The sequence below is a fragment of the Natribacillus halophilus genome (assembly GCF_900100185.1).
In the GTDB taxonomy this organism is placed as follows: Bacteria; Bacillota; Bacilli; order Bacillales; family Marinococcaceae; genus Natribacillus; species Natribacillus halophilus.
The window spans coordinates 1-57,671 of record NZ_FNEN01000001.1 but is presented as its reverse complement, the minus strand read 5'-3'; the positions used below and the strand labels follow the sequence as shown (position 1 = coordinate 57,671).

General features: G+C 47.7%; 53 protein-coding genes, 1 other RNA gene, 1 pseudogene and 2 riboswitches (1 of these 57 running past the window's edge). Of the genes and pseudogenes, 29 read left to right on the top strand and 26 right to left on the bottom strand.

Annotation, left to right across the window (positions count from 1 at the left end):
- On the bottom strand, positions 1-46 hold the 5' end (the start) of the coding sequence (locus BLS58_RS00275; RefSeq protein WP_245722998.1) for an SDR family oxidoreductase. The gene continues 809 nt to the left of window position 1, outside the view; 46 of the gene's 855 nt are visible here — the first part of the coding sequence; it begins with the start codon at positions 44-46; its stop codon lies off the left edge, out of view.
- 16 nt (positions 47-62) lie between these two features.
- Positions 63-1,028 (bottom strand): MBL fold metallo-hydrolase, encoded by a 966-nt coding sequence (locus tag BLS58_RS00270; RefSeq protein ID WP_176764519.1) that lies wholly within the window; start codon positions 1,026-1,028, stop codon positions 63-65.
- 171 nt (positions 1,029-1,199) lie between these two features.
- Between BLS58_RS00270 and BLS58_RS17330 the strand changes: the two genes are divergently transcribed.
- The 19 genes from BLS58_RS17330 (at position 1,200) to BLS58_RS00180 (ending at position 22,036) form a co-directional block, all read left to right on the top strand.
- The gene (locus BLS58_RS17330; RefSeq protein ID WP_176764518.1) at positions 1,200-1,343 is read left to right on the top strand and encodes a hypothetical protein; all 144 of its coding nucleotides are present in this window, start codon (positions 1,200-1,202) and stop codon (positions 1,341-1,343) included.
- Positions 1,344-1,430: 87 nt separating this feature from the next.
- Positions 1,431-3,155, top strand: coding sequence for an aminodeoxychorismate synthase component I (gene pabB, locus BLS58_RS00265; RefSeq protein WP_090395558.1), 1,725 nt, complete (start codon positions 1,431-1,433; stop codon positions 3,153-3,155).
- Between the two features lie 59 nt (positions 3,156-3,214).
- Positions 3,215-5,488: a DEAD/DEAH box helicase gene (locus BLS58_RS00260; RefSeq protein WP_090395557.1), complete on the top strand. Its 2,274-nt coding sequence runs from the start codon at positions 3,215-3,217 to the stop codon at positions 5,486-5,488.
- A 3-nt stretch (positions 5,489-5,491) separates the two neighbouring features.
- Positions 5,492-6,718 carry a ribonuclease H-like domain-containing protein gene (locus BLS58_RS00255; protein ID WP_090395556.1) on the top strand — a complete coding sequence of 409 codons (1,227 nt, stop codon included), beginning with the start codon at positions 5,492-5,494 and terminating at the stop codon, positions 6,716-6,718.
- A 206-nt stretch (positions 6,719-6,924) separates the two neighbouring features.
- Positions 6,925-7,284: a cell division regulator GpsB gene (gpsB, locus tag BLS58_RS00250; RefSeq protein ID WP_090395555.1), complete on the top strand. Its 360-nt coding sequence runs from the start codon at positions 6,925-6,927 to the stop codon at positions 7,282-7,284.
- On the top strand, positions 7,281-7,685 hold the full coding sequence (locus tag BLS58_RS00245; protein ID WP_090395554.1) for a ribonuclease HI family protein: 405 nt from the start codon (positions 7,281-7,283) through the stop codon (positions 7,683-7,685). The genes gpsB and BLS58_RS00245 overlap by 4 nt, the downstream gene beginning before the upstream one ends.
- Before the next feature lie 53 nt (positions 7,686-7,738).
- An RNA gene (rnpB, locus tag BLS58_RS00240) (RNase P RNA component class B) lies at positions 7,739-8,205 on the top strand.
- A gap of 64 nt (positions 8,206-8,269) precedes the next feature.
- Positions 8,270-9,397 carry a THUMP domain-containing class I SAM-dependent RNA methyltransferase gene (locus BLS58_RS00235; protein ID WP_090395553.1) on the top strand — a complete coding sequence of 376 codons (1,128 nt, stop codon included), beginning with the start codon at positions 8,270-8,272 and terminating at the stop codon, positions 9,395-9,397.
- Between the two features lie 66 nt (positions 9,398-9,463).
- On the top strand, positions 9,464-9,679 hold the full coding sequence (locus BLS58_RS00230; RefSeq protein ID WP_090395552.1) for a hypothetical protein: 216 nt from the start codon (positions 9,464-9,466) through the stop codon (positions 9,677-9,679).
- Between the two features lie 93 nt (positions 9,680-9,772).
- Positions 9,773-10,834 (top strand): ABC transporter ATP-binding protein, encoded by a 1,062-nt coding sequence (locus BLS58_RS00225; RefSeq protein WP_090395905.1) that lies wholly within the window; start codon positions 9,773-9,775, stop codon positions 10,832-10,834.
- Complete coding sequence (locus tag BLS58_RS00220) at positions 10,834-12,357, top strand: ABC transporter permease/substrate-binding protein (RefSeq protein WP_090395551.1); 1,524 nt, start codon at positions 10,834-10,836, stop codon at positions 12,355-12,357. The genes BLS58_RS00225 and BLS58_RS00220 overlap by 1 nt, the downstream gene beginning before the upstream one ends.
- Positions 12,358-12,375: 18 nt before the next feature.
- The gene (locus tag BLS58_RS00215) at positions 12,376-12,792 is read left to right on the top strand and encodes a CoA-binding protein (protein ID WP_090395550.1); all 417 of its coding nucleotides are present in this window, start codon (positions 12,376-12,378) and stop codon (positions 12,790-12,792) included.
- Between the two features lie 302 nt (positions 12,793-13,094).
- The gene (gene parE, locus BLS58_RS00210) at positions 13,095-15,089 is read left to right on the top strand and encodes a DNA topoisomerase IV subunit B (RefSeq protein ID WP_218126112.1); all 1,995 of its coding nucleotides are present in this window, start codon (positions 13,095-13,097) and stop codon (positions 15,087-15,089) included.
- Positions 15,076-17,511: a DNA topoisomerase IV subunit A gene (gene parC, locus BLS58_RS00205; RefSeq protein WP_090395548.1), complete on the top strand. Its 2,436-nt coding sequence runs from the start codon at positions 15,076-15,078 to the stop codon at positions 17,509-17,511. The genes parE and parC overlap by 14 nt, the downstream gene beginning before the upstream one ends.
- 14 nt (positions 17,512-17,525) lie before the next feature.
- Positions 17,526-18,035 carry a metal-dependent hydrolase gene (locus BLS58_RS00200; RefSeq protein ID WP_090395547.1) on the top strand — a complete coding sequence of 170 codons (510 nt, stop codon included), beginning with the start codon at positions 17,526-17,528 and terminating at the stop codon, positions 18,033-18,035.
- A gap of 70 nt (positions 18,036-18,105) precedes the next feature.
- The gene (locus BLS58_RS00195; RefSeq protein ID WP_090395546.1) at positions 18,106-19,131 is read left to right on the top strand and encodes a D-alanyl-D-alanine carboxypeptidase family protein; all 1,026 of its coding nucleotides are present in this window, start codon (positions 18,106-18,108) and stop codon (positions 19,129-19,131) included.
- Positions 19,132-19,751: 620 nt separating this feature from the next.
- A complete protein-coding gene (locus BLS58_RS00190) occupies positions 19,752-20,696 on the top strand; it encodes a dimethylarginine dimethylaminohydrolase family protein (RefSeq protein ID WP_090395545.1) in 945 nt (314 codons plus the stop codon).
- Positions 20,693-21,442 (top strand): DUF429 domain-containing protein, encoded by a 750-nt coding sequence (locus tag BLS58_RS00185; protein ID WP_090395544.1) that lies wholly within the window; start codon positions 20,693-20,695, stop codon positions 21,440-21,442. Before BLS58_RS00190 ends, BLS58_RS00185 begins: the two co-directional genes overlap by 4 nt.
- Positions 21,443-21,457: 15 nt before the next feature.
- On the top strand, positions 21,458-22,036 hold the full coding sequence (locus tag BLS58_RS00180) for a protein-L-isoaspartate(D-aspartate) O-methyltransferase (RefSeq protein ID WP_425433653.1): 579 nt from the start codon (positions 21,458-21,460) through the stop codon (positions 22,034-22,036).
- Positions 22,037-22,932: 896 nt separating this feature from the next.
- On the opposite strand, the gene BLS58_RS00170 is transcribed toward BLS58_RS00180, so the two are convergent.
- From BLS58_RS00170 to tenA, 6 genes are all read right to left on the bottom strand, one after another.
- Positions 22,933-23,532 carry a DUF421 domain-containing protein gene (locus tag BLS58_RS00170; RefSeq protein WP_090395541.1) on the bottom strand — a complete coding sequence of 200 codons (600 nt, stop codon included), beginning with the start codon at positions 23,530-23,532 and terminating at the stop codon, positions 22,933-22,935.
- A 488-nt stretch (positions 23,533-24,020) separates the two neighbouring features.
- Positions 24,021-25,025: a biotin synthase BioB gene (bioB, locus tag BLS58_RS00160; RefSeq protein ID WP_090395540.1), complete on the bottom strand. Its 1,005-nt coding sequence runs from the start codon at positions 25,023-25,025 to the stop codon at positions 24,021-24,023.
- A gap of 271 nt (positions 25,026-25,296) precedes the next feature.
- Positions 25,297-26,073, bottom strand: a complete 777-nt coding sequence (locus BLS58_RS00155) for an energy-coupling factor transporter transmembrane component T family protein (RefSeq protein WP_090395539.1) — start codon at positions 26,071-26,073, stop codon at positions 25,297-25,299.
- The gene (locus BLS58_RS00150; protein WP_176764517.1) at positions 26,066-27,763 is read right to left on the bottom strand and encodes an ABC transporter ATP-binding protein; all 1,698 of its coding nucleotides are present in this window, start codon (positions 27,761-27,763) and stop codon (positions 26,066-26,068) included. Before BLS58_RS00150 ends, BLS58_RS00155 begins: the two co-directional genes overlap by 8 nt.
- Positions 27,744-28,355 (bottom strand): ECF transporter S component, encoded by a 612-nt coding sequence (locus BLS58_RS00145; RefSeq protein ID WP_090395537.1) that lies wholly within the window; start codon positions 28,353-28,355, stop codon positions 27,744-27,746. Before BLS58_RS00145 ends, BLS58_RS00150 begins: the two co-directional genes overlap by 20 nt.
- A gap of 87 nt (positions 28,356-28,442) precedes the next feature.
- Positions 28,443-28,545, bottom strand: a riboswitch (TPP riboswitch).
- Positions 28,546-28,600: 55 nt separating this feature from the next.
- Positions 28,601-29,275 carry a thiaminase II gene (gene tenA / locus BLS58_RS00140; protein WP_090395536.1) on the bottom strand — a complete coding sequence of 225 codons (675 nt, stop codon included), beginning with the start codon at positions 29,273-29,275 and terminating at the stop codon, positions 28,601-28,603.
- Positions 29,276-29,368: 93 nt separating this feature from the next.
- Positions 29,369-29,471, bottom strand: a riboswitch (TPP riboswitch).
- A 265-nt stretch (positions 29,472-29,736) separates the two neighbouring features.
- Here tenA and BLS58_RS00135 point away from each other — a divergent pair.
- A complete protein-coding gene (locus tag BLS58_RS00135) occupies positions 29,737-30,138 on the top strand; it encodes a MerR family transcriptional regulator (RefSeq protein ID WP_090395535.1) in 402 nt (133 codons plus the stop codon).
- 29 nt (positions 30,139-30,167) lie between these two features.
- Here BLS58_RS00135 and BLS58_RS00130 read toward each other — a convergent pair.
- The 6 genes and pseudogenes from BLS58_RS00130 to BLS58_RS00105 all read right to left on the bottom strand — a co-directional run bounded on the left by BLS58_RS00130 (position 30,168) and on the right by BLS58_RS00105 (position 35,733).
- Positions 30,168-30,736, bottom strand: a pseudogene (locus BLS58_RS00130) (LysR family transcriptional regulator).
- A 241-nt stretch (positions 30,737-30,977) separates the two neighbouring features.
- A complete protein-coding gene (locus BLS58_RS00125; RefSeq protein WP_090395534.1) occupies positions 30,978-31,769 on the bottom strand; it encodes an SDR family oxidoreductase in 792 nt (263 codons plus the stop codon).
- 1 nt (position 31,770) lies between these two features.
- Positions 31,771-32,637 (bottom strand): fumarylacetoacetate hydrolase family protein, encoded by an 867-nt coding sequence (locus tag BLS58_RS00120; protein ID WP_090395533.1) that lies wholly within the window; start codon positions 32,635-32,637, stop codon positions 31,771-31,773.
- Between the two features lie 14 nt (positions 32,638-32,651).
- On the bottom strand, positions 32,652-33,437 hold the full coding sequence (locus BLS58_RS00115; RefSeq protein WP_090395532.1) for a carbon-nitrogen family hydrolase: 786 nt from the start codon (positions 33,435-33,437) through the stop codon (positions 32,652-32,654).
- Between the two features lie 17 nt (positions 33,438-33,454).
- Entirely contained in the window at positions 33,455-34,627 is a 1,173-nt protein-coding gene (locus tag BLS58_RS00110) for a pyridoxal phosphate-dependent aminotransferase (protein ID WP_090395531.1), read from the bottom strand.
- 248 nt (positions 34,628-34,875) lie between these two features.
- Complete coding sequence (locus tag BLS58_RS00105) at positions 34,876-35,733, bottom strand: glycerophosphodiester phosphodiesterase family protein (protein ID WP_176764516.1); 858 nt, start codon at positions 35,731-35,733, stop codon at positions 34,876-34,878.
- Positions 35,734-35,870: 137 nt separating this feature from the next.
- Between BLS58_RS00105 and BLS58_RS00100 the strand changes: the two genes are divergently transcribed.
- Positions 35,871-36,806, top strand: a complete 936-nt coding sequence (locus BLS58_RS00100) for a ketopantoate reductase family protein (RefSeq protein WP_090395529.1) — start codon at positions 35,871-35,873, stop codon at positions 36,804-36,806.
- The gene (gene pepF, locus BLS58_RS00095; protein WP_090395528.1) at positions 36,803-38,608 is read left to right on the top strand and encodes an oligoendopeptidase F; all 1,806 of its coding nucleotides are present in this window, start codon (positions 36,803-36,805) and stop codon (positions 38,606-38,608) included. Before BLS58_RS00100 ends, pepF (BLS58_RS00095) begins: the two co-directional genes overlap by 4 nt.
- 38 nt (positions 38,609-38,646) lie before the next feature.
- Here pepF (BLS58_RS00095) and BLS58_RS00090 read toward each other — a convergent pair whose 3' ends face one another.
- From BLS58_RS00090 to BLS58_RS00080, 3 genes are all read right to left on the bottom strand, one after another.
- Positions 38,647-41,091, bottom strand: a complete 2,445-nt coding sequence (locus tag BLS58_RS00090; protein WP_090395527.1) for a transglycosylase domain-containing protein — start codon at positions 41,089-41,091, stop codon at positions 38,647-38,649.
- Between the two features lie 112 nt (positions 41,092-41,203).
- Complete coding sequence (locus BLS58_RS00085; RefSeq protein WP_090395526.1) at positions 41,204-41,560, bottom strand: DUF4363 family protein; 357 nt, start codon at positions 41,558-41,560, stop codon at positions 41,204-41,206.
- A gap of 21 nt (positions 41,561-41,581) precedes the next feature.
- The gene (locus BLS58_RS00080; protein WP_245722997.1) at positions 41,582-42,325 is read right to left on the bottom strand and encodes a YetF domain-containing protein; all 744 of its coding nucleotides are present in this window, start codon (positions 42,323-42,325) and stop codon (positions 41,582-41,584) included.
- A gap of 113 nt (positions 42,326-42,438) precedes the next feature.
- Between BLS58_RS00080 and pepF (BLS58_RS00075) the strand changes: the two genes are divergently transcribed.
- Positions 42,439-44,229, top strand: coding sequence for an oligoendopeptidase F (gene pepF / locus BLS58_RS00075; protein ID WP_090395525.1), 1,791 nt, complete (start codon positions 42,439-42,441; stop codon positions 44,227-44,229).
- A 44-nt stretch (positions 44,230-44,273) separates the two neighbouring features.
- On the opposite strand, the gene BLS58_RS00070 is transcribed toward pepF (BLS58_RS00075), so the two are convergent.
- Positions 44,274-44,609, bottom strand: a complete 336-nt coding sequence (locus BLS58_RS00070) for a metal-sulfur cluster assembly factor (protein WP_090395524.1) — start codon at positions 44,607-44,609, stop codon at positions 44,274-44,276.
- A 67-nt stretch (positions 44,610-44,676) separates the two neighbouring features.
- On the opposite strand from BLS58_RS00070, the gene BLS58_RS00065 reads away from it, so the two are divergent.
- On the top strand, positions 44,677-45,309 hold the full coding sequence (locus BLS58_RS00065; protein WP_090395523.1) for a DNA-3-methyladenine glycosylase: 633 nt from the start codon (positions 44,677-44,679) through the stop codon (positions 45,307-45,309).
- Here the strand turns inward: BLS58_RS00065 and BLS58_RS00060 are convergent.
- Positions 45,290-46,459 (bottom strand): aminotransferase A, encoded by a 1,170-nt coding sequence (locus BLS58_RS00060; RefSeq protein WP_090395522.1) that lies wholly within the window; start codon positions 46,457-46,459, stop codon positions 45,290-45,292. The two genes, BLS58_RS00065 and BLS58_RS00060, sit on opposite strands and share 20 nt — an antisense overlap.
- A 128-nt stretch (positions 46,460-46,587) precedes the next feature.
- Between BLS58_RS00060 and BLS58_RS00055 the strand changes: the two genes are divergently transcribed.
- The 4 genes from BLS58_RS00055 (at position 46,588) to BLS58_RS18115 (ending at position 49,845) form a co-directional block, all read left to right on the top strand.
- Positions 46,588-46,776: a hypothetical protein gene (locus BLS58_RS00055; RefSeq protein WP_090395521.1), complete on the top strand. Its 189-nt coding sequence runs from the start codon at positions 46,588-46,590 to the stop codon at positions 46,774-46,776.
- A gap of 122 nt (positions 46,777-46,898) precedes the next feature.
- Positions 46,899-48,590 carry a BCCT family transporter gene (locus BLS58_RS00050; RefSeq protein WP_090395520.1) on the top strand — a complete coding sequence of 564 codons (1,692 nt, stop codon included), beginning with the start codon at positions 46,899-46,901 and terminating at the stop codon, positions 48,588-48,590.
- 101 nt (positions 48,591-48,691) lie between these two features.
- Complete coding sequence (locus BLS58_RS00045) at positions 48,692-49,597, top strand: polysaccharide deacetylase family protein (protein ID WP_176764515.1); 906 nt, start codon at positions 48,692-48,694, stop codon at positions 49,595-49,597.
- A 125-nt stretch (positions 49,598-49,722) separates the two neighbouring features.
- Positions 49,723-49,845 (top strand): hypothetical protein, encoded by a 123-nt coding sequence (locus BLS58_RS18115; protein ID WP_281240980.1) that lies wholly within the window; start codon positions 49,723-49,725, stop codon positions 49,843-49,845.
- 84 nt (positions 49,846-49,929) lie between these two features.
- Here the strand turns inward: BLS58_RS18115 and BLS58_RS00040 are convergent, their stop codons facing one another.
- The 7 genes from BLS58_RS00040 to BLS58_RS00010 form a co-directional block, all read right to left on the bottom strand.
- Positions 49,930-51,552 carry a catalase gene (locus tag BLS58_RS00040; RefSeq protein ID WP_090395518.1) on the bottom strand — a complete coding sequence of 541 codons (1,623 nt, stop codon included), beginning with the start codon at positions 51,550-51,552 and terminating at the stop codon, positions 49,930-49,932.
- A gap of 97 nt (positions 51,553-51,649) precedes the next feature.
- Positions 51,650-52,426, bottom strand: coding sequence for an ABC transporter permease (locus tag BLS58_RS00035; RefSeq protein WP_090395517.1), 777 nt, complete (start codon positions 52,424-52,426; stop codon positions 51,650-51,652).
- 3 nt (positions 52,427-52,429) lie between these two features.
- Positions 52,430-53,149 (bottom strand): ABC transporter ATP-binding protein, encoded by a 720-nt coding sequence (locus tag BLS58_RS00030; RefSeq protein ID WP_245722996.1) that lies wholly within the window; start codon positions 53,147-53,149, stop codon positions 52,430-52,432.
- The gene (locus tag BLS58_RS00025; RefSeq protein ID WP_090395516.1) at positions 53,149-53,448 is read right to left on the bottom strand and encodes an AzlD domain-containing protein; all 300 of its coding nucleotides are present in this window, start codon (positions 53,446-53,448) and stop codon (positions 53,149-53,151) included. The genes BLS58_RS00030 and BLS58_RS00025 overlap by 1 nt, the downstream gene beginning before the upstream one ends.
- Positions 53,445-54,176 carry an AzlC family ABC transporter permease gene (locus BLS58_RS00020; protein WP_090395515.1) on the bottom strand — a complete coding sequence of 244 codons (732 nt, stop codon included), beginning with the start codon at positions 54,174-54,176 and terminating at the stop codon, positions 53,445-53,447. Before BLS58_RS00020 ends, BLS58_RS00025 begins: the two co-directional genes overlap by 4 nt.
- A gap of 18 nt (positions 54,177-54,194) precedes the next feature.
- Positions 54,195-54,755, bottom strand: a complete 561-nt coding sequence (locus BLS58_RS00015) for a helix-turn-helix domain-containing protein (RefSeq protein ID WP_090395514.1) — start codon at positions 54,753-54,755, stop codon at positions 54,195-54,197.
- Positions 54,756-55,154: 399 nt separating this feature from the next.
- Positions 55,155-56,513, bottom strand: a complete 1,359-nt coding sequence (locus BLS58_RS00010) for a D-serine ammonia-lyase (protein WP_090395513.1) — start codon at positions 56,511-56,513, stop codon at positions 55,155-55,157.
- 187 nt (positions 56,514-56,700) lie between these two features.
- Between BLS58_RS00010 and BLS58_RS00005 the strand changes: the two genes are divergently transcribed.
- Positions 56,701-57,564, top strand: a complete 864-nt coding sequence (locus BLS58_RS00005) for a YitT family protein (protein WP_090395512.1) — start codon at positions 56,701-56,703, stop codon at positions 57,562-57,564.
- Positions 57,565-57,671: the final 107 nt, after the last annotated feature.

The following is a 57,671-nucleotide window of genomic DNA, read 5'->3' as shown; positions in this document are numbered from 1 at the left end:
AATTGGCTCCGGTGATGATGATCGACTTATCTTGCACTGAAAACATATTATCATCCTTTGTCTCACTCGTTTTGCACGAAGTAATCACTGTAGGCCGGTTCAGCGAAATGATGATCCAGAAACGATTGATAATGGTCTTCGTAGTAATTGTTTTGCTTTGCGAGCCGCTTAAGATGCTTGGCAACCCCCATGATTTCAAATTCAAGCAAAAGCGGTGCCATCTCCAAATTTCTCTTCATATAAAAGACTTCCCGATGAATGAGGTCTTCAATCGCGGTGCCTTCCTTTAACAGTTGTATAATTTTGCGCTCGCGTTCTTCAATGATCGCCAAATACCGCTCAAGAGCCACTTCGTATTCCTTGCGCGTAAACGTCCCTTTATGGTGAAACGTCACATAGTAATCGGCGTCAACATTCAAGGTCATTTCCCCGGAAGTGATAAACGCGTCAATATCAGAATCGGCGTTGTTGTACCAAGGCCCGAATGAAGTGAGATCATAATCGCCGACGACGAGCACCCCTTCATCGGGAAAATACGGGCAGCAGTAACTCTCGCAATGCCCGGGGGCGTAAAGCATTTGCACGTCATGACCGGCCACATTTATCGTTTGATCATACGGATACAGGTTTTTGTCTCTTTTCATAATATCCGCGAAAGGTTGGCTGTTCTTGTTGTGCTCGATCCATTGATTCACGACAGATGCGCCATGGAGGGCGTATGTACCCATGGCTTTCCCAAGGACTTCCATATCATTTAACTTGTGCTCATCGATCTCGTTGACATATATATTGGCATTCTGAAAATAAGGAATCCCTTTTACATGATCAAGATGATAATGGGTAATAAAAATATCCTGAATATCATGGTTTTCATTGATGTACTCATAGCCTTCTTTGCCCGTGCCGATATCAACCAACGCGTCTCCTTTTCCATTTTTCCCTTTGACGAGAATGCTTGTGGAATAGGGGACTTTGCTGTTTCGCCTTCCTTCAATCAATTCGAGGTCGCCGATGTTTTCGATTTTCACTGCTGTCGTTCCTCCTTGCTGAATCATGAATCAGTATGTGGCAATACCATGATTCTACCGTTTATTAGCGTTTTCGTACAGGATTCAGGATTCATTCACGGGCAGATCGTCTAGCAATTGAATATTTTTTCCGCTTCATGCATATGGTAGAATATAGGGAGGGGGATGCCAATGACACGCCTGTCACGTGCCGAGATGATCCGCCTACTGATAGACTTATGCGGAATACCCAAACCATTTTTAGAAAACATGGACACGGACACCGTTCAAAAATTGTTTGAAGAGCGGCTGGGCGGTCTGCAAAAAGAAGCATAATACACAATGGAACGCGCCTGCGGGTGGCGTTCTTTTTTGATTTCGCTTATGCTGGGAAGCAAACAGAATTTTAAAGGATGATGGGCCATGATAGATATTCAAATCGACTTTAATCACGGAGCACCCCTGTACTTTCGCAACCCTGTTTCCATTATCCAAACGGAGCAACCAAAAGAGGTAGAAGCATGTATAAGACAGGTCCAATCTGCCGTCGACGAAGGCTTTTATGCCGCGGGCTATGTGTCATACGAAGCGGCCCATGGCCTGCGACCGGAGTTATCAGTCGTCGGCGAATATAAAATGCCCCTCGTTTGGTTTGGTATTTTTAGAGAACCAACCACGCCGCCTGCAAAGATGGGACAGGCTTATCATCTCTCAGATTGGACGTTTTCGACGAGCGCGCCGGATTACAAAAACAACGTCGAGGACATTCGCCGGGCCATTGCCAGAGGTGAAACTTACCAAGTGAATTATACGATGCGTATGGAAGCACCCTTTCAGGGACATGCCCGCACTTTGTATGAGCACTTAAAGCGAGCTCAACCAGGGACTTATAGCGCGTTTTTAGACACGGGGCAACAGCAAATCCTCTCCGTATCTCCAGAGCTCTTTTTTCAAAAAAAGGGAAATCACCTGCGAACGAAGCCGATGAAAGGCACGATCGCCCGCGGCGCAACGAAGCAAGCGGACGAGTATCTATATGAGGAACTACGGCATTCGGAAAAAGATCGGGCGGAAAACGTCATGATCGTCGACTTGCTCCGTAATGATTTAGGCGTGATTGCCGAAACGGGCAGTGTTCATACGACAGACCTTTTTGCCATCGAAGCTTATCCGACCGTTTGGCAAATGACATCGACGATTGACGCGGAGCTTAAGCAGGGGATTGATTTCGCTGAAATATTCCGCGCTTTGTTTCCGTGCGGCTCCATTACGGGCGCACCGAAACAAGAGACGATGAAAAGAATCGCAGAGCTGGAGAACAATTCCCGTGACGTTTACTGCGGAAGTATCGGTTATATCACACCAGCTGGGGACAGTGTGTTCAACGTTGCCATCCGTACCGCCGTCGTTGATTCTGCGAAAGAAAGGATCACTTACGGCACAGGCGGTGGTGTAACCTGGGACTCAACCCCGCAAGGAGAGTATGAAGAGGCTGTTCTGAAAAGTAAGATTGTGACCGACTTGAAGACTGATTTTTCCTTGCTGGAAAGTTTACGTTTGGAAGATGGGCGTTACCCGTTTTTAGCGCGGCACTGTCAGCGTATGCAATCGTCCGCTGCTCGTTTTCAGTGGTCATTTTCCGCGGAAAACATGCAAGATGTTTTGCTTTCATTTGCCCGCAAACACCCGAGCGGTACCTATAAGGTTCGTCTGCTTTATCATCCGGAACGCGGCTTTTCTATCGAAGGGGCTCAGATTCAAGAGATGAGTGAGCCTGTCGCTGTTGAATTATCCGCGATGCCAATCGCTGTTAACGACCCATTTTCATTTCACAAAACGACGGCCAGAGATGTGTTCGCTGCGCTTCATTCCCGGGCAGCAGAAGATGTATTTGATATTTTGCTCTATAATGACAAGGATGAGCTTTTAGAGTTTACGATCGGTAACCTTGTGCTCGACATCGATGGGGCGTACGTGACTCCGCCTGTATCACTCGGATTATTGCCGGGCGTCTATCGGGCGTATCTTTTAGAACAAGGTATCGTTAAGGAGCAAATACTTTCGATTGCGGATCTGGAAAAAGCCGATCGCGTCTGGCTGATCAACAGTGTGCGCGGGTGGGTGGAAGTTTCGCTGAAAAGTTTGTGAGTCCGCAATACTGCAAACAAGCGTTCTAATATGCTATACTTGAAAAAAGGGGGGAGACCATGAGAGATAAACAAGACCTCCAAAGCTTAATCGCGACACTGAAAGAAGATGAACATATCGCCCATTGGCATGAACAACCGGAAAAGGAAGCCAAATACGCGCCGTTCCCTTCCACGTTAAACGAAACGTTGGCCCATACGCTTGGAAAACGGGGGATCGGTGCGTTATATACCCATCAACGCTTGGCCTATGATGAAGTGGAGGCCGGGAAGAATATTGTGACGGTGACCCCGACCGCTTCCGGGAAAACACTTTGTTACAACTTGCCCGTTCTTAATGCAATTACGGAAGATCCTGAAGCACGTGCCATCTATTTATTTCCGACCAAAGCGCTTGCCCAGGACCAGAAGAGCGAAATGGCGGAATGGATTGAAGCGGCTGACTTGAATGTTAACAGCTACACGTACGACGGAGATACGGCGCCGGCTATTCGGCAAAAAATTCGCCATGCCGGTCATATCGTCATGACGAATCCCGATATGCTGCACACCTCGATATTGCCCCATCATACGAAGTGGGTGTCTTTATTTGAGAAGCTGCGCTTTATCGTCATCGATGAACTGCACACTTATCGGGGCGTATTCGGAAGCCACGTCGCGAACGTCATCCGGCGCCTTTTGCGACTGGCAAACTATTATGGAAGCGATCCCCAATTTATTACGACCTCGGCGACGATCCGGAACCCGAAAGAACTCGCCGAACAGTTAACCGGATGTTCTTTTTCCCTGATCGACAACAACGGTGCCCCGCAAGGGAAAAAACATCTCGTCCTTTATAATCCGCCGGTCGTCAATCAATCGTTGAATGTGCGCCGCAACGCCTCAAAGGAAGTGCGCACACTCGCCAAAAGGTTTCTCGAAGCGGATGCCCAAATCATCGTCTTCGCCCGCAGCCGTGTGCGCGTAGAAGTTATCTATAGCGATCTGCAAACGTTAATCAAGGATGATTACGGCCCGGCCTCCATTCGCGCGTATCGCGGCGGCTATCTCCCGAACGAACGGCGCGCCATCGAACGTGGCTTGCGGGAAGGTGACATCCGCGGCGTCGTCAGTACGAATGCCCTTGAATTGGGGATGGACATCGGTCAACTCCAGGTGTGTTTACTGACTGGGTATCCGGGCTCAGTTTCCAGCCTTTGGCAACAAGCCGGCCGCGCCGGACGCCGTCAGGAAGAATCCCTCGTCATGATGGTCGCGGGCTCAACGCCGATTGATCAGTACGTCATGCAGCATCCGGACTACATTTTGTCGTCGCCCGTGGAAGAAGCGAGAATCGAACCAAACAACTTGATCATTTTAATCGATCACCTAAAATGTGCCGCTTATGAATTGCCATTTAAGGTGGACGACACCTTTGGCGGACTAGACATCAGCGATATGATGAATTATCTCGCCGAGGAGCGAGTGGTCCACCGACGCAAAGAGACCTGGTACTGGATGAGCCAGGCCTTTCCGGCCCATGATGTGAGTCTGCGCTCCGCTTCCCAGGAAAATATCGTCATTGTTGATACGACGATCACAGGCAGCGCCAAGGTCATCGGCGAAATGGACCGTTTCAGTGCCATGACGTTGCTCCATGAAGAGGCGATTTACCTGCACCAGGGACAACAATATCAAGTGGAGACGCTCGACTGGGAGGAAAAAAAGGCATACGTGCGGCTTGTCGAGGTCGAATATTTTACCGACGCGAGCCTGAATGTGAAATTAACCGTTATTGAACAAGACGAAAGCCAACACCGCGAACATCATCACGTCGCGTTCGGCGATGTGGCGGTGACGATTATGCCTTCTATTTTTAAGAAAATAAAGCTCTCTACGTATGAAAATATCGGCTCCGGGCCGATTCATCTCCCGCAGGAAGAAATTCATACCGCGGGGACGTGGGTGGATTTTGACGAAACATGGTTACAAACATTTGGCGAGCAACGTTTCGAACGTATGCTTGTGTCTTTTTCACAAGTGGTTCATCACCTGGGCGCGGTCCTTACGATGAGCGACAAAAGTGATCTCCATGTCGCGGTGCAAATCAAGGCCGACCATTCCCAGATGCCGGCGATTTTTATTTATGATCATTACCCGGGCGGCATTGGGCTTGCTTCCCAGTTGTATAAGCGCATGGACGAGCTGATTGAACGGAGCGCCAAACTGATTCACGACTGCCCTTGCAGCGACGGCTGCCCAGTTTGTATCGGAACGGGTGAGCAATCAGGACTTAAAAACGACGTCCAGCGATGGTTATCATCATTAGCGGAAAAACAGACGGGGAACGTGTAGGCCATGGATATACAAAAAAAATTACAACGGCTTAAACCACATATGAATCGTTCCCAACCGGCCGAAACCGTGCCGGAGGAGCCGGAGGTACCTGCACAAAAGTGGGATGATTTTCAATGTGATGTTTTACCTTTTGAAGATGGCTACGCGGTTCGACGCCGGAAACGCTATTCTCTTTCCCATGTGCACGGACGCCATGCTTTTAAGGAGCTGAAAACCACCGTGGATGCCTGGAAAGAAGCCGGCATTGAGGGTCATCCGCTCGCTCCCGGTAATGACCTTGAAGCAGAAGACCTCGTCTTTCTCGATACGGAAACGACCGGGCTCAGCCACGGGGCGGGCAATATGATTTTCATGATCGGAACGGCACAGCTGAGCGAAGAGGAGATCATCGTCGATCAATTTTTCTTGCCGGGACCTGAGCACGAAATCGCGTTTTACCACCATTTTTTAATGAACAAAACGTCCCTGCACGCGCTTGTGACCTATAATGGCAAAGCATTTGACTGGCCCCAGTTAAAAACGCGGCACACGTTGCTGCGCGAAGAGCTGCCGGCGTTACCCGCTTTCGGGCATTTCGATCTCTTGCATGCTGCCCGGCGCTTATTTAAACATGAATTGGCCTCGTGCCGCTTAAACAACGTAGAAGAAGAGATTCTCGGTTTTGGGAGAGATGACGATATACCGGGTTATTTGGCTCCCATGTACTATCAGGATTTTCTATCCGAAGGAGAACCATCCTACATTGAAGGGATATTCCGCCATAACGAATACGATTTATTATCGCTGATCACCCTCTACATCGAGCTTTCCAGAAGGGTTTTGAATGGTGGGACGACAGCTGAAGAAGCTTATGAAATCGCCCGTTGGTGGCGTGATACGAAGCACTTCGAGCGGGCAGATGAAGTGTATGCCACCGTTGGAAATACGAGCCACGTATACGAAAGAGCTCTTTTCGAGCACGGGCAACTTCTCAAAAAAGCCAACCGACACCTCGATAGCCTTTCTCTTTTTAAAAAAGTGTGGGAAATGCAGGGAGAGTGGGCTCCAAAAGCTGCAGAAGCCCTCGCGATCTGGCATGAACATCACGAAAAGAATTACACGCGTGCGTATTATTACAGTAAATATGGGCAGGCGCAATCTGTCCGGGATGTAGAAAACGATGCATGGGAACACCGGCTCCAACGCCTCCGGCGTAAATTGGGAAATGAATCATCATTTCCCCAGTGAATATTTCCCGGGCAAGCGCATAATTTGCCAAAAGTCTGCTTTTTTTGGCAGGATAAGTGCAACTAAGGCTTTCGCCATGTTTGGCGATAAGCCAAGTTTTCTTTACACCTCTTGTCGATGTTGCCTCATTGAGACAAATTGACATTTCCCGCGTCTTCTGAAAAAATAAGGATAAGCTTTGAGAATACTAGCGCGGGGTGTGTACGATGCCAGCAAACGTTCAATTAGAAGCCAAAGAGATACTTGAAAGAGAATTTAAGACGAGCATGAAAGGCTACAACAAAGAAGAAGTTGATCAATTTTTAGATACGATCATTCAAGACTACGAGCTTTTCCAGGATCAGGTTGATAAATTGGAAAAGGAAGTAGGACAGTTACGAAAAATGCAAACGGCGACGGGGCCCCAACGTTCGCAACGCTCGCAAGCGCCTCCCGCAGATGCCGAGCCTTCGGAAACTGATGAAGCGCCTGCTACCGCAACGACGGGTGGATCAACCAATTATGATATTCTAAAACGGATCTCCAACCTGGAAAAAGAAGTGTTCGGAAAGAAATTATCGCAATGACTGCCGAGCAAGTCGTTCACATATATGTCGATGCCGCTTGTAACGGCGATCCCGGCGTATGTGGCTATGGCCTGTTTTTGAAACATCCGAACGGAGATGTCGAGAGAAAAAGTCTCCCCTCAGATCATACCCATATTCATGAGGCGGAATTCGCCGCCCTCCATGAAGGAATGAAGTGGGCGCAGGGGACAGGCTACGATCACGGGCGCTTTTTCACGGATTCCCAACTCGTCTCTGATGCCGTTGAACAGGGGAGGATGAAAAGTGCTCGTTATACGCCGTTATTGCATGAAGTCTTGTTATTAAGCGCCGACTTTAAATGGTTCGACGTAGCATGGGTCCCGAAACGGGCCAATCAAGAAGCCGACCACTTGGCAAAAAAAGCCTTACTTCGCATGTGACCTTGCATAAAAGTTGAAAGCACGTTATAATACAGCTTGCAGATAAGCTGTAAATGTTCGGGCAATCGCTCTGTTTATAGCGAACAGAGAGGAAAGTCCATGCTCGCACAACCTTAAAGGGTTGTAGTGACCGTGCCTGACGAAACCATAAGTCAGGGCAGTTCGGTTTTTTGTAGATAAGAAAGTATAACTTTCTTATCATGCATAAGTGCAACTAAGGCTTTCGCCAGGCTTGGCGATAAGCCAAGAGTTTTCTTTACTGAACTGACGGCGCAAGGAACACCTACGTTCTTACAAAGAATAGGGTTATCCTTCTGAAAGTGCCACAGTGACGAAGTCTTCGCGGAAACGCGGAGAGTGGAACGCGGTAAACCCCTCGAGCGAGTAACCCAAATGATGGTAGGGGCATTTTCCCTGTTGGAAACGACGGGGAGAGGCGATTGATTCGCAGATAGATGATTGCCGTCGCTTTGCAAGGTTAACAGCCGGAGCACAGCGATACAGAACATGGCTTACAGAACATTTTCAGCCTCTGGACAGACCCCGTATACGGGGTTTTTTACATAAAAGGCAGGGAAGCGCTTATGGGAACGTATACATATATTGCTACGGCAACGATGGGACTGGAAAGTCTCGTGGCTAAAGAGGTTCGCAACCTTGGATATGAAACAACCGTCGAAAATGGAAAGGTTATATTTGAAGGGGGCGAGGAAGCGCTTTGCCGGTCCAACTTGTGGCTGAGGACATCGGATAGGGTGAAACTTAAGATCGGTTCATTTACCGCGACCTCTTTTGAAGAACTGTTCGAAGAAACGAAGAACCTGCCCTGGGAAGCATTTATCCCCGTCTACGGCGAGTTTCCTGTCGTCGGCCGTTCAGTGAAATCGCAACTGTACAGCGTTCCCGACTGCCAACGTATTGTTAAAAAAGCCGTCGTCGAGCGTTTGAAGCAAACGTATAACCAATCATGGTTCAATGAGGACGGCCCTTTGTTTAAAATTGAGGTAGCCTTGTTAAAAGATGAAGTCACGCTCACATTGGACACGACGGGCGACGGTTTGCATAAGCGCGGCTACCGCCGCCTACACAGTGAAGCACCGCTGAAAGAAACACTCGCCTCGGCCATGATTATGTTGACCAATTGGCGCCCCCATTCCGATATGGCGTTCCTCGACCCGTTCTGCGGCTCCGGAACCATTCCCATCGAAGCGGCGATGATGGCCAAAAATATCGCTCCCGGTCTTAAGCGAAGCTTTCAGGCCGAACAATGGCCGTTTATCCACGAGGATACATGGGTGCAGGCGCGAGAAGAAGCCCGTGATCTGATCGATGATGCGCACATGCCTGCGATTTACGGTTCGGACCGGGATGCGCGCATGACAAAACTGGCTTCCGATAACGCGGCGATCGCCGGTGTCGAGGAGATTGAATGGAAAACAAAAGATATCAAGGACCTTGAGCGTATGTCAGAACGCGGCGTCCTCGTTTGCAACCCGCCTTACGGAACAAGGATGGAGGAACGCCAAAGCGTGCAAAAGTTGTACGAAACGCTCGGTCGTGTGAGTCAAAAACAGTTTCCGGGCTGGTCTGTCTATGTGCTCAGCGCAAACGAACAGTTCGAAACTTTTTACGGACAAAATGCCACGAAAAAAAGAAAACTGTTTAACGGCAATATTAAAACCGATTATTACCAGTTTTGGGCGAAAAAGTAGGAATAAATCGGCAAACACGGGCGTACAATAGATTTGTTAGCACCGTCTTCGGGGGAGGAATCATCGTTGTACGCTCAGCTTTGTTTCAAGGAACGTTCCCATACCTATGCACAAGTACGCCGGATTGAAGCGGCCATCAAGCATACGGAAGCCCAACTGGACCAAATCGCCCACACGAAAGATGATCATGACTGTGAACAGGCCAAAAGAGCCGTGCAACAAGCGCACCTTTATTCACAACAGGCCCTTTATTTTGAAATGGGATATAAACCCGAACAATGAACTGTCGAAAATTCGACAGTTTTTTGTTTGAAAGCGAGCAGAAATGGGAAGTTCATAGTGAAGTGGATTTTAAAAGCAGGTGACCGAACAGATATGATTACGTTCAAAAATGTATCCAAAACATTCGCGGAAGAAACAACGGCCGTAAAAAATCTTCATTTCCATGTCGAAAAAGGAGAATTTTTTGCCCTCATCGGTCCGAGTGGCTGCGGGAAAACAACGAGTTTAAAGATGATCAACCGCCTCGTCGAGCCGACGGAAGGAACGGTTCACATGGAGGGCAAAGATATTCGCGATTTCAACCGCCAGGAATTACGCTGGAATATCGGTTATGTTCTGCAACAGATTGGACTCTTTCCGACGATGACGGTGGCAGAAAATATCGCTGTCGTCCCGGAAATGAAAAAGTGGGGGAAAAGAGAAACCGGTAAACGCATTGACGAATTGCTGGAAATGGTGGGTCTGGATCCTAAGACCTTTCGTAACCGGAATCCGGATGAGCTGTCCGGCGGCGAACAACAACGGGTCGGCGTCGTTCGGGCATTGGCGGCAGATCCTGATATTTTGCTTATGGATGAGCCTTTTAGCGCGCTGGACCCCATCAGCCGTGAGCATTTGCAAAATGATATCGCGACATTACAGGAAAGGATCAAAAAGACGATTGTATTTGTCACCCACGATATTGAAGAGGCGTTTAAACTCGCCGATCGTATCTGCTTGCTGAAAGATGGTGAGGCGCTGCAAACCGGAACGCCCCGAGACCTCCAACATGCGCCCGTCAATGACTTTGTCAAATCGTTTGTCGGCAACCGTAAACCGGATTTATGGGAAACGCCGGTGTCGGAAGTGATGGAAACCGACAGCAAGCATATGACCCGGGAGACGACGCTCCATGCGCCTTCATACCCTGCGCCTTTATACGTTTTCGGCGATGAACGGCGCTTTCTCGGTCGACTGGAGCCATCGGGAACCGTGAGCCATGAGCTGCTGATTTCACCGGAACGCCCGTTACGCGAGGTCGTTTCCGCGGTGGAAGCTTCCGAATATGACGCCGTGCCCGTCGTGGAAAATGAACAACTCGTCGGTATTTTAAGCTATAAAAACATCGTCGCTTACTTGTATAACCAGCGCGCGGAAACGGGGGCACTGCCGTGATGGATCCTTTAAACGAGTTTTTGGAGCTATTTTCCCAGCAACAAGAGACGCTTTTAAGTTCGTTGTGGGAACATATCCAAATGTCCTTGATTGCGCTTTTGGGCGCGATACTTATAGCGCTCCCGCTCGGCATCCTCCTTACACGAACGCGCCGCTTCGCAGAACCGATCATCGGCGTTGCCGCTGTATTGCAAACGATCCCGAGTCTCGCTCTCCTCGGGTTTATGATTATTTTTCTCGGCATCGGTACCGTTCCGGCAGTCATTGCACTAACCGCCTATGCCCTTTTGCCTATCCTGCGCAACACTTATACGGGCATACGCGAGATAGACCCGGCCATTAAAGAAGCGGCGACAGGCATGGGGATGAGCCCGGCCCGGAGGCTGCGCAAAGTAGAGTTACCGATGGCGATGCCGGTCGTGATGGCCGGGGTCCGTACATCGATGGTTCTCATCATCGGAACCGCCACATTGGCAGCGCTGATCGGTGCCGGCGGCCTCGGGGATTTGATCATGACCGGTATTCAGCGGGCGGACCAATCCTATATTTTGCTCGGAGCGATTCCTGCCGCGATTTTGGCGTTGTTGTTTGATTTTATTTTACGATGGACGGAGAAAACGAAACGTTCGTTTATGACCTTCGGGGTCGTGATGGCCAGCGCTTTTTTAATCGTCATTTCACCAACGCTCGTTCCTGCTCAGCAAAGTGACCTCGTGATTGGCGGCAAGTTGGATGCAGAGCCGGATATACTTGCACATATGTACAAGCATTTAACCGAAGATGAGACCGACTTGAACGTGGATGTACAGGCAGGTCTCGGCGGAACAGATATCGTGTTTGACGCTCTGCTCGTCGGGGATATCGATATCTATCCGGAATTTACCGGAACCGCTTATGTCGATCTCCTCGGGCAAGATCCGTCGGGGATGAATGAAGACGAAGTGTATGAAGCGACCAAAAAGGGGATAGAAACAGCATACGATTTGGTTTATCTGGAACCGATGGCGTATAATAACACATACGCTTTGGCCGTGAGCAATGAGGTCGGCGAAGCATACGAACTGGAAACGATTTCAGACCTGGAACCGATCCAGAACGAACTGACCGCCGGGTTTACCTTTGAATTTCTCGACCGCCCCGATGATGGCTATGATGCCGTCACCGAGGCGTACGGATTCGAATTTGCGGATGTTAACGGCCTGGACCCCGGCCTTCGCTCCCAGGCGATTGAAGAAGGGGAAGTGGAAGTGATCGATGCTTATTCGACAGACGCTTATCTCGTCGAGTATGGTATGGTTGTTTTGGAAGATGATGAGGAATTGTTCCCGCCGTATCAGGGAGCACCGTTGCTGCGAGAGGAAGTCCTGGACGAACATCCTGAACTGGAGAGTATTTTAAACACCCTCGCGGGAGAAATTACTGATGAAGATATGCAGGAGATGAATTATCTGGTCGATTATGAAGATGTTGATCCCGAAGTAGTGTCCGAAGATTATTTGCAGGAGAACGGACATTTAAACTAATTTGAGGAGGCATTATGTATGACGACGATAGCCAATCCATCCCAGGAAGACATTGCTCAAATTTTAAAGGATGCCAAAAATATTGCTGTCGTTGGGCTATCCGATAATCCGGATCGTACGTCCAACGAAGTGTCCAGCGTGATGCAGTCAGCAGGATATAAAATTATTCCCGTGAATCCTAAAGCGGACGAAGTCCTCGGGGAAAAAGCGGTGCCGTCGCTCCAGGATGTCGACGAGCCCATCGATATTATTAACGTGTTTCGGCGCAGCGAGTTTATACCCGACATTGCCAGGGACGCCACGAATACGGACGCGAAGGTGTTCTGGACGCAACTGGGCATCGTTAACGAAGAAGGCTATGAAATAGCCAGGAACAGCGGGAAAACCGTGATTATGGATCGCTGCATTAAAGTGGAGCACAGTAAGATGCAGTAGGGCAAACGAGAGAAATGAAGGATGTAAGTATGAATGTGGGCTTCTCCAAGCCCACTTTATTTGTGTTATGCTTACGTTAATGGCATGTTGACAGGATAAAGAACCCTTGTCAGAATCAAAACATATACATGAGGCGTCTGATCAAAAAAGTTTTCACTCATAAGCACTTATAACTTGAAAACATACGTTCCATGCGTGTATGGTAATATAAGATAACGTGACCGTAAAGAAAACTTGGTTTATCGCCAAGCCTGGCGAAAGCCTTAGTAAGTTGTTCCATGGGAAAGGAGTCTCGTTCATTCGTGAGAGATATTAAAAACACACTCGAATATGATGATGATACCATTCAGGTCCTCGAAGGGCTGGAAGCCGTCCGCAAAAGGCCCGGAATGTATATAGGAAGCAGTGATACCCGCGGGTTGCATCACCTCGTGGACGAAGTCGTCGACAATGCCGTCGATGAGGCCATGGCCGGATTCGGACAAACGATCGATGTAACCCTGCACGAGGATGGAAGTGTTTCCGTACAGGATGAAGGGCGCGGTATTCCTGTAGGCATGCACCGAACCGGACGACCGACGCCCGAAGTGATCATGACGGTGCTCCATGCCGGCGGAAAATTCGGGCAAGGGGGCTATACAGCGAGCGGGGGGCTTCATGGCGTCGGTGCTTCCGTTGTGAACGCGTTGTCCGCCTGGCTTCATTTAACCATTCACCGCGATGGTCATCGGTATGAACAACGCTTTGAAAATGGCGGTGTGCCGGTGACAACCCTTGAAAAAAAAGGAACAACCAGGAAAACGGGGACATGCGTACGTTTTCTCCCCGACCCGGGAGTGTTGCAAGCGGTCTCCTTTCATTACGAGACATTAGCCGAGCGTTTGCGGGAAGCTGCTTTTCTGTTAGGCGGCACAGCGATTACGTTCACCGATAAACGCGGGGACACTTCTCAACAGGAAACGTTTCAGTATGAAACAGGGCTACAGGCTTTTGTCTCCTACTTAAATGAAGATAAGGAAAGCCTGCATGAGGTCATCTCATTCGATGGCGGGCAACAGGATATACGTATCGATTTTGCCTTTCAATTCAATGATGGCTATACCGAGAATATTTTATCCTTTGTGAATCACGTCCGCACGAGGGACGGGGGCACGCATGAATTCGGGATGAAAACAGCCCTTACGCGCGCGTTAAACGAACATGCCCGCAAATTGCAAATGTTAAAGACAAAAGACAAGAACCTGGACGGCAATGACATTCGTGAAGGCTTAACGGCGGTGCTATCCGTCCATATTCCCGAAGCGCTCCTGCAGTTTGAGGGACAGACGAAAAGCAAATTGGGAACACCCGATGCGCGCGCAGCCGTGGATGCGTTTCTTTCCGAGAAACTGGGTTACTTTTTGGAAGAAAATCCGAAACTGAGCACGATGTTGATCCAAAAAGCGATCAAGGCCCAGCAAGTCCGGGAAACCGCACGGAAAGCAAGAGAAGAAGCAAGAAGCGGAAAGAAATCCCGCAAAAAAGAAGCCTTGCTGAGCGGCAAGCTCACCCCCGCCCAGTCCAAAAACCCGCAGCGAAATGAACTGTATCTCGTGGAAGGGGATTCCGCAGGAGGTTCCGCGAAAGAAGGGCGTGACCGTAAGTTTCAGGCCGTCCTTCCGTTGCGCGGGAAAGTGATCAATACCGAGAAGGCCAAACTCGACGACATTATGAAAAACGAGGAAATCCGCACGATTATTTACGCGATCGGCGCAGGTGCGGGGACGGATTTTTCCATTGATGATTGTAACTACGACAAAATTGTGATTATGACGGACGCGGATACGGACGGGGCGCATATTCAAGTCTTATTGCTCACCTTTTTCTACCGCTACATGCGTCCACTCGTAGAAGCGGGCAAGGTGTTCATCGCCTTACCTCCCCTTTATAAAGTGGAAAAAGGCAGCGGGGCAAAACGAAAAATGGAATACGCCTGGGATGAAGAAGGCTTGAATACGGCGATCAAAAACGTCGGAAAAGGTTATACGGTTCAACGCTACAAAGGCCTCGGCGAAATGGACCCGATACAATTGTGGGAAACGACGATGGACCCGGAAGGGCGTACGCTTATCCGTGTGAACGTCGACGATCTTGCCCGGGCCGATAAACGCGTCTCGACCTTGATGGGCGACAAGGTGGAACCGCGCAGAAAATGGATCGAATCCCACGTGGCCTTCGGCCTCGATGAAGAAACGAACATCATGGATAACGAGCAAATGTTGCTAAGAGAGGAGGAAGACAGTCATGCCGGAAGCTGAAAATTACCTGGATTTGCCCCTTGAGGAAGTCATCGGCGACCGTTTCGGGCGTTACAGTAAATATATTATTCAGGAACGCGCGCTTCCCGATGCCAAGGATGGGCTAAAACCCGTGCAACGCCGGATTCTTTACGCCATGCTGCAAGACAATAACACCGCCGACAAACCGTTTCGAAAGGCAGCCAAAACGGTCGGTAATGTAATCGGCAATTACCATCCGCACGGGGATTCATCCGTCTATGAAGCGCTCGTACGTATGAGCCAACCGTGGAAAATCCGTCATGGACTCGTCGAGATGCAGGGCAATAACGGTTCCATTGACGGCGATCCGCCAGCGGCCATGCGCTATACCGAAGCGCGTATTTCCGCTTTAGCCCAGGAGATGCTTCGCGATATCGGAAAAGAAACGGTGGAATTCATTCCGAATTTTGACGATACGGATCAAGAGCCCGTCGTTTTGCCTGCCTATTTTCCGAATCTGCTCGTCAATGGATCCACGGGCATTTCTTCCGGTTACGCAACCGATATTCCTCCTCACAATTTGGGGGAAGTGATCGATGCCGCCATTCACTTGCTCGAAAACCCTGATACGACACTTGAGGCTCTCCTGACATATATCAAAGGTCCCGATTTCCCGGGAGGCGGGACGATTCAGGGCGTCCAGGACCTCAAACAAGCGTATGAAACAGGGAAAGGGAGAGTCGTTACGCGAGGCACCGCCAACATAGAAACGTTACGGGGCGGAAAAGAACAAATTGTCATCACCGAGATCCCGTATGAAGTGATAAAAGCGAACCTCGTCAAGCGCATGGATGAAATCCGTTTCGATAAAAAAATCGACGGCATCGCCGAGGTTCGGGATGACACCGATCGCACCGGTTTACAAATTGTGGTGGAATTAAAAAAGGAAGCCGATGCAAAGAGCATCCTTTCCTATCTTTACAAAAACACGGACCTGCAAGTGACCTATAATTTCAACATGGTCGCGATTGCCGACAAGGCTCCACGTCTTATGGGATTAAAGCCGCTGCTGGCCGCCTACCTTGAACACCAAAAAGAAGTCGTCATCAATCGCAGCCGCTACGAACTCGAGCAGGCAACAAAACGTCAGCACATCGTAGAAGGGCTAATGAAAGCGATCAGTGTGCTCGATGAACTCATCGCGCTGATCCGTCAGTCCAAGGATAAAGCCGATGCAAAACAAAACATAACAGAGGCCTTTGGCTTTAGCGAACCGCAAGCCGAAGCGATCGTCAACTTACAGCTGTATCGTTTAACGAATACGGATATTCAAACGCTCGAAAAGGAAGCCGAAGATCTGGAACAAACGATCCAGCGTCTGAATGAAATCCTGGAAAGCCCCGGGAAACTCGTACAGACGATGAAAAAGGAACTGAAGCAGATAAAAAAGAAATACGCGAATGAACGTCGAACAAACGTGGAAGAAGAGGTTGAAGACCTGAAAATCGACATGCAGGTGATGATTCCTGCTGAAGAAGTGTTCGTGACGGTGAGCCGGGATGGTTATGTGAAACGCACGAGCACGCGTTCCTACAGCGCTTCAAACGATGAACGGCCGGGGATGAAAGATACCGATGACTTGCAATTTTTCAGCGAAATGAATACGACCGACACGCTGCTCGTTTTCACCGCTCACGGTCACTACGCTTATATTCCCGTTCATCAGCTCCCGGATATACGCTGGAAAGACAACGGTCAACATATCGGCAACCTTGTCAGCCTTGATGCCGATGACCATATCGCTCGCGCCATCCCGGTCCGCTCTTTCAGCGATGAAAACTATTTGCTGTTCTTTACGAAGAATGGCATGGTGAAACGGTCTTTATTGACTGATTATCAGGCGCAGCGCTTTTCAAAAGCGTTGATCGCGTTGAAACTCAAGGACAATGATAATCTCGTGGATGTCGCCATTACTGATGGAACGCGAGATGTCTTTTTTGCCACAAAACAAGGGTATGGGCTTCGTTTCTCCGAAACGGACATTAACGTCGTCGGACTACGGGCGGCCGGTGTCAAAGGCATCGCTTTAAAAGAAGGAGATGAAGTCGCCTCGGCGCTCACCGTTTCCGAAAACGATCACGAAGCGCTTTTTTCCGTTTCCCACCGCGGGGCCGTGAAGAAAATGAGATGGGATCAGTTCCCGCAAAGCACACGCGCGAAACGGGGCCTTTCCATGTTCCGGGAATTGAAAACAAATCCACACCGATTAGTTGCGGTTACCGCTGCAGACGCGAAGATGCTCATGCTCAAAACAGCGGATGAGACCATCCACCCCATTCCCACAGAAGGGATCCGTAACTATGACCGCTATCAAACGGGGAGCTATGTCATCGATACGGATACCAATGGGGTTGTCCAGTTCGCGTGGGGTTACATCGACCATGACCCTCCAGCAGAATAGGAAGGAACGATTTAATGAAAGCCGGTACGCATCTTGTCGGCGCGTTAGCGGCCGCGACTGCTTATGATATGCTGACACCTGAAACCTTAACGTCCATAGAAATGGGGTGGGAGACAGCCATTTTTTTCGGCGCCGCGTTAGGGGGTGGTCTACTTCCGGATATCTGTCACCCGCAATCAAAAGCGGGAAGACGCATACCCGTTTTTTCGTGGCTGCTACGCCTGATTTTTGGCCACCGTACCTTTACCCATAGCCTCATTTTCCTCGTGTTGATCGCCGTACTCACAGGGATGATTCCGGGGAGCGCCGGTGAAATGATTCAACACGGGGCATTCATAGGTATGGTGAGCCATTACCTCCTCGATATGCTTACATCGCGGGGCATCCAGCTCTTTTATCCTTTGGAAACGACCATACGCTTTCCGTTTCATACCCGTACTGGTTCCTGGCTCGGGGAGGGAAGCGTCAATATGCTCTGCCTTGCCTGGGTTACTTATTATGGGATGAACATGATAGGTTTATAGTCTATTGTTTTAACACAAATTTTGGCATATAATAAGCATACAGCTTGAAAATGGGGTAAAGGAGAAGACCATGCGGGGATTTTGGACCATAGTAAAGATATGTATCGCCCTAGCCTTCCTGGCTGTTATTTCTACAGAACATCCTTTTGATGTATCCACATTTACAGGTCACTCGCAAAAGATGACAGGATTATCCGAAAAATCTACTATTACACCGATGGGAACGGAAGATATTGATACGGAAGCGGAAGCGGCCGTTCTCATGGATGCTGATACGGGTAACGTTTTATGGGAAAGAAATGCCCAGGAACCTCTGCCACCGGCAAGTATGTCAAAAATGATGACGATGTATCTGGTATTGGAATCACTTGAAAATGGCGAATTCGACCTGGAGGATCACGTCGAGATCAGTGAAAACGCTGCCGGAACAGGCGGAGCCAGTATATATCTGAGGGAGAATTCCAGCATGGAAGTAGCTGACCTTTTTCAGGCAATGTCTCTCGCCTCGGCCAATGACGCGGCCGTCGCCCTCGCGGAACATACCGCCGGCAGTGAAGACAACTTTATTGAGCGCATGAATGAAAAAGCCGATGAATTCGGGTTGTCTGCACATGCCAATTTTATGAACGCCAGCGGCCTCCCCCATGAAAACCTTGAGTTTGAATCAAGAATGACCGCTCGTGATACAGCGATTGTCGGCTACCATCTGCTCGCGGATTATCCGAACATTACCGAGTTAACGGAACAACCATCGTTTACGCTTTCATATGAAAATCAGGAGTGGGCCAACACGAATGCGCTTATCGCATCGGAGGATGCCGAGGACGTTGAGATGGGAGCAGAACAAGTGGAGCTTGACGTTGAATTCGAAAGCGAAGATCTTCTCGCCGGTGTTGACGGCTTAAAAACCGGGTATACCAGAATGGGAGGTTATTCGTTTATCGGCACCGCCGAGCAACAGGACCAGCGCTTGATTGCCGTCGTCATGCGGACAGATTCTGCAGAGGAACGATTTAAGGAAACGCAAAAGATATTAAAAGCCGGCTTTGATTTCGTCAACGAGGAATCACTGATGGCCGGGGATCCTCGCGAATGAAGGATCCCCGTTTTTTTTGGCAGTGTATTCTCGTTGTCGTATGTTTCGCCGAGAGAATATTTTCGAGATCGCGCTTACTTCTGGCTGGGAGAAGCAATTTCAGCTATGCAAATCCTGGGCGCCGCAACATTCAAGGTAAAGTCAAAGAAAAACTATTTTTAAGGCGCAGCCCAGAAAAAGCGATGTGATCCCTCAAAAACCGTGGAACTGCTCCGAGAGGGGGCAAAAGGGCCATGTAATCCCTCAAACGCCGGTGGGGACGACCCGAGAGGGATCAGAAGGCCAATGTGATCCCTCAAAAGCCAGTGGGGACGATCCGAGAGGGATCAGAAGGCCAATGTGATCCCTCAAAAGCCAGTGGGGACGACCCGAGAGGGATCAGAAGGCCAATGTGATCCCTCAAAAGCCAATGGGGACGATCCGAGAGGAATCAGAAGGCCAATGTAATCCCTCAAACGCCGGTGCTGACGATCCGAGAGGGATCAGAAGGCCAATGTGATCCCTCTCAAAAGACAGTGGGGACGACCCGAGAGGGATCAGAAGTGATCTAGCTTTTTTACCGAGCCAAATCATAGTAAAATAAAAGAAAAATATGGACTTTTACTTGGGAGAGGATGGAAATGAGCGTAAACGTACAGGGAGAAAGATGGTTTCCGGGCGAAGAATCTTTTGCGGAAGAGATGCCGAGGCTTTGGGGCGATTGGTATTGTGATTCGGAAGTAGCCCCGCTGAAAGCTGTGCTCATGCACAGACCGGGTGATGAAATCAATGGGATCGACAAGGACAATTATGCCGCTTACCGTTTTCGCGCGCCGATTCAGCCTGAACGGGCGAGGAAACAGCAGGAGGCCTTGGCAGATATCTACCGTGAACACGGCATTGATGTGCATTATGTAAAAAACCAGCGAAAAGACAGACCCAATGCCATGTATGTTAGAGATTTAATGTTTATGACACCGGAAGGAGCGATTATCGGAAGGCCGGGCAACCCATTCCGAAGAGGAGAAGAAAAGGCCGTCGCCCAAACGTTAACAGAATTGGGCGTCCCCATCATTTCAACGATTAATGGCGATGGCATTTTTGAAGGGGCTTGTGCCATGTGGATCGATGCGGACACCGTTTTGCTCGGAACCGGCAGCAGAGCGAATGCGTCCGGCGTGAACCAGGTGGAATTCGAATTGCGAAATCTCGGCGTTACCAATATTATCAAAACGCAGATCCCTTACGGCAGCATTCACCTGGATGGGTACATGAATATGGTTGATAGAGACAAAATGGTGATTTTCCCGTGGCATGTGACGTACGATTGTGCCCGACAATTAATGGAACACGGCATCCAATTGATCGAAGCCACGAATATCGAAGAAATAAAGCAGACAATGGCTTTAAATTTTGTCGTTCTCGAACCGGGGAAAATCGTCATGCCGGCCGGAAATCCGGAAACGAAAGTATTGCTCGAACAAGAAGGGATCGAGGTCTTGACCGTGGAAATGGATGAAATCATAAACGGGTGGGGAGCGAATCACTGTATGACCGCTTTTTTGCGAAGGGAACCTTTGCCTTGAAGGCTCCTAAAATCATCGGCATCGGCTGGGACGTAGGGGGATGGATGGGAAACAATCATGGGGTGGCGATCTGTGAATGGGACCCGACAACGCATGTCATTGAATGGAAAGGGACGCCAACAGAAATGACGATCCCCGACGATGGACATTTATCGCTGCACCGATTAACAAACGCGGTCACTGATTCTTTTTTCCTTGATACCGGCCATCCTGTCATCATTGGCGTAGACGCACCCCTCGGTTATCCAAAAGAGTTTGTCCGCTTCATCAATGGGGGAGCACACCCGCCTCGAAAACCGCAAAAAGACATTCATAACCCCCTGGCTTATCGATATACAGATCAAGTCATCCATGAAGCGTTGGGAAAGAAACCAATGTCGGCCGCCTTTGACCGTATCGGCAATAACACGACAGTCGCTATTCAGCATACGCGGATGTGGGAGGAAAACGATCATTTCAAAGTCTATCCGATGGCGGAACAGTCGGAAAAAGATAGCAGGATCATCATTGAGGTATATCCCGCCCTGGTAAAAAAATCTAAAACATCGCAAGCGAGCGAAGCGCTTAGAAAATATTTGCCTGCTGGCATACGACCGGGAACGGACGCTTACGATGCCAGCATTTGTGCGCTCTATGCCATAGCCTATGGCACAAATGGAGCCTTGCTTCCCAAACTGGTCCATCCTCCGGAACACGCCAATCACGTTGTTAAGAAAGAGGGCTGGATTTATTATTTTGGCAGTTAAGAAAGGGTGAACACATTGAGCCAAGAAAAAGCCATCATTAACTACTTTGAAAACATGGACCGAAGTTTTTACCTTGATGAGAATAAAGATTTAGCCTCTATGGACCGGCCCTTGCCCATCGGGTTTGGGCAAACGATTTCCCAGCCGACCCTCGTATTAAAGATGACCCTGGCACTCGATCTGCACCCTGAATCCAGAGTGCTGGAAATCGGTACGGGTTCCGGATTTCAAACGGCGTTACTCGCTGCCTTTTCCGAATCCGTCTATTCCGTTGAACGCATTGAACCTTTACAGGAAGGGGCAAAAAAGAAGCTGCAGGAAGCGGGCTTTACGAACGTTTACTTCAAACAGGGGAACGGCAGCCGTGGCTGGAGAGATCACGACCCCTTTGACCGCATTATGGTTACAGCCGCTGTCCCTGAAATCCCGGATGAACTCCTTGGCCAGCTGCAAAGCGGCGGAAAAATGGTGATCCCGATCGGCACGCCCTTTAGCCAGGATTTGACGCTCGTTGAAAAAGATGAAGAAGGCGAGATCTCCCAGAATTTTATTGAATCGGTCGTGTTCGTGGGCTTGGTAGAGGAAGAAGATTGACAGGCAACAAGGAGGCTTCACACCATGGATTTCGATGTCATCGTCGTAGGAGCCGGGCTCGCGGGTTTGGTCACTACGGCGGAAAATCTTCCATGCTGCAAGATATTGAAGGAGGACGCAAAACCGAAAATATAAAGCATAGACACGTCGGTAAACTAGCGTTTAATATAATATCAACTGTATCTCGGGAATCCTTTCCCCAATCACGGATAAGTCCGGTACGAAGATTTTTGTATCATCGATATCGCCTCTATACAGATGAATATCATAAGGTGAACTGAACACTTCGCATTTTTCACCGTCAAGAAGTTAAACAATTTAGCCTTCAACCGGGCAGAAACTTGTTGATGCCGTGTCGATGGCGAGGGCGAGGGCGAAATAAAAACAATACCATCAGCATATTCCAAAATGTGATCTGTGTCTTCACGCATTTTATAAAATGCTTCTACACTTAAATTTTTTTCCTCGGGAAGACGCATGTAAATTCCTCCATTTTACCCTTATAACTTAATTATAGCACAGGAAGGCACGTGAATGATTGTAGCTTCAGCAAATGGTTTAGCGAGCAGCTAAGCGTGAATCTCAAAACCTTCAGGGGCATTCAGCAGCCAGAGAGGTTTTTGTATGTATATAACAGATCAAAAAGGTGAGATGACACAGACTAAACAAGAGAAAACGGGCTGTGAACAAACCTGACCCGTACTGTGGATAAACCACTCCGCCCCAATTTCAAATTAAAGTTAACATAATATATATTATCGGAAGCAAAATTTCACTGTAGAAATCCTCCGAATACCTCGATTCTTTGGGCATTCTGTTGAATATTTATGCATCTTGCCTTCTCTCCTTCTATCTCGGAGGGTTCATTTTTTGTTTAATATAGTGAATCAAGGGGCTCATTGTAATTTGCCCGGGATGTTCGTAGTATTTCCGGGCTCTTTGTTCTCGGTTTCGGTAAAGATATCATTTTGCATCGTCTCCTGGGTATTTGCGTTAGTTGACTGGCCATTTTGAACGAGTTGAACCAGGTTTTGAATATCTTCCTTCGTTGCCGGTTGTTTTCCCGGTTTTAATGTATATCCCAATTGTCCGCTTGATTCGATGGTAGCCATTTCCACGTCTTCCATGGAGGCTATGCCCGCCTCCCGAAGACGTGCTTCCAATTTATCTACGGGAAGCAACAGCTTCTTCAAATTTTTTTCATGTAATGTCCCATTTTCAATAACCGGCACTGCTTTTCCGGATATCACATTTTCTGCCCGGTTAAATTTTATTTGGAGTATTTCAGTGGCAATCAGACACAGGATCAATACAAAAGCGATAGCTAATGTCCACCACGTACCATTTCCGGTTAGCGGCTGGATCATCAATGAACCGATTCCAATCATGATCGCCGTTTGCGGTATCGTCATTTGCGATATTGATCTTCTGCCGCTAATCCTTAAAATCGTTGTACCACCCACATAAATAATGACTGCTTGCAAAAATAGCTCCATCCTTAAACCTCCGATAAACTGGGATCCCTAGATAACATTTACCTCTGGTGAGCTAGCTATACTCAAAATAAAAAACATCCCCGCACCACATGTACGAGAATGTTTCATCTACCCTTCTCTGCTATAATTTTTGTAATAATTACTATTAATAGGCCTATATAACAGGATAATACTGCTCATATGGGGTAGAACCAGCGAACGTTCCGTTAGGTGCCACCTATGTCACAAAATATGGAAATGTGATCTTCCGGAAAATAACCAATCACTTGTTCGTACCCTTCTTGTACTACTGTTATCGCCAGTTTTGAATAAACCTCGAGCGATTGACGACGATTGCTATGACCAGAATTGGGTTGAAGTGCATCGTCAATACCTTTTTCTTCAGCCATGTAAAAAGAAAAGAAAAAATGCCGGCTATTTGCATTAAGTGGCAGCTAAAAGGAGCCTTTCATCCAAAAAAGTATGGGGAGTTACTTGATGACTACCTGCTAATTCTTTGCCAAGCTAGCTTTCATTTCTTCAACCGACTCCACCTCAAACCCAAGGTCCATCAGCATTTTATGATCTTCGGTTTCTTCTTGCCCCTCTGTCGTTAAGTAACTCCCCACAAAAATTGAATTGGCCGCATATAATCCTAATGGCTGTAAAGAACGAAGGTTCACTTCTCGACCGCCGGAGATTCGGATTTCTTTAGCGGGATTCACAAAACGGAATAACGCTAAAACTTTCAAGCAATATAAGGGATCCAATTCGTTGACGCCTTCTAATGGCGTTCCGTCAATCGCATGTAAAAAATTTACTGGAATAGAGTCCGCATCCAGGTGTTTTAAACTGTTTGCCATGTCTACAACATCCTGCCTTGTCTCCTTCATCCCCACAATCACTCCAGAGCATGGGGACATTCCCGACTCTTTTGCAATATCAACCGTATTCACGCGATCATCATACGTGTGAGAAGTGGTAATGTTTGAATGATTGCTCTTTGATGTATTGATATTATGATTGTAACGGTCAATCCCAGCTTTTTTCAGGCGCTTCGCCTGCTCAGGTTTTAAGAGTCCAAGACATGCGCACAGCTTTAATCCGTAAGTTTCTTTAATTTCTTCTACAGCTTCTATCACCTTGTCAACTTCACGGTTGGACGGCCCTCTTCCGCTCGCAACAATACAGTACGTCCCAATATTGAGATCGTGTGCCTGCTTTGCGCCTTCTAAAAGCGTCTCTTTGTCGACAAATCGATAGGCATCAACTGGCGCTGTTGAGATGACCGACTGGGCACAATATCCACAGTTCTCCGGACACAAACCAGACTTTGCATTCATAATCATATTCAATTTTACTTTTTTTCCATAATGATGCTTTCGAATCTGGAAAGCAGCATGCATAAGCAATAATATTTCATCATCGGGACATTCTAATATTGATCCTGCTTCTTCATTGGTTATTTCTCCACCGTCTAACACACGTTCAGCTAATTCCATCCAATTATTCATTTGCTACCTCCACTTGGTTTTTAAGCATTGAGATATCAATGTAATCGCGCGCCATTTTTGCAAAGATACCTTTTGCTCTTTTAAATTAACTCATGTGTCATACTCTGCCTCCATCGTAAGTAAATGAATCACCCGTTTATTGTTAACCATTAATATTTAAAGGTTGACAATATAGTAATATTTTTGTTCTCATCTGTCAATATATCAAAAAGAGGTAGGGTACTTCGGAATCGAACAAGACCCTACCAAAGTAGATGGTTATGGTATGATGTTAAACCCACCCTTGCCTACCGATCATTAAAATAATGAGGATCATGGAAACGATTGTAGCAAATATAGCATCTTTCGATGACCAACGAACAACGCGATAGTAAGTACGGTCTCGACTCCCATCAAAACCTTTGGATTCCATGGCAATCGCCAAACGCCCAGCTTTGCGAATGGCACTGGCGAGCAAAGGAATGGCATAACGCTTCATTTGACGAATGCCCCCCAGAAGGCCGCCACTCTCACCAAGTCCCCGAATACGATGGGCGAGACGCATTTGCTGATATTCGTTTTTGAACAACGGAATTAAACGGTAGGCTGCCATGATGCCATAACCAAAACGTGGGGACAGTTTGCCGTTTTGGATGAGGCTATGCATAAATGTCATCGGGCTCGTGGTTAAGACAAACAGGATCGACCAAGTGCCAAATACAAGGCTGCGAAACCCGAGTGATATACCTGTTTCAATATTTTCCAATGCAATGGGCAAGCCAAAAACCGAAAACAGAATCACGTCTCCTCTTTCTGCAGGAAATATAGCGTTGATCCAGACAAACGTAAAACCGAACAAAAGAAAAGGAATACTGATAAACGCAATGAACTTTACAGGAATCCCGCCCAAGAAATGAAGCATCAATACGGAAACTACCCACAAAAGCAGGGGTGTCCAGGGATCAAAAACGAAAATCATGGTGGCTATGACAGCTAGCAACGCCAGTAATTTCAGTAACGGATTGATTTGTTGGAGAAAGTGATGGGCCGTTTGGTATTGTTCAAGCATATTGAACGCTTACCTTCTGTTGAACTTGATGCTGCCATTGGTATAATTTTCGATCCAAGGGTGTTGTTAGGTTGGTTTGATCCCGTAATGGTTGATAATGAAGGGAATGTAGAAACGTTACGGGCGCTCCCTCATATGCACAACCACCTTCTTGTAAGACAATCATCCGAGAGGCATATTGGTCCGCCAAGCCCATATCATGTGTGATCATAAGAATCGTTTTCCCTTGTTTTTGAAGGGATTTTAACAGTTTCATCAATTGCTCGGTATTCGCGGCATCCTGGCCAAACGTAGGTTCATCAAGGATGAGAAGCTCCTGGTGATTGAAGAGCATGGTGGCAACAGATAGCCGTCGTTTTTGCCCCTGGCTTAAGGAAAAAGGGTTTTGGGCTCGAACATGGGCGAGGTCGAACGTCTCGAGCAGTTGATCGACATGAGATTGAAGCTCGTCTTTGGACCATCCCATACGTTTTGGTCCAAAGGAGATCTCTTCGTCGACTCGCTCTGTAATGAACTGACTCTCGGGATTTTGCATGACAAGTCCGATTTGACTCATAAATTGATCACCTGGCCACGAGGCCAATGGGCGGTCTTTCCATTTAATAATCCCTGAGGATGGTTTTTTTACTCCGAGAAGCAGTTGAGCGACGGTACTTTTCCCTGCGCCATTCGGCCCTGCAAGTGCGACGAATTCACCCCGATGGATGTGAAGTGTAAGCCCGGACAATACGAAAGGGCTCTTCGATTTATGGTCATATTGATAATAAACATCTTGCATTTCAACGATCGGTTTCTCTGATTTTGGTTCCTCTTCTGCTTTTGGATACGGCATAGCGGGCTGCGGGATCCCTTCTTTTTTTAATTGCTGCTCAAGTTCAGTAAGTACAAGCGGAAAAGGATCCCATTTGATTCGGTCTTCCAATGTTATTGCGGTGCGCACCGTTTTGGGTAACCATATCCCATCGGCGAATAATCGGTTCGCATGTTCTTGAAATAAAGCCCTTGGTTTTCCTGTGTAAGCCACCTTCCCACTTTTGTTTAAAATGATGACGTCATCGATGAAATGGATCATATCATCCAGTTGATGTTCGATGAAAATCATCGTTTTATTCGCACGCTTCCCCCAGTGGTCGATCAATGCAAAAACGTCGATGGTTGCTTGAGGGTCGAGGTTCGCCGTTGGCTCGTCAAGTATGAGTACTTCAGGGTCAATGGCCATCAGACATGCCAACGCGAGTTTTTGCTTCATTCCGCCGGAAAGGGCATGAATAGGCTCTTGTCTGACATGTAACAAGCCGGCATTTTGAAGGGAATCATGAATAACGGGTTCCATTTTTTCCCGAGGCACTTGCAAATTCTCCAACCCAAACGCGACTTCTTCTTCAACGGAGTACATACAAAATTGTGTCTCGGGGTCTTGAAAAAGAATGCCTACCTTCCGCGACATTTCGCCTACCGTTTGATGTTGTGGATGAACATCTCCGATGGCGATTTCACCGGAGACTTCAGCGTCTAACGATTGCGGGATGATTCCGTTGAGAGCCAGAATAAGTGTACTTTTTCCTACACCACTTGGGCCGAGAATTAAAGAACGGGAGCCGGAACGAAAGAAAGCTGTAATATCTTGAACCGTCGGTGTCTCCACCGTCGGATAACGGATCGAAAGTTGCTCAGTTTGCACGCAAACCATGATTGCTTTCCTCCCTCTGTTGTTGTAATTTTTCACGTCCGAGTGCGAAATCATTTAATACCCCTGTTCGGGCAAGTTGATCGGCGATGCCTTTACTTAACCAGGCAGCCAGTGCACCGCTTATAAGCATTGTACCAAGCATAACCATTAACAAGCTGGGGGCAAATTGGCTCCAGCCCGACACGAAATAGCTCGTGATAAAATTCGCAGTGGTTCCACCCATACCGGCTAGCATAAGTATCGGAAGCGAATATCTGCGCCATAAAAATAGGGCAATCACTATTTCGCAACCGATTCCTTGGGTAAATCCCAGCAAAAGTACAGACCCTGCACTAACTGAACCAATGAGTACTTCTGTGAATGCAGCAATCATTTCACCCATGAAGGCAACACCGGGCTTGCGAATGATGTACGCACAAACAATACAAGCCATAATCCATAAACCTGATAATAATGCCCCGCCCATAGGACCTATAACGCCGGACAGAAGACCTGCAGCAAAGATCCATATAAGGTAAAGAATTCCGAAGACAATAGAAATGGCAGACATAACGATAATGTCCCGAAGTTGAAGCTTTCTTGTTGGTATCATATTACAGCTTTACCTCCAGCAAAATAAAAGCCACCCTGAGAGAATCAGAGTGGCTTTTGTCAAATAAAAAACAGACTCGTTAATCATGACACACGAACTCCACTTCCCTACGCCGGTATGAACCAGATCAGGTTCCAAGGGTCAAAGCTAAGCTTTTCTCAGCCGTCCAGCGGCTCCCCCAGTGAACATTTATTTCATTGTTTTATAGAAAATCCCCGAAAATGAACAGTATTACAGATCTTAAACTATAACACTGGCCACTTTTCCTGATTATACGACATCTCCCAAAACGAATATTCGAGTTGGCAGCTTTTAATGAAATGATCTTTCATCTGTTCTTTTTCATGTACACTCGCCGTTTTAGCATATGCATCCAAGCGAGAACGGAAATCTTCAGTGACGTTCATTTCGCCTTTTTCACGGCTGTAAAAGTTGATCCATTCGTAGAATGGGTGAGATTTGTTTGGTTGTTTTTCGCTTTTTAAATAGTCTCCGATTTCATTGTAAGTCCATGGACATGGGAGGAGCACAGCTAATATTTCTCCCAGTGACCCACTTTGAGCAACATCTAGCATATGGCGTGTGTAATGATGCGCGGTCGGCGCGAGTCGTTCATATTGTAGATCTTCATACTGAACGCCTGCTACTTCACAAAAGTTATTATGGGGGTGAATCTCGCTATTTAAAATAAATGATATTTGTTCGTTAAACATTGCCATGTCTTTTCGATTGTCGCATTGATGGATCGCCTGTCCATAAATTTGAATAAAAGTATTCAAATACTCAAAGTCTTGCTTCACGTAATGAATAAGCTGTTCGGACTGTAATGATCCGTTTCCGATGCCTTGTACAAAAGGGTGGGTAAAGATAGCCTGAAAAATTGGATCAGCTTCACGTCTAAGTTCTTCTGTAAATGACATAAAATTTCCTCCATTTTTTATCACGAGAGGAGACACGCAAAAAAGCCGCCCTCAGGGAAACAGAGCGACTGGTCATATGTACAGCAATAGATATGACTTGTAACTCCACTTCCCTACGCTGGTATAAACCAGATCAGGTTCCAAGGGTCAAAGCTAAGCCTTTCTCAGCCACTTAATGGCTCCCCTAGTGAATTTTATTTGTATAGGATGTATAGGAATATCCCTACATCTTTTAACAGATTACCACAATGAACGTGAACTGTCTACCAGTTCCGAAAAGAATTTTGGGATCGGAACTCCACCCTTTCAACGGTTTCACTCCTTCCGATGTAAAATGAGCATAAAACCTATAGCCAACTATAAGTCAAGAATGCCAACATGCTTTGACAATGAGCATACAACATGATACATTTGCTCATAGAGTTAACTCGAAGTCTAAATATAATAGGAGATGAGCGAGGATGGAATATTCTATCGGGGAAGTTGCAAAAGAGTTAAATCTGACCGTATACACTCTACGTTACTACGACAAGGAAGGCCTATTGCCTTTTGTAAATCGTACATCCAGCGGAACACGATTGTTTAAAGAGTCCGATATAGAAGCTTTAAAAGTTATTGAATGTCTCAAATCCACAGGGATGCCGATCAAGGAAATTAAAACATTTATCGATTGGGTTGCTGATGGGGATGCCACGTTGCAACAGAGATACGATATGTTCCTGGAAAGAAAAGCGGTTGTAGAAGCACAGATGGAAGAAATAAATAAGACGATGGAACTTATTAATCATAAATGCAACTATTACAAGACCGCTTTGGATGCAGGGACGGAGGATATTCATAAAAAGGATAAAATAGAGGTTTAATCGAGTAGGAGGCGGTGACTAACCGTCTCCTACTCGATTGCATTGTCGTTATATGTTTCAATATTATGTCGAATTCGATCTAAAAATTTACTTGCTGCAGCGGAGAAGACTTGATGTTTTTTCCAGATAATATTTAAACCGGCCTGTAATTCAGGGTTCAAAGGTCTAAAACAAAGGTTGCTGTCGCCTGACGTGTTAATAAGTTTATCTATGCACAAAGCATAGCCAAGGCCTTCTTCAACCATGAGGGTGGCGTTATAAAGCAAGTTATATGTCCCAGTAATATTGCGCATTAATACACCCCAAACATCGGTAGCCCGCTTATCTGTCGGTTCTATGACAATACCGAAGTCCAATAATCCACTGTCTAGTTTATCCGTAATGTCATCCGCGTTGCCACTTTATAAATGAAACTGGATACTTGGATAATCGTTTAGTAATGATTTTAACGTTTTAGCAATCAGGTGCATCGCTTCTGTTTCGCCACCGCCGATGTAGATTTCTCCGCTAATAATTTCTAATGTAAATGTTGTGCTGCCGCCGAAATACTCTGTTGATTCGCTACCGCAATAAAATATCGCAACACTCGTATTTCCATCATGGATCCCTCAATTTTTTTCATCTATGCTTGAATTGTTGTTTAATCAAATTCCGCATTGAATAAGCTAAAAGACCGAGGGTGTTGCTAATACCAACGGTCTCCAATAGAACATGTCCCAGGGGCAGTGTTCACTACTTGGATGAAGTAGTTACCCAGAGGGCTGAATCTCAGGGGTAACTACTTTTTTTCGTTCTTGTCGTGCTACCCCTGAGATACCGGTTCTACTGGATTCTTGTACTTACAGCGCCTTCACCAAGCCCCCATCCACGAGCATCGCTTCTCCGGTAACGTAACTATTCGCGCCTGAGGCGAGAAACGCCACCGTTTTTGCGAATTCTTCCGGCTGGCCGTACCGTCCGGCGGGAATGCTTGCTTCTGCTTCTTTTTGCACCGTGTCTACATCTTTATTTTGCTTCGATGCTTTTAACTCATCCAGCGAAGCCACGCGATCGGTGGCGATTCGACCCGGGCCGACGGTGTTTACGAGGATATTATCGCCGGCGTATTCTGAGGCCAGGCTTTTCGTCAAACCGAGCACTCCCGCCCGAAAAGTGTTGGAGAGCACCATGTCGTCCAAAGCTTGCTTGATCGATGAAGACGTGATATTCACGATGCGTCCGTGTTGTTGCGTTTTCATATGAGGCAAGGCTGCATCGGTGGCGCGAACATAGCTGAGTAAATTTAACTCATAAGCGTTCTGCCAATCCTGGGCATTCACATCTTCAAATCCACCCGCTTTCGGTCCCCCGCTGTTGTTGATCAAAACATCAATGGTACCGTATTGATCCACCGTCTTGCTTACGGCAGCTTTGATGTCCTCTTCGTTCGTAAGATCACAAACGGCATACTGCATCTCTGTCCCGGCGATGTCTCTCCGGATCTCCCCCACCGTTTGCTCCAGTTGTTCTTCGTCCCGGCTTGCGATCATAACTTTGGCGCCTTCGCGGGCCAACTCGGTGGCAATAGCCCGTCCCAGTCCTTTGCTTCCCGCGAGAACGAGGGCTGCTTTATTCTGCAATTGTAAATCCAACTCAATCGCCTCCTCTTTTAAGATCTATAACAGTATTTTCCATCGATGGGAAACCGTTGATATCACAGCGTATCCGATCGCCATCATTCAGCTGCACCGCGCCCGGCGTGCCTGTTGAAATAATGTCGCCGGGCTCCAGCGTCATCACTTTCGAGTGAAAAGAAACGAGCATTTCCGGTTTGAACGTCATATTGGCAACGACATTCTTGCGATGAAGCGAGCCGTTTATATATGTGGCCACTTCCAAAACATGCAGCGAATCCACTTCATCCGGGGTAAGTAACGCGGGACCGAAACTGAAAAAGGTATCAAAACTTTTGGAGCGTGTTAAGTAACGCGGATTTTTTTCCAGAATGTCTTCGGCCGTCATATCAATGACGGTCGTATAGCCGGCAACAACGGAAAGCGCATCGGCTTCGGGTACGTCCTTGCAGCGCTTGCCAATTACAATGCCGAGTTCCGCTTCGCCGGTTGTACGCTCGGATTGGGGAGGCACTTGAATGTCATCGCCGGGACCGATCACCGTTGTCGCCGGTTTCATAAAACTTGCCGGTTCGGTATTGGGCGCGGTTTCATGCAGATCGGCGGCATGGTCGACGTAATTGAGTCCGATGCCCCAAATTTTAGGCGGGCGTCGATATAACGGCCCGAATGTGACGTCTTGTGCATTCATCCCTCCCGGGATATCTTCTGTATTTTCAATCGCTTGTTGTAAATCCGCAATCCTTTCCCTCTCTATAAGCCCCTGCAACGTAACGGGAAAATCCAGGTCATAGTGTCGGTTCACCGCGTGAACCGGTATAATCTGATCATCGAGCCAAATGCCCGCCACTTCAACATGTCCTTCACGATATGTGACCAGCTTCATTTTTCTCTTCCTTTCTAGTAAAGGTCCGGGAGGCGATTTTTGAGCACAGGCACCGCTTCGCGAAATTCATCCGCTTCCGCGAGATCTATGTGCGTGACCATCGTTTCTTCCTGATCAGGGGTCGCTAAAGCAAGCACGTTTCCCCACGGGGAAATAACCGTGGAGTGTCCTGAAAAAGCGGCTCCCTTGTAACTGCCGACAGCCCCGGCAGCAATGACAAAACATTGATTTTCAATCGCCCGCGCGCGCAAGAGCGCGTCCCAATGATCACGCCGTGCGGCCGGCCATTCTCCAAAGGCAAACAATACTTTTGCCCCGTCGACGGCTAATGAACGCGTCACTTCCGGAAAACGTAAATCATAACAAATAAACGAGCCCACCGTCGTTCCCTGCAGTTCATATGTTTTGGCCTTCGCTTTGCCTCCGGATAAATAGCGGGGTTCATCGAGCATAGGCACTAAATGAATCTTGTCGTACGTATGAATGATCTCCCCTTTTCGAGAAATCGTCAGGGCGCGATTGACGACACCGTCGTCAGTTTTTACGGCAATGGAGCCGGCGACCAGATCAACAGCGTGTTCTTTGGCCAATGCCTGTAAAAATTGCTGCGTCGTCCCGTTCTCCTCATCCGCGAGCTGTTCGATGTCGGGAAGCGCGTAGCCGGTCGTCCACATTTCCGGCAACACGGCAACGTCCGGTCGCTGCTGCTCAACAACCTCCTGCAGCCACCGCTGCACCTTGTCCCTGTTTGCATCAGGCTTCCCCGCTTGCACATCCATCTGATAAATCGCGACTTTCATACCTTATTATCCCTCCCTTAAAAGACATTAAGCTTAGCCACACGATCCAGAGCTTCCTCGATCACCGCTTCATCATTGACGAGTCCTATTCGTACATACCCTTCGCCGTGCTCGCCAAAACCGCGCCCCGGAGCAACGGCCACATGGGCTTCCTGCAGCAATTTGTTCGCGAACTCGTCAGACGAGAAGCCATCCGGACAAGGAAACCAGGCAAAAAAAGAGCCTTTAGGCGCTTCGCCATTCCAACCCAAATCACGTGCTTTTTTCACCAATACATCCCGGCGGCTCTCATACATCCTAATCAACTCGTCCACATGATCTTGCAGGCCTGTCAACGCGTCAGCCGCAGCTTTTTGCACCGCTCCGAACAAGCTGACATACATGTGGTCCTGAATGGTATTCAGCATTTGAATCACCGATCGATTCCCGGCCGCGAACGCTACGCGCCAACCGGCCATATTATACGTTTTCGATAAAGTATAAACCTCGATCCCCGTCTCTTTCGCCCCCGGAATCTGCAAAAAACTGTCATGCTGTTTGCCGTCAAAACTAAGCGCGCCGTACGCGAAGTCATGAACGACACAAATATCATTCTCAGTAGCAAAATCCACCGTTTCCTCGAAGAATGAGCGATTAGCCACTGCCCCCGTCGGGTTGTTCGGATAATTTAAAAACAACAGTTTCGCCTTTTCTTTTGCTTCTTCGGAAATATTATCATACCGCGGCAAAAAGCCGTCTTTCGCCCGTAAAGGCATCATCTCCATTTTCGCGTTCGCAAGCGCCACGCCTGACCAATAATCGGGATAACCCGGATCAGGCACGAGCGCGACATCGCCGGCATCGAGCATACACTCGCTTACTTCGACGAGCCCGCCTTTTCCCCCGAAGAGCACGCACACTTCTTCATCAGGGTCCAAATCGACATCAAATTCGTTTTTATAGTATTCGGCGGCCGCTTCTTTCAAAAAGCGAAACCCCTGAAACGGGGAATATTTATGATAGCGCGGTTCTTCCGCAGCCGATTGCAACGACTCGATAATATGGCGGGGCGTCGGTTGATCGGGGCTCCCCTGGGCAAGGTTAATCACGTCATGCCCTTCATTTTTGAGGGCGAGAATATTTTTTTCCAACTTGGAAAAATACTGGTCGGGTAAACGTTTAATCGCTGCTGATGCTTGAAAGGTTTTCATTGTGAGCTTCATCCTTTTTTCCATCAGTTTAACATTTTTTCGTTCCTCTTAGTGGTGTGTTTCAGAAATCCTTTCACCATGACCTTTCACCACGATTAGTATAGATCGGACCATTTCGAAAGGAAAATCAGGGAGTGACACCAGTCATCGCGTGAAATCAGCGCCAAGTGGTATCACTCGAAGGAAGTGACACCTTTCATCGAGCGAGATCAGTCCCGAGTGGTATCACTCCAACCAAGTTACACCTTTCATCCCGCGAAATCTTTGTCAGGTTCGAAAAATTCAAATATAACGTTGTCATATTTGCCATCCAGGGCGTGGTGCATCTCTTCTTCACTGATAATCGTCCAAGTAAGCAAATCAACGTTTTTCGCTTTTTGCCGGTTAGCCAGCCACTGTGGCATCCAATCGTATTCATAGGCGACAAAATGCGGTTCACTGAAATTATTCAGAGCCAAGTACCTGAGCGCGAATGCTTCATAAAAGGGAAGATTTTCTCCCTCGAAACTGCCGGACAGTTGTCCCCGGATGATATCGGGCGCTTGTTCTTTGAAAAATTGCAAAACGAATGGATTGAAAGCCTGGATGGCAAAATCCCCGTCATAATCCTGGACTAATTCAAGTACGCCTTCTTCCAGTTCTCCGACGGAACCTTCGTTCTTGATTTCAATGAGCAAAGGGACCTCCCCATCAACGCGTTCGAGGACATCATCGAGCCGGGGAATCGTTTCCTCTGTCTCCAACAGCGTAAGCTCCTTCATTTCTTGCCAGGCAGTCTCATCCACGTAGGCATCAACCCCCGTCATTCTCTGTAAATGAGCGTCATGAAAAACAACGACTTCCCCATCAGCGGACAGATGAATGTCGATTTCGATGGCATAGCCTTTATCCATTGCTTTTTCAACCGCTGCCATGGAATTTTCCGGGATGGTCAAGTCTTCTGTGTGGAAACCCCTGTGGGCAATAGGTATGTCTGTAAGCCACTCCGCACCTTCCGTGTGCTCCATGCTCGGTCCGGGATTAATATATATGTACGCACCTACACTTAGCACCACAACCAAAATGAATGAGCCAATCATCCACAAGGCTATTTTCGTTTTTTTCATGTCACCCTTTCCTTCCCCGAATATCTTTCTACAGTTTAACATTTTTTCTTCCGCGGGAGCCACTTGATGCACAAGTATTTCCACTTTTGGCCCATTTCGTTATACTGGATATTGAGAGATCGAAAGGAGGAAAAGGCATGGGATTAAAGTTTCTTGTTGTCGGCGCGGGCGCGGTTGGTGGCTACTTTGGCGGGCGGCTCTTCGAAGCCGGAGAAGACGTCACCTTTCTCGTGCGCCCTAAACGGCGACAACAGTTGCAAAAAACAGGGCTCGTGCTGCAAAGCGTCAAAGGGGATGCCAATCTTGCTCCCCCGCTGATCGAAAAAGGGGAGACGGACACATTTGACGTTATTCTGCTTAGTACAAAAGCCTATCAGCTCGAAAATGTAGCCTCGGACCTGACACCTTTTATGCATGAGGAGACGGTGTTAATCCCGCTGTTAAACGGGATGGAACATTTGGAAACGCTCAAACGTTTTTTCAAAAAAGAAGCCATCCTCGGCGGACTCTGTTTTATTGAATCCACCCTGACACCTGAGGGATATATTCAGCATACGAGCAGCGGCCATCGCCTCACGTTTGGAGAATTAGATGGATCACAAACAGATCGTGTGCAAAACATTGCCGATGCCTTTGCAAACACAAATGCCGATGTACAATCGAGTGAGCAGATTTTAAAAGATATGTGGCGAAAATACTTATTCATCACAACTTTATCCGGCATCACCACCCTCTTTAACAGTCCGGTCGGACCGATTCGCGCATCGACGGAAGGTCTGGCGTTTACCCGCCTGCTCATTCAGGAAATTACGACCGTCATGCAACATACAGACGCACCGATCGCAGATGATTTCGCTGAAAAAGCATGGGGGCAATTCATGAAACTCTCTGCGGAAACGAAGGCATCGATGCAAAAGGATATTGAAAAAGGTTTGCCCGTGGAAGCCGACCACATCCAGGGTTACCTACTTAAAATCGCCAAAGATTATGACCTCGACACCCCGTATTTGCATACGACTTACACCAATCTGAAAGTCTACGAACAGACCCGTGGAAAGGATGATACCCGATGAGCATTGACACGTTGAAAAAGCGCGCCGACATTCCGGAACAAGAAAAATGGAAAATCGAAGACTTGTTCAGCGATGAAACCGAATGGGAGAAAGCTTATGAGGCTTTGCAAAACGAGATTCCCGACGTCCGCGTGTACAAAGGTCGCCTGCAGGAAAGCGCGGACGTCTTGCTCGCTTGCCTGCAAACGCATGAACGCCTGCAGGAAAAGCTGATTCCGATCATGACTTACGCCCGACTGCAAATGGCCACAGATGGCACTGATCCGAATAACCAGTACCGGCAAGGAAAGGCCAGTGCCTTATATAGCGAGTATCAACAAGCGGTTTCTTTTATAACGTCTGAAATCATTGCTTTATCCGAAGAAACGATCTCGGCTTATTTTCGGGAGTCACCAGAGCTTCATAACTACGACACGCCCATTCAAGCGATATTAAGGGAAAAACCTTACGCCTTCTCACAAGAAAGCGAAGAAATCCTTGCGGCTCTCGGCGAAGTTCATGATGCCCCTTTTAAAATCTATCAGCAGAGCAAATCTTCCGATTTAAGCTTCCCGCCTTTTAAAGATGACCTGGACGTGGAATATCCCTTGTCCTTCGCCCTGTACGAAGATAAATATGAATTCTCCGCGAAGACGAGCGTGCGCCGCAACGCCTACGAAAAGTTCATCGAAGGATTGAGTCGCTATCAGGACACTTATGCGAGTACCTATGCCACGGAAGTGCGAAAACAGGTCCTTACGTCTCGCTTACGCGGTTATGATTCGGTCACCGATATGCTCCTGCACAACCAACGCGTGTCCAGGGACACCTACGAACGGCAAATTGATACGATCTATGAGCAATTAGCCCCACACATGCAGCGCTATGCCAAGCTGAAACAACGCATACTCGGTTTGAATGAAATGACCTTCGCGGATCTTAAAGCCCCCATGGACCCTGATTATGAACCGGAAATCAGCTACGGGGAAGGCGCCGAAACCATTCTCAATGCCCTGGAAATCATGGGGAGCGAGTACGTATCGATTATGGAAAAAGGATTGTATGAAGGCTGGGTGGACCGAGCCAATAATATTGGCAAGCAAACCGGCGCCTTCTGTTCGAGCCCCTATGGCGCCCATCCTTACATCCTTATCACCTGGACGAACATGATGCGCGGAACGTTTGTACTCGCTCATGAACTCGGTCATGCCGGCCATTTTTATCTCGCCAATCAACACCAGAGGGCCGGGAGCGTCCGGCCATCCACCTATATGATTGAAGCGCCATCGACGATGAACGAAATGCTGCTCGCCCGGCATTTACTCAACAAATCCGAAGACCCGCAGATGAAACGCTGGGTGATTCTGTCCTTGCTCGGCACCTATTATCACAATTTTGTTACCCATCTGCTCGAAGGCGCATTTCAACGGGAAGTCTATCGCGTCGCTGAAGAAGGCGAACCTCTCACTTCCAAAAGATTAAACGAATTAAAATATAATGTGCTCGCCGGATTTTGGGGAGATGCCGTGGAGCTTGATGACGGAGCAGCCCTCACTTGGATGCGACAACCGCATTACTATATGGGCCTCTACCCTTACACCTATTCAGCCGGGTTAACAGCCTCCACCGCCGTTTCGGGAAAAATTATCCAGGAAGGGCAACCCGCCATCGAACGTTGGCTCTCTATGCTTAAAGCCGGGGGAACGCTTGACCCAATTGAATTGCTGAAAAAAGGTGGCGTGGACATGACCACCTCCGAGCCGATTTCCCAGGCGGTAAGCTACGTCGGTTCGTTGATCGATGAACTGGAAAAAAGCTTTTAAATGGAAAAAGCCCGGATGACACCGGGCTTTTTTATGAGTTACTCATCGGTTTCGTCTTCTTCATCTTCTTCCATTACCTCTACCTCGTTCTCTTCTTCTTCGTCATATTCCGCATCTTCGTCATCCTCTTCATCCTCATTCTCGCCATTTTCATCCTCGTCCTCTTCTTCCTCTTCTTCCTCTTCTTCCTCACTCTCGTCTTCCTCTTCATCTGACTCTTCGTCCTCTTCTTCGCTTTCGTCTTCGTCTTCCTCTTCCTCTTCTTCGCCTTCTTCTTCATCCTCGTCTACATCTTCTTCATCGTCTTCTTCATCGTTTTCCTCTTCCTCTTCATCTTCTTCCTCGTCACCCTCTTCATCTTCCTCATCATCTTCATCTTCCTCATCATCTTCGTCGTCTTCTTCCGGTTCCTCTTCTTCTATGCCTTCCTCCTCGGGTGTTTCCGGCGTCTCTTCTTCTGTTCCTTCCTCATCATCTTCTTCCATTACTTCTTCCGGCGGATTTCCACAGCGATAGAGTTCGCCGTCTGTCTCACAAACGGAATTCGGACGTGAAAAGTCCTCGGTTCCCTCTCCTTCGTGAACATTGCTCATGATAATGCGGAAAATATCCTGGGCAATGTCCCGTTCTTCACCTATTAAATAGTCACTCCCGTGTTCACTGTCAAATCCAGTCCACACAGCCGCCGTATAATCAGTGGTATAACCGTTGAACCAAACATCCGGCACACCCCCATCCGGGATGCCATAATTCTCCTGGTCTTCAGGAGTGAAATTCGAAGTTCCGGTCTTTCCCGCCAGAGGCAGTCCTTCAATATTCGCGCGTTGACCGGTTCCGGAAGAGTCATCGACAACACCCGTAAGCATATCCGACATCATGTAAGCGGTCGATTCATACATCACTTGGTCGGATTCGGGTCTATTGTCTATCTCCTCTCCATCACGAAATTCCACATTGCGAACGGTATAAGGTTCATTATAGGTTCCTTCATTTCCGAAGGCGGCATAGGCACCGGCCATGTCCATACTGGATACACCCTGGGAAAAGCCTCCTAGCGCATAGCCTTCGGTAATATTCTGCTCAAAATCGAGCCCAAGACTTTCGCCAAACGTTTGTGCATCCTCCAAACCGACTTCCTGGATCGCTTTTACAGCAGGAATATTTAATGAGCGCACAAGCGCTTCCCTCATTGAGACCTCTCCACTGTAACTGCCGCCATAATTACGAATGGAAGTCCCATTCGAATATTCATGCGGTTCGTCGTCAATGGTTTCTCCGGTGTACCAATCCAGTTCCTCTATGGCCGGACCATAATCAAGGATGGGTTTTATCGTCGAACCCGGTGAGCCACTGGCAGCAGTCGCGTAATTCAAGCCCCTTTCTTCTTCTGTTTCCTCTCGATTACCTACCATAGCACGAATTGCTCCGCTTTCCGTGTCAAGGAGTGAAAAGCCTACCTGAAAATCGTCACTATCCGGGTATTGATCAATATATTCATCGCTCTGAATAACATCCTGTGCGATCTCTTGCGCCTCCGGGTCAATGGTTGTATAAATGTCAAAACCGTCCGCGTATAGATCAGAGGTTTCAATCCCTTCAATGTTTTCAACTTCTTCCATCACCTGGTCAATGATCGATTGATAAGCGACATTGTCCGGAGGTGTGTAATCCAGTTGCTCTTCGATATCCACAGCCATGGCGTCTGTGGCTTCATCCTCACTAATTAATTGTTGCTCTTCCATCATAGAGATGACCAAGTCCCGACGCTCTTCAGCCTCCTCCGGGTTATTTTGCGGATTATAATAGGAAGGGCGCCGCGGAATAGCTGCCAGGACGGCGGCATCGGCGACCGTCAATTCATCCAGGTCCTCTTTATTAAAGTAACGAATGGCGGCCTCTCCAACCCCCCAGGCTGAACTGTCGAAGTAACTGCTGTTCAAATACATTTCCAGGATTTCATCCTTGGTATATTGCTGCTCCATTTGCAAAGCGAGCCATTGTTCCTGCAATTTTCTTTCAATCGATTGGTCGGAGGATAAGAAGGCCTGTTGGACAAGTTGCTGGGTAATGGTACTCGCCCCTTCAGATCCAAACCCATCAGTAATATTAGAGACAATCGCTCCGCCAATCCGGTACATGTCAATGCCGCTGTGTTCATAAAAACGAGAGTCTTCAACCGCGATAAAAGCATTCCTGAGATGTTCAGGCACGGCATCGATTTCCTGATACGTACGATTCTCGGATCCTTGCAACCGTCCGAGCTCATTATCATTCATATCATAAATCGTTGCCCCTTCCGCAAACGTAAGTTCTTCTGCATTGAGCTCAGGGGCCTCCGAAATCATTGCCGCTCCTGCCGCTGTCATCACGACCAAACCAACAACCAGAACGCCAATGAAGGTGAACAAAACTTTTTTAATCGGGGACCGTTTTTTCTTCTCTTCAGCCCGGCGTTTCTCCGTTCGCGAACGGTGCTGCGCCATTAGCTATTCCTCCCATTATCTTCTGTAATGCTTGTAGAGGCACTTATTTTCATATATTTTCAGTTTGATAGATTAAGTTCCTATTGTAAAGTAACTCAAGCTGCAATATCAATCACCACCCCAGCGTTTCCCATAATTCATAGAAATGGTACGCTTCCGGAACAATGCTGTCAGCGTCTTCCTGTTCAATGCCGCCTTTCATTCTGGAGAGGGATTCACTGATGGCGAGCACATCATTCCTAGGCACGCTGAATTGCACCCGTTTGGCTATTCGATCCCAAACGACTTTAGCATGGGCCTGTTCCCGTTCTGCTTCTTCCCAATTCTCTTCTTTAGCATATGCTTCAATGTTTTGCACATAAAGAAGAAGATCTTCATCTGACTCCTTGATCCAGCTGCCGCTCGTAATGACAGCTACGGAAACGATGATAAATGTAATGGGTATCGCATAAAGTAAGAAAGTTCTCATAACATCATCCCCGTGGGAGTTTTAATAAGGACCGGGATAATCACTAATGTTCATTTCATCATCCAGCTGATCATCGTATAAGTCAACATACAGCGTATCATTCGGTAAGATCGCGGCATAAGAAACGTCCTCAAGCCTGTGGATGCCTTTAGCCTTTAGTTGCCCCAGCAACCACTCGTAATCTATATTACGCTGCCTGAGGTTTTGTTCAATGAGCTCACCTTCGATCAACACTTCCGTCGTCAATTTGGTTCGTTGGGATGAAACGTTTAAGTCTTTTTTTTGCACATACTGATAGTCAGAATGTAGCAAGATCGACACGGAGCCGTCCGGTTCCAATAAAGCGGCTTCCACTTCATCCGGGGAAAAAATATTTTTCGTTCGTAATTGGACCATTAATTCATCTTTGGTGATACGTACTTTTTGTAAATTTTTTTCCAGTATCTTCCCCTTTTCCATGAGAACGACCGGTTCCGCGTCCTGAACCTTGGAAAGCAGGCGGCTCTTAAGGCCGACTAACTGCAACAAAATGGTAAGAACAAGAAATACCGTAAGCGCGAGCCAGTGAATAAAGGCACTCATGTTAAGATCGGTCGCTAGTGTCGCGGCGATGGAACCAATCGTAATGCCATTAATATAATCAAACATCGTAAAATTGCCGATCTGTTGTTTCCCGATCAATCTGGCATAAAGAAAAATTACAAAAAACGTAATGGTGGCTCTCACGATGACGACTAAGGGCTCCTGCATGATGGTCTCCTTCATAAAGTGATACTCTTAGATTCTCCCCTTTTCTTTTTATTATAACTCTGTGTAAAATCAAACTTAGCAGGGCAAAATGTAAAACGTTAATAATCGCCAAAGGCAGGTGTGTAACGATGACAACGTATGAAAAACGTCAGGATGTTCCTGAACAGGAAAAATGGGATTTGACCGACCTTTACGCATCCGAAGACGACTGGCAAAAGGACCTCGATGATGTGTTGGCTTACGCCCGCGAGCTCAAGGCATTCGATGGTCATATCAACGATGGCGCTACGCTTTTCGCCTATTTGAAAAAACAGGAAGAAATGGCGTATAAGCTCCAGCATGTCTTCGCCTATACGATGTTTTTGTCCGACATTGACACCCGTGACGCTCACGCCCAGCAGTTGAGCGCCAAAGCTTCGCAGGCAGGCGTGAAAGTCAGTGAAGCCACCGCTTTTTTTATGCCTTTTTTATTAAGCCTGGATGAAGACACTTTGCAGCAATATATACGTGAAGAAGAGAGGCTTGGCTATTTTGAAGACTCGCTTTGGAAGTCGTTCCGCTACAAGCCTTACGTCCTCGCGAAGGAACAGGAAGAGCTTCTTTCCAAGTTGGGAGAAACGCTGGGAGCACCGGCCGATACGTACAATATGCTCAACAATGCCGACATTCAATTCGGCCTTGTGACCGATGAAGATGGCAACGAGGTGCCAATGACACGGGGAATGTATTCGAAGCGGATCGAGGATGAAGATCGTGAAGTGCGCAGGGAAGCATACAAAGCTTATTATAAACCTTACGTTGAATTAAATAATACGATCGCCACCAATTTGGCAGCTGAAATTAAAACGAATACGACACTGGCAAAGATCCGCGGCCATGACTCCGCCCGTAGCCAGTCCCTATTTGGCGATAATATCCCCGTGAACGTGTATGACCATTTGCTCGCCGCCGCGAAAGCGAATATTCAGCCTCTCCACGACTACACGACGATAAGAAAAGAAAAACTGGGCGTCGAGGAACTAAGGCAATATGATTTAAACGTCCCTCTCGTTCCCGACATGAAAGTGGATATCACGTATGATGAAGCCTACGATACGATGCTGGAAGCTTTGGCCCCTCTCGGTGATGATTATATAAACGTGCTTCGTGAATTTCGGGACAAACGTTACATCGACGTGCGCGAAACAGCCGGGAAAAAATCGGGCGCCTACAATATGGGCGTTTACGGGGTACACCCTTTCGTGCTCCTTAATTACCATGATGACTTGAGCAGCCAGTTTACCCTCGTCCATGAAATGGGCCACGCGATGCACAGCTACTACTCGAACAAACACCAGCCGCAGATCACCGCCAATTACCGCATTTTCGTGGCTGAAGTGGCTTCCACCGTCAATGAAGTCCTGCTCATTCAACATTTGCTCAAGAAAAATGCCGATCAACCCGACATGCGTAAGTATCTGCTTAATCACTTTATCGAACAATTTAAAGGCACATTTTTCACCCAGGTGATGTTTGCCGATTTCGAAAAACAGACCCATGAACGGGCGGAAGCCGAAGAACCCCTGGACGCCAACAGCTTAAACGAATTGTATGAATCACTCTTTCGCGCCTATCATGGCCCGGAACTCGTCTTTGATGATGAAGTCAAATACGGCTGGTCGCGCATCCCCCATTTCTATCGGGCGTTTTATGTGTATCAGTACGCAACCGGTTTTGTTTCAGCCATTGATATTGCCATGCGCATTCTTGACGGTGATCAGGAAACGGTTGACAATTACCTCGCCTTTTTGCGTAGCGGAAGCGAAGATTTCCCCCTTGAGCTCCTGAAAAAAACCGGCGTCGACTTGACGACCCCCGGCCCGGTTGAAAATGCCATGAAAATGTTCAGCGACACCGTAGCGGAATTCAAGCAGGTTTAATGCAAAAAACGGTTGAAGGGGAGAAAACCTTCAACCGTTTTTCATTAATCGGCAACGCCGAGTGCGATTTTAGCATAACGTGACATTTTATCTTTGCCCCAGGGTGGATCCCAGACGATATTCGCTTCCACTTCGCCGATTTCATTGGCTTCCTGCAAATCCCATAAGGCCATTTTGATTTCCGACTGGATCATGCCGGCAAGTGGGCAGCCCATCGAGGTTAACGTCATGGTCACGGCAACATTATTGTCATCATCCAGATCGACCCCGTATACTAGACCGAGATTCACAATATCCACACCGAGTTCAGGGTCAATAACATTTTCAAGCTCGGCCCATACCCGTTCCTTTGTTTCTTCAATCTCTTGTGCTTCTGCCAATACAATCACCCCTTTTACTCAAATTGTACTTGAATCAAACCTTATATACAATCAGGAGGACCCAATCATGCAAAAATTGTCCCGTGCCTTTTTTCAACAGCCAACCCTGAAGGTTGCCGAAGCCCTCATTGGCAAGCAGCTTATCAAACAGCATGACGGCGAAACCATCGTTGGCAAAATCGTTGAGACAGAGGCCTATATCGGCCCCGAAGACCGTGCTGCCCATACTTATGGAGGCCGACGAACGAAAAGAAATGAAACGATGTTCGGCGAGGCGGGGCATGCTTATGTGTATATCATTTATGGCATTCACCATTGTATCAACTGTGTCACCGTCGGTCCAAATGCCCCCGAAGGGGTCCTCCTGCGAGCGGTCGAACCGATCGCGGGGCTGGAATCGATGGCTCAACGTCGATTTCAACGCTCCTATGAAATGTTAACAACTGCCCAGCGACGCCAATTAACTAACGGACCTGGTAAACTCGGGCAAGCCTTTGGGATAACGCGAGATAAGTATAACGGACACGACCTGCAGAGCGAATCACTTTATATTAGCGATGGGGACGACGCTGCAATCAGTGTCGCCACTTCTCCCCGTGTCGGTATTGATGCCAGCGGTGAAGCGAAACACTATCCCTGGCGCTTTTTTGCAAAAGATCACGCCTATGTTTCCAAACGGCCTAAGGCAAAAGCCGACTAACGAAGCGTTCCAGACGATCACAAGCTTCTGCGAGATTCTCCATACTATACGCGTATGAAAGGCGCACATAGCCTTCACCGTATCGTGAGAACGCGGTACCGGGAACGACGGCAAGTTTTTCTTCTGCGAGCAGCCGTTCGGCAAATGCATAGGAATCGAGACCGGTTTTCTGAATCGAAGGGAACAGGTAAAAGGCCCCTTCAGGTTTCGATACCGGGAGTTTCATCTGATGCAGGCGCTCTTGCATATAATTTCGCCGTTTTTCATATTCTACCCGCATCGGTTCTGCATCATTTTTTCCTGCTGTCAATGCCGCAAGCGCAGCATGCTGCGAGATGGAACTGGCACAGGAAATATTGTAGCTGTGCACCTTCAGCATCTGTGTGATCAGCTCAGCGGGCGCAAACGCGAAACCAATCCGCCATCCTGTCATGCTGTGGGATTTTGACAAACCATTGATGACAATCGTTCGCTCTTTCATCCCCGGAAACATCGCGATCGACTGATGCGTATGATCATAGACGAGTTCACTATAGATTTCATCACTGACGATAAAAATATTTTCCTCCCGCAGGATAGAGGCTAAATCCATTAATTCCGTCTCGGTGAGCGTCTGCCCGGTCGGATTGGATGGGTATGACAGAAAGAGCGCGCGCGTTCGCGACGTCATCGCTGCCTGCACGGCTTCTTTTGTAAGTTTGAAATTCGTTTTGCTCGTATCGATGTAAACCGGAGTGGCCCCACTCAAGCGAATGAGCGGCTCATACGCCGGATAGGCGGGCACAGGCAAAAGCACTTCATCGCCGCGCGTCAGAATGGTACGCACTGTCATGTCGAGGGCCTGGCTAGCACCAACGGTAGTGATGACCTCGCTTGTGGGGTCATAACCTAATCCATATTTTTCGCGCAGGAATTCGGTGGCAGCCACTTGCAGTTCCGGAAGGCCACCATTATTGGTGTAACTCGTTTGATCTCTATCGATAGCGTCTTTCGCGGCATCTTTCACATGAACCGGCGTGGGAAAATCCGGTTGCCCGAGCGTCAGTTGAACCGCCCCTTCTACTTTTGCCACTTTATCAAAAAATTGTCGGATGCCGGAACGTTGGATGTTCAACACATCTTCATTGATCATTGCAGCAACTTGATCCATATTTTGCTCATCACCCTTCTTTTCACAGCTAACGGTATCACATCTCGTCGTGAAAAAAAATGGATGATAATATAGCATCTTCGCTTATGGTTCGTTACAATAATAAATATGGAAAAGAGGTGATGGGCATGGCCAGACCGGATGAACGTGTATTAATGACAATCGATGGCTATCAATTTAAAAAAGCACGCAGCCAAGGTCAAGTATTTATTACATCTCCGCAAGGTGTGAATATCACCTTGGATGTTCACGTTCTGAAAGAATTTATCCACCAACTGGAAAATGACGAAACAACCGCCAAACAATTCGAGCTCTAGATCTGTCTCGAATTGTTTTTTGTTTGTTAACGGAAAAAGTAGGGTAACATGACACATATACTGTTATGCTCTCGAAGAAAGGGGGATTGTAAAGGCTCTATACCTGGAGCCTTTAACCCGATATGGCAAAGCATTATACATACGAGATGAAACGTCCGAATATCGTCTTTGCGATTTCAGCTGTTTTAGTGCTGGCTTTCGTATTATGGGGAGCTCTGAACACCCCGTCTTTGGAACAAATCGCTAATATTGCACTGGACTTTACCATTGAAAACTTCGGCTGGTTTTACATGATTGCCACAGCTTTCTTTGTTGCTTTTTCTATTTTTGTTGTCTTCAGTCCGTTTGGAAAGATTCGGCTCGGAAAAGAAGATGACCGCCCCGAATACCCATTTTATACATGGATCGGTATGATCTTCGCCGCCGGCATAGGTGTAGGCTTTGTTTTTTGGGGGGTTGCCGAGCCGGTTACCTATTACCTGGATCCGCCTGAAGGTATTACGCCGGAAACAGCAGCTGCTGCCGAAGCAGGTATTCGCTATGGATCATTTCATTGGTCCCTGCATGTATGGGCGATCTTTGGCGTTGTCGGCTTAACGCTTGCCTATGTACAGTTTCGAAAAGATAAACCGGCGCTGATCAGTTCCGCTTTCGCCTCTTATTTTGGAACCCAAATGGAAAGGTGGCCGGGAAAAGCGATTGACACGTTCGCTGTGTTGTCGACAGCGATGGGGGTTGCGACCACGTTTGGTTTAAGCGCCATGCAAATGTCCGGGGGCCTCTCTTATATTTCGGGCATCCCGAATAATTTCTTGACTCAATTCTCAATTATTGCCACCATTACCCTTTTATTTATCATTTCGACAGCTTCCGGCGTCAACCGGGGGATTAAATATTTGAGTAATATCAATTTGGTCCTCGCTGCCCTCTTGCTCGTGTTTATCATCGTTGCCGGACCGACGATCCAGATTGCTGAAAGCTTCCTGACAACTCTTGGCGGTTATCTGTCCAACATTGTACCGATGAGTCTGGAATTAGCCCCGTATTCGGCTGATGAAAGTGACTGGCTCGGTGCAAACACGATCTTTTTCTGGGCGTGGCACATGTCCTGGGCCCCGTTTATCGGCTTATTTATCGCGAGGATATCCCGCGGCCGCACCGTTCGTGAATATTTGATAGGGGTACTGCTGCTGCCGTCATTAGTCGGGGTTATTTGGTTCGTAGCGTTTGGAAGTAACGGTCTTTACCAGGAAATTGTCATGGGCACCGGCATTTCCGAATTGGTAACCGCGAATGAAGAAATCGCACTGTTCGAAGTGCTTTCCAATATGCCAATGTCATTGATCATGAGCATCCTCGCCTTTGTGTTAATCGGGATTTTCTTCATTACATCAGCGGATTCAGCTTCCTATGTACTTGGCGTAATGACCTCTCAAGGCGGGCTTAAACCAATGCTCTCCATTAAAATTATTTGGGGATTTTTGATCGCCGGCACAGCAAGCGTCCTGCTCTTAACCGGTGGCCTGGAAGGATTACAGACCGCCGCTATTGTATCTGCACTCCCCTTCGGAGTGATTATGGTTTCGATGGTCATCGTCGTCCTTCTCATGATGATGAATGATCACAAAATCGAAAAAAGAAAACAAAACGAAGCACGAACAGCAGAGCTAAAAGAAAATATCCGTGAAGAAATGTATGATGAAATGAAAGAAGAAGTCTATGACCAAGTCAAAGAAGATGTACACAGGCAAATACAGGAGGAAATCCAAGAGGAAAGAAACGAACAAAACAATCATGACGATCAACGTTCATAATGAAAATGAGCGGCGTAATACTACGCTGCTCATTTTCGTTCTCACCGAATAATTTTACTACAAATACAAACCCTAGGGTACGTAACTATGGAGGTGGCACGATGAGAAAAAAACTACCGATGTTTTTTCTGACACAGCTATTGTTGACGGACTTGGTCGTAGGTTGTAATAATGTAGCGGAAGATCCGGGGACCACTGGTGATGAAGGGCAGGGACCAGCTGAGGATACAGAAGAACCGAGTCCTGAAGAATATCCCCTGGATGAAGATGAGATCAACACCGTACAGTATGATACGACGCCTGAAATGCAAGGAGGCTCGGAAAGGGACGTACGCGATCCCAATCCGGTCAGCAATGTTGAATTGCACAATACATTTCCCGATATTGTAACTCTACAAGGTCCATCGGAAGAAAGAAACGTGGCTTTGACTTTTGATGACGGTCCCGACGACGTCGTTACTCCGGCTGTCCTGGATAAATTGAATGAATACGATATTGAAGCAACTTTTTTCCTGATTGGTGAACGCGTCGAAGCTCACCCCGAAGTCGTTGAGCGCATTCTTGATGAAGGACATGTCGTAGCTAACCATAGCTGGAATCACCCCGAATTTCCTGAGATTTCCTATGAAGATGCTGAACAACAAATCAATCGTACCGAAACCGCTCTCCAGGATGTTACTGGGGAAGAAGTGCGGTTGTTTCGTCCCCCATATGGAGCACAGACTGAAGATCATGTTCAGATTATGGATGAATTGGATTACTCGAACATCATTTGGTCCCAGGATTCTTTAGATTGGAAAGATCTCGAGGTGGAGGAAGTTGCCGATAACATTCTCAGCGATATTTCCTACGGGGCGATCGTGTTACAGCATAGCGCCGGTCTTGAAGGCGATGAGGGGTTAATGGTAACGGTAGATGCCCTGGATAAGGTCATTCCGGCTTTACAGGAAGATGACGTGGAATTTGTCACGGTTGATGAATTGTTGGACATTCCTGCTTATAGGTAATCATTACACGGCACTCCTTTTATGGTGGTGTCGTGTTTTTTTATTATATTACGGTACGTGAAATTTTATTTTTACCAGCGACCTCTAAAATTTATCGACGATCCACCTTTAGGTGCATGTTATCGATGGATCACGCTGATAAATTCGAAATGATGAATCGTTTTAACAGCGACATTTTAATTTTATCGGCGACCTCGTCCATTTATCAGCGAAATCTCGGTTTTATCGGCGATCTCCGTTTATTATAACACTTGGATTTTTTCTCCGTTCCTTATAATAATACACGCAAAAGCGGGCAGAGAATACTCCTCTTGCCCGCTTCATTCCCCCAATTAATACGGGTCGGATACATCACCCATGCGTTCGGCATCGAGGACGGCATCTTCTTGTTTTTCATTCACCGATGAGTGTGCATGTTCAATGCCTTCCTGCAGGCGCCGGCCATATTCCGAATCACCTTCTGACATATGCTTGATCATTTGCTTTTGAATGGATTCGTCCGCATCGGCGAGCGCCGTAGACAGGTTGGCAATCAAATCGCTCTTTTCCCGTTCATTAAACCGCCGCCACGTTTCTCCGGCTTGTCCAAAATGATTTTTCCGATCGATCGCCTCTTTTTTAACTTCTCCGCTTACATGCGGTTCATGAGGTTCTCTTTTCTGTTTGGCTTCTTTTAGTCCCCCCATCATCGAAGGTTCATAATTAATATGAGGGTCATTCCCGGGGGGATTATCAACGTGATATGTCATTTGCCCATCCCGTTGATTCGTACCGAGGTGCTTCTTTGGCGCATTGATAGGAAGCTGCAGATAGTTCGGTCCCACCCGGTATCTCTGCGTGTCCGAATAGGAAAAGGTGCGCCCTTGCAACATTTTGTCATCGGAAAAATCAAGCCCATCGACGAGGACACCCGTTCCAAAAGAAGATTGCTCGACCTCGGCAAAATAATTTTCCGGATTTTTATTCAAGGTCATTTTGCCTACCTTATGCCACGGGAATTGATCTTTGTACCAGAGCTTCGTGTCATCGAGCGGATCAAAATCAAGCTCGGTATGTTCACCGTCCTCCATAATCTGGACGTACAGCTCCCATTCCGGATAATCGCCGTTTTCAATCGCTTCATACAAATCCTGGGTCGCGTGGTTAAAGTTTAACCCTTGAATATGGTCCGCTTCTTCCTGCGTCAGATTTTTAATCCCTTGCACCGGCTCCCAATGGTATTTCACCAATACTGCTTCCCCTTCATCATTGACCCATTTGTACGTGTTCACACCGGAGCCTTGCATATGCCGGTAATTGGCCGGAATCCCCCATGGCGAAAACAAAAATGTGATCATATGGGTAGACTCGGGAGAGCTGGCCATGAAATCAAAAATCCGTCTCGGATCCTGGCGATTGGTGACCGGATCCGGCTTCAGCGCGTGAATGACATCGGGAAACTTGATCGCATCGCGAATGAAAAAAATCTTTAAGTTGTTGCCGACCAAATCCCAGTTGCCGTCCTCGGTGTAAAATTTGACGGCAAACCCACGCGGGTCCCGTTGTGTTTCCGGGGAATGATTTCCGTGGATAACGGTGGAGAAGCGGACAAAAACCGGCGTTTCAACCTCTGTATTCGTAAACACCTTCGCCCTCGTGTACTTGGAAATCGGGTCCTCGCCTACTTTTCCATAGGATTGAAAATACCCGTGCGCCCCGGCACCCCGGGCATGTACGACCCGTTCAGGGATCCGCTCGCGATCAAAATGACTCATTTTTTCGAGAAACTCGTAGTTTTCCAGCGTCGTAGGGCCACGATTGCCGACGGTTGTCATATTTTGATTATCCGTGATCGGATGGCCCTGGCGATCCGTGAGCGTATCTTCTTTTTCGTTTTCCGCTTTTCGTTTGTCCAACGCATCCCCCTCTCCCGATACATTTACTCCGTATGACGGTTTTTTATCTTCGTTTTGCATGATATGATACTCTCCTTTCAAAGTGCCATAACTCCCTATAGCGTCTCCCTAAATCTTTCTCCGTATGCAAAAAAAAGCACAAGCCGAGCACCTCGTCTTATGCCTCATCATTTTTCATTTCAGCCAGCTGCATCTGTTTATTAAAAAAGAAACGGTAGAAAATAATCGTAGCCACCATCGCCGCCAATGAGACGGATGTAAAAATGCTGAGAGAGATCACGATTTGATAGCGAATCGCCTCTATGGGCGGCACGCCGCCTAAAATGAGTCCGGTCATCATCCCCGGCAATTGCACGAGACCCACCGTCTTCAGTCCGTCGACATTCGGAATCATCGCGGCTTTTACGATCTTGCGAATGAGAATCGTGGACGCTTGTTGCGGTTGTGCCCCTAGTGCGAGGGCCGCGACGATTTTTCCCCGGGATTCCCTGAACTCGCTTTTCATCCGTTCCAGCGCGAGCCCGATCGCCACCATACTGTTTCCGATCACCATGCCGCTCATCGGTATCACCTGGTCCGGCTGGAAGTCGATCATGTCAAAACCGAGCCACATCGCTAAAATCAAAAGAGCGATCCCAACGATGATGCCGAAAATAATCACGCGCACAAACGGAATGCCCTGCCCCTTTTTACTCGCGTGCAGGGATGCTACAGCGATCATAACAGCCAGCATAATGCTGATCCCGATGGGCGGGGACAGTGAAAATAAATAGGTTAGCACATAACCGATGAGAAATAGCTGCACGATACCCCGAAACGATGACCAGACAATGGACCCGCTCAACCCAAGGGCGTATATGTACGAAAGGGAAACAGGGATGAGGACGAAGAAAATGAGAAAAAACATCGATAGATTTGAAATTTCCGGTGCCATCACTCACTCCTTTAGGAAATATTGCAGTTGTTCGGTTTGTGGGTTTGCGAATAAATCGCTCGTTTTCCCTTCCTCGACGATTTTGCCTTGATCCATAAAAATCGTTCGATTCCCGAGTCTCCTTGCCTGCGCAACGTCATGGGTCACCATGAGAATGGCCTGTACGCGTTCAGGTACGATCCTTGACAAAAAATCTTCAATCAACTCGACATTCTTTAAATCAACGGCACTGGTAACCTCATCGAGGAGCAAAATGTCCGGGCGATTGGCGAGCGTCCGGGCAAAAGCGACCCGCTGCTGTTCGCCTCCGGAAAGTTCATCCACTGGACGCTGCAAATAGGACGTGGGAAGTTGCACATTTTGCAACAGTTCTTCGCCCATCTTCTCATCCCATTCATTAAATATTTTCGGCCCATACGCAAGGTTATCTTCGACCGTCCCGTCAAACAGCGAGGAAGACTGCAAAACCATACCTATCGATTTTCTGAGCGCGGGAATGTCGTAGCTGTTCACATCCTGTCCTCGGTATGTAATCGTACCTTCATCAGGGTCGTTTAAGCGGTTTAAAAGCATAAGCAAACTGCTTTTACCGGCACCGGATGAGCCGATTAACGTGATGATTTCTCCTTTTTTCACATGTAGGAAGATATTTTTTAATATGGCCGTGCTTACATTTTCCATACGAATGAGCGATTGACCCTCGTTGATAGCGACCACCTCCACTAAAACCTCTGTATAACATATACCACCGCGATCGCGGCAATAATCACGATCATAATATGACCTCTGAAATAAGCGATAACCGCCGCGACCAAACCGCCGATCACACCGACGAGCGGTGCTCCCGGTTCCACGGTGAAAATACCGGGGACGATCAAGGCGCCGAGGGCGGCATACGGAATCGCCTGCAGCCATTTATTCACCCACGCCGGAAAGTGAATGCGATCCATAATGAATACCGGCAAAACCCTCGGCAAATACGTCGCGATCGCCATGCCGACAATAATAAGTGTCACAGTCATTTGTCATCCTCCTCAAGCACCCACACACCGGTGAAACTGCCAATCACTGTCGCCAGCACGATCGCCCAGCCTTCGGACAAATACAAAGAAAAAAGCCAGCAAAGACCCGCGCTTGCCAGGGCGACGATACCTACTTTCCAGTGTGCGCGAATAGCCGGGACGAGCAACCCGATAAACAACGCATATAACGCGATCCCCATACTCGCGCTTAAAGCCGGCGGCACGACATTTCCGATCAATGCGCCGGCGATCGTGCCGATTAACCACATGCCTAAAGCGCCGGAAAACATACCTGCAAAAATCGCCGCGGACGGATGCTCTCCAAGGGTTTTGCGTTTCAGGGACGCAAGCGCGAAGCTTTCATCCGTGATCCCGTGGGCAAGCACCGCTTGCCACCGTTTCGGAATGTGTTGCAGACTACTGAAAAGAGATAGACTCATCACAAAATGACGTAGATTTAATACAAACGTCGCCAACACGATTTCGATGCCGACAGCCCCAATCGCCAACATATTCACAGCCATAAACTGGCTGGCACCGGCATAAACAAGCATCGACATCAAGACGGAGTGAAAAAAAGACATCCCTGTTTGCACAGCCAGTACGCCAAAGGAAATCGCGATCGGCAAATAGCCGAGCATCACCGGAGCGGCCAGCTTCATCCCTTGCCAGTATGCTTCTGTATACGTAGAGGCCGTTGCCGTCGTCTGTAGCTGTTCTTCTCTCATTTTGCTTCGTCCTTTTTATTAATACTCCTCTGCGTAGTACATAAGTATTTGCAGCTTTGTATCTGCATTTGTACGATTTACATAACGATGGTGAACATTGCCTGAAAATTGCATGCTCTTCTTTTCATCCAAAGTGACTGTCTCTTCCGCAATCGTGATGTCGCATTCCCCTGAAATGACCGTAATGAATTCGCGTATCCCTTCAGCATGCGGAAGGGAATGGTAGTTTGCACCGGGATGCAGGATCATCGTGTACGTCTCGAATTGAGTCTCGGGATCAAAAGGAAAAATCAGAAAAAGACGGCAGCGCCCTTCATCTTCCACCAAATCAGGGGTGTCCTTTCGTTCCACGACGGAAAGCATCTGCTCTTCTTGTTTAAGCAGAGACGAAAATGAGACATTTAACCCGGTGGCGATCCGCCAGACGGTCGTTACCGTCGGTTGCGTTTCTCCTTTTTCCATTTGCGAAAGCATTCCTTTGCTGATCCCTGTTTGTGCAGCCATTTTGTCAAAGGTCCATCCCCGTCGTTTGCGGAGCCTTTGCAAATTTTTTCCGATTTGTTCATGAATGGCGACCAAAAGAGGATCCTCCTCGTTTATGTTCGTTCATTATATTATATAATAACAAAGTATATTAAATAATAAAAGAAGGGACAACCATTTTCCCGGGGATATCGTCAAAGCCCGGGAATGCGAAAATATTTACGCCCTTCGTTTGGGGGATCACACTTCACGCCTCTGATCCCTCTCGGAGGAGCAATGCTTTCGTTTAGGGGCTCACATGGCGCCTCTGATCCTCTCGGAGGAGCAATGCTTTCGTTTGGGGGATCACATGGCGCCTCTGATCCCTCTCGGAGGAGCAATGCTTTCGTTTGGGGGATCATAAAATGGAAAAACGAAGTTTATTTCCCTAAATAAATTTTTGTACTTTGTTTGTCTTTACCCTGCCATTTTACACTGGTTATTGCCTTCTTTTATCTACTTTGGCTTTGCCATTTCATAATCCGCTCGTTTGACGTCATCCGGGACCATGCTTCCGCCTGTGCCCCAGAGCAGATGAGTGGCCTTCTGGAGTGTTCGCTCGTCGATACCTTGGTGTTCGCAATACGTCTGACCCGCGGCTGTTCCCAGCAGATTAAAAGGACCCGGAAATCCCGCAAGCGCGGAAGGCTCCAGATAAATGCTTTCGGTATCCCATAACTGCTGCAGCAGTTGATAAAGATGACCGTCATCCACCGTATACACGCCGCTTACCATCGTTTCGATGATTTTTCCAACCATGCCGGACGGTCTTCCCACCGCCAATCCATCGGCGGCCGTCCGATTGCTCAAGCCAAAATCATCGACGGCTACTTTTTCATGCATGCCGGTCAGTAAACCGAGGAACATGGCGGGCGATTCGGTCGGCTCCACGAAAAAACAATGAACCGCATCGCCAAACACTTGCTTTAATCCAAAGGTCACCCCTCCGGGCCCCCCGCCGACGCCGCATGGCAAATAGACGAGAAGCGGATGCTCCCGGTCCACTTGTATATGAGCCCTTTCCAGCTGTCTCTTGATACGTAGAGCGGAAACAGCATAGCCCATAAAGAGGTCCCGCGACCATTCATCATCGACGAAGTGCACGTGAGGGTCCTCCTCCGCTGCTTTTCGCCCTTCTGCGACCGCCTGACTGAAATCTTCATCGTATTCTACAACAGTCGCCCCTACGCTTCTCAGCTTTTCCTTTTTCCATTCCTTGGCATCGCTGGACATATGTACTTCCGCCCTAAACCCGAGTTTCGCGCCCATGATCCCGATGCTTAAACCGAGATTTCCGGTTGAACCGACGGCGACCCCGTATTGGCTGAACAAGCGCCGAGCATCCGCGCTCGCCAACCGGCGGTAATCCATATTCCCGTTAAGCATCCCATTCTCGCCAGCGAGCTGTTCCGCGAACTTCAGAACTTCATAGACACCGCCGCGAGCTTTAATGGAACCGGCAATCGGCAGATCGTGATCCGCCTTCAACCACAATTTTCCCGGCATTTCCGTGTTGTACGTTTGCGATAACGCGGATTGCATGTTTGGTACTTGTATGATGCTCGATTCGATGAGTCCATCGTCAGCCGTCGTTTCCGGAAATAGCTCTGCAATGAGGGGCTGAAAACGTCGCAATCTCGCCGCAGCTTTATTTATATCTTCCAAAGAGAACGGGCGTTGCCCAGCGTTTTCCGTCAATGATTGATATTTCGGATTTAACCAAACGACTTCTTTTGCTTTCACGATTCTCGCCAGCGCAGGATGAAGATTCATCCATTCCTCCAGGGTACGTCCGTGAATATTTTGCGTACTCATAAAAAAAAACTCCTTTTCGGAAAGGGTGTCACATTAAATGATGAGCCGATAAGGAAAAATATATGCATTCCGATAGAATAGAAAAAAAGATAGTCATGTTTTCCAGGCAACGGCGATATGTTTAATAGAGAGGGCTTGTCTACAAAAAGCTCTCTTTATTCTACGGATGTTTGCGAGGTCATTTGCCATGTTTTCAGCGAAAAGCAGGGATAGGATTGCACATTTTGCTTATCGTAGCATAATGGTCACGGTCGGGGCTATATTAACGGCGATTGCCATTCAGCTGTTTTTAATTCCCAACGCTGTCATTGACGGTGGTATCATCGGTGTTTCGCTTATATTAAATGAGCTTACCGGACTGGGTTTTGGTATTCTCGTCCTCGTCATTAATATCCCTTTTTTAATTTTCGGACTCAAACAAGTCGGGGCGACATTTTTTCTGACGTCCCTGTACGGTATTGTCGTCCTGGCGATCACAGAGCAACAGCTTCATCATTTTACTTCTTTCATTCATGAACCTTTGATTACGACATTGTTCGGAGGATTTATCCTCGGTGCGGGGATAGGTGTTGTCATTCGCTACGGCGGCGCGCTTGACGGAACAGAAATTCTCGGCATTTTACTGACAAAAAATCTCCCTTTTTCCGTCGGTGAATTCATCATGTTTATCAACATCTTTATCTTTACATGGGCCGGGTTTGTGTTCGGTTGGGAACAGGCGATGATGTCGGTCATCACCTATTTCGTGGCATCGAAAACGATCGACGCGGTCATTCAGGGAATAGATGAAACAAAAGCAGTCGTCATCGTTTCCAATAAGTATACACAACTGAGTTCCGCCGTCGTTCACCGCCTGGGGCGCTCATTAACGGTGATGGACGGCCACGGGGCGTTCACGCACAGCGACAAGGAGATCCTTTATATTGTAGTGACCCGCCTGGAAATTATGAAATTAAAAGCTATGGTGTTTGAAATCGATAAGGAAGCATTCATCACCGTTATGGACGCCCAGGAAGTTCACGGCGGAAAATTCCAAAGCGGTCTTCATTAGCAGTGAATAAAGTAAAGAAAACTTGGCTTATCGCCAAGCCTGGCGAAAGCCTTAGTTGCACTTATGCAGGATAAGAAAGTGGTTTATACTTTCTTACCTGCTAAAAA

Bases quoted from the DNA above. Each gene is read 5' to 3' on its own strand.
- BLS58_RS17330 (WP_176764518.1), top strand. From the start codon at position 1,200: ATGACACGCCTGTCACGTGCCGAGATGATCCGCCTACTGATAGACTTA.
- pabB (WP_090395558.1), top strand. From the start codon at position 1,431: ATGATAGATATTCAAATCGACTTTAATCACGGAGCACCCCTGTACTTT.
- BLS58_RS00260 (WP_090395557.1), top strand. From the start codon at position 3,215: ATGAGAGATAAACAAGACCTCCAAAGCTTAATCGCGACACTGAAAGAA.
- BLS58_RS00255 (WP_090395556.1), top strand. From the start codon at position 5,492: ATGGATATACAAAAAAAATTACAACGGCTTAAACCACATATGAATCGT.
- gpsB (WP_090395555.1), top strand. From the start codon at position 6,925: ATGCCAGCAAACGTTCAATTAGAAGCCAAAGAGATACTTGAAAGAGAA.
- BLS58_RS00245 (WP_090395554.1), top strand. From the start codon at position 7,281: ATGACTGCCGAGCAAGTCGTTCACATATATGTCGATGCCGCTTGTAAC.
- BLS58_RS00235 (WP_090395553.1), top strand. From the start codon at position 8,270: ATGGGAACGTATACATATATTGCTACGGCAACGATGGGACTGGAAAGT.
- BLS58_RS00225 (WP_090395905.1), top strand. From the start codon at position 9,773: ATGATTACGTTCAAAAATGTATCCAAAACATTCGCGGAAGAAACAACG.
- BLS58_RS00220 (WP_090395551.1), top strand. From the start codon at position 10,834: ATGGATCCTTTAAACGAGTTTTTGGAGCTATTTTCCCAGCAACAAGAG.
- BLS58_RS00215 (WP_090395550.1), top strand. From the start codon at position 12,376: ATGACGACGATAGCCAATCCATCCCAGGAAGACATTGCTCAAATTTTA.
- parC (WP_090395548.1), top strand. From the start codon at position 15,076: ATGCCGGAAGCTGAAAATTACCTGGATTTGCCCCTTGAGGAAGTCATC.
- BLS58_RS00200 (WP_090395547.1), top strand. From the start codon at position 17,526: ATGAAAGCCGGTACGCATCTTGTCGGCGCGTTAGCGGCCGCGACTGCT.
- BLS58_RS00195 (WP_090395546.1), top strand. From the start codon at position 18,106: ATGCGGGGATTTTGGACCATAGTAAAGATATGTATCGCCCTAGCCTTC.
- BLS58_RS00190 (WP_090395545.1), top strand. From the start codon at position 19,752: ATGAGCGTAAACGTACAGGGAGAAAGATGGTTTCCGGGCGAAGAATCT.
- BLS58_RS00170 (WP_090395541.1), bottom strand. From the start codon at position 23,532: ATGGAGCTATTTTTGCAAGCAGTCATTATTTATGTGGGTGGTACAACG.
- bioB (WP_090395540.1), bottom strand. From the start codon at position 25,025: ATGAATAATTGGATGGAATTAGCTGAACGTGTGTTAGACGGTGGAGAA.
- BLS58_RS00155 (WP_090395539.1), bottom strand. From the start codon at position 26,073: ATGCTTGAACAATACCAAACGGCCCATCACTTTCTCCAACAAATCAAT.
- BLS58_RS00150 (WP_176764517.1), bottom strand. From the start codon at position 27,763: ATGGTTTGCGTGCAAACTGAGCAACTTTCGATCCGTTATCCGACGGTG.
- BLS58_RS00145 (WP_090395537.1), bottom strand. From the start codon at position 28,355: ATGATACCAACAAGAAAGCTTCAACTTCGGGACATTATCGTTATGTCT.
- tenA (WP_090395536.1), bottom strand. From the start codon at position 29,275: ATGTCATTTACAGAAGAACTTAGACGTGAAGCTGATCCAATTTTTCAG.
- BLS58_RS00135 (WP_090395535.1), top strand. From the start codon at position 29,737: ATGGAATATTCTATCGGGGAAGTTGCAAAAGAGTTAAATCTGACCGTA.
- BLS58_RS00120 (WP_090395533.1), bottom strand. From the start codon at position 32,637: ATGAAGCTGGTCACATATCGTGAAGGACATGTTGAAGTGGCGGGCATT.
- BLS58_RS00115 (WP_090395532.1), bottom strand. From the start codon at position 33,437: ATGAAAGTCGCGATTTATCAGATGGATGTGCAAGCGGGGAAGCCTGAT.
- BLS58_RS00110 (WP_090395531.1), bottom strand. From the start codon at position 34,627: ATGAAAACCTTTCAAGCATCAGCAGCGATTAAACGTTTACCCGACCAG.
- BLS58_RS00105 (WP_176764516.1), bottom strand. From the start codon at position 35,733: ATGAAAAAAACGAAAATAGCCTTGTGGATGATTGGCTCATTCATTTTG.
- BLS58_RS00100 (WP_090395529.1), top strand. From the start codon at position 35,871: ATGGGATTAAAGTTTCTTGTTGTCGGCGCGGGCGCGGTTGGTGGCTAC.
- pepF (WP_090395528.1), top strand. From the start codon at position 36,803: ATGAGCATTGACACGTTGAAAAAGCGCGCCGACATTCCGGAACAAGAA.
- BLS58_RS00090 (WP_090395527.1), bottom strand. From the start codon at position 41,091: ATGGCGCAGCACCGTTCGCGAACGGAGAAACGCCGGGCTGAAGAGAAG.
- BLS58_RS00085 (WP_090395526.1), bottom strand. From the start codon at position 41,560: ATGAGAACTTTCTTACTTTATGCGATACCCATTACATTTATCATCGTT.
- BLS58_RS00080 (WP_245722997.1), bottom strand. From the start codon at position 42,325: ATGAAGGAGACCATCATGCAGGAGCCCTTAGTCGTCATCGTGAGAGCC.
- pepF (WP_090395525.1), top strand. From the start codon at position 42,439: ATGACAACGTATGAAAAACGTCAGGATGTTCCTGAACAGGAAAAATGG.
- BLS58_RS00065 (WP_090395523.1), top strand. From the start codon at position 44,677: ATGCAAAAATTGTCCCGTGCCTTTTTTCAACAGCCAACCCTGAAGGTT.
- BLS58_RS00060 (WP_090395522.1), bottom strand. From the start codon at position 46,459: ATGGATCAAGTTGCTGCAATGATCAATGAAGATGTGTTGAACATCCAA.
- BLS58_RS00055 (WP_090395521.1), top strand. From the start codon at position 46,588: ATGGCCAGACCGGATGAACGTGTATTAATGACAATCGATGGCTATCAA.
- BLS58_RS00050 (WP_090395520.1), top strand. From the start codon at position 46,899: ATGGCAAAGCATTATACATACGAGATGAAACGTCCGAATATCGTCTTT.
- BLS58_RS00045 (WP_176764515.1), top strand. From the start codon at position 48,692: ATGAGAAAAAAACTACCGATGTTTTTTCTGACACAGCTATTGTTGACG.
- BLS58_RS18115 (WP_281240980.1), top strand. From the start codon at position 49,723: ATGGATCACGCTGATAAATTCGAAATGATGAATCGTTTTAACAGCGAC.
- BLS58_RS00040 (WP_090395518.1), bottom strand. From the start codon at position 51,552: ATGCAAAACGAAGATAAAAAACCGTCATACGGAGTAAATGTATCGGGA.
- BLS58_RS00035 (WP_090395517.1), bottom strand. From the start codon at position 52,426: ATGGCACCGGAAATTTCAAATCTATCGATGTTTTTTCTCATTTTCTTC.
- BLS58_RS00025 (WP_090395516.1), bottom strand. From the start codon at position 53,448: ATGACTGTGACACTTATTATTGTCGGCATGGCGATCGCGACGTATTTG.
- BLS58_RS00020 (WP_090395515.1), bottom strand. From the start codon at position 54,176: ATGAGAGAAGAACAGCTACAGACGACGGCAACGGCCTCTACGTATACA.
- BLS58_RS00010 (WP_090395513.1), bottom strand. From the start codon at position 56,513: ATGAGTACGCAAAATATTCACGGACGTACCCTGGAGGAATGGATGAAT.
- BLS58_RS00005 (WP_090395512.1), top strand. From the start codon at position 56,701: ATGTTTTCAGCGAAAAGCAGGGATAGGATTGCACATTTTGCTTATCGT.